The sequence below is a fragment of the Halobacillus seohaensis genome (assembly GCF_042663045.1).
Lineage (GTDB): Bacteria > Bacillota > Bacilli > Bacillales > Halobacillaceae > Halobacillus_A > Halobacillus_A seohaensis.
The window spans coordinates 1-57,671 of record NZ_JBHSZV010000017.1 but is presented as its reverse complement, the minus strand read 5'-3'; the positions used below and the strand labels follow the sequence as shown (position 1 = coordinate 57,671).

At 38.5% G+C, this 57,671-nt stretch carries 46 protein-coding genes, 1 pseudogene and 1 riboswitch (1 of these 48 running past the window's edge); of the genes and pseudogenes, 16 read left to right on the top strand and 31 right to left on the bottom strand.

Features of this window, described 5'->3' with window-relative positions; all coding sequences use genetic code 11:
- The 3 genes from ACFQIC_RS07730 to ACFQIC_RS07720 all read right to left on the bottom strand — a co-directional run.
- Positions 1–222, bottom strand: the start of a protein-coding gene (locus ACFQIC_RS07730; protein WP_204710960.1) for an amino acid ABC transporter permease. The gene continues 483 nt to the left of window position 1, outside the view; 222 of the gene's 705 nt are visible here — the first part of the coding sequence; its start codon is at positions 220–222; its stop codon lies off the left edge, out of view.
- Positions 200–1,018, bottom strand: coding sequence for an amino acid ABC transporter substrate-binding protein (locus tag ACFQIC_RS07725; RefSeq protein WP_204710887.1), 819 nt, complete (start codon positions 1,016–1,018; stop codon positions 200–202). Before ACFQIC_RS07725 ends, ACFQIC_RS07730 begins: the two co-directional genes overlap by 23 nt.
- 178 nt (positions 1,019–1,196) lie before the next feature.
- Positions 1,197–2,573 carry a Glu/Leu/Phe/Val family dehydrogenase gene (locus tag ACFQIC_RS07720; protein ID WP_204710888.1) on the bottom strand — a complete coding sequence of 459 codons (1,377 nt, stop codon included), beginning with the start codon at positions 2,571–2,573 and terminating at the stop codon, positions 1,197–1,199.
- Positions 2,574–2,826: 253 nt separating this feature from the next.
- On the opposite strand from ACFQIC_RS07720, the gene ACFQIC_RS07715 reads away from it, so the two are divergent.
- Positions 2,827–3,888, top strand: coding sequence for an NAD(P)/FAD-dependent oxidoreductase (locus ACFQIC_RS07715; protein WP_204710890.1), 1,062 nt, complete (start codon positions 2,827–2,829; stop codon positions 3,886–3,888).
- A gap of 78 nt (positions 3,889–3,966) precedes the next feature.
- On the opposite strand, the gene ACFQIC_RS07710 is transcribed toward ACFQIC_RS07715, so the two are convergent.
- From ACFQIC_RS07710 to ACFQIC_RS07690, 5 genes are all read right to left on the bottom strand, one after another.
- Positions 3,967–5,967, bottom strand: coding sequence for a heavy metal translocating P-type ATPase (locus ACFQIC_RS07710; RefSeq protein ID WP_390217024.1), 2,001 nt, complete (start codon positions 5,965–5,967; stop codon positions 3,967–3,969).
- Positions 5,968–6,264: 297 nt separating this feature from the next.
- Positions 6,265–7,206, bottom strand: coding sequence for a F510_1955 family glycosylhydrolase (locus ACFQIC_RS07705; protein WP_204710894.1), 942 nt, complete (start codon positions 7,204–7,206; stop codon positions 6,265–6,267).
- A 191-nt stretch (positions 7,207–7,397) separates the two neighbouring features.
- Entirely contained in the window at positions 7,398–8,351 is a 954-nt protein-coding gene (locus ACFQIC_RS07700; protein ID WP_204710896.1) for an ATP-grasp domain-containing protein, read from the bottom strand.
- Between the two features lie 1,136 nt (positions 8,352–9,487).
- Positions 9,488–9,844: a DUF2512 family protein gene (locus ACFQIC_RS07695; RefSeq protein ID WP_204710898.1), complete on the bottom strand. Its 357-nt coding sequence runs from the start codon at positions 9,842–9,844 to the stop codon at positions 9,488–9,490.
- 87 nt (positions 9,845–9,931) lie between these two features.
- Entirely contained in the window at positions 9,932–11,182 is a 1,251-nt protein-coding gene (locus ACFQIC_RS07690) for a cytochrome P450 (protein ID WP_204710899.1), read from the bottom strand.
- 192 nt (positions 11,183–11,374) lie between these two features.
- On the opposite strand from ACFQIC_RS07690, the gene ACFQIC_RS07685 reads away from it, so the two are divergent.
- Positions 11,375–12,760, top strand: a complete 1,386-nt coding sequence (locus ACFQIC_RS07685; RefSeq protein WP_204710901.1) for a DUF2254 domain-containing protein — start codon at positions 11,375–11,377, stop codon at positions 12,758–12,760.
- 42 nt (positions 12,761–12,802) lie between these two features.
- On the opposite strand, the gene ACFQIC_RS07680 is transcribed toward ACFQIC_RS07685, so the two are convergent.
- Positions 12,803–12,910 carry a VOC family protein gene (locus ACFQIC_RS07680; RefSeq protein ID WP_204710903.1) on the bottom strand — a complete coding sequence of 36 codons (108 nt, stop codon included), beginning with the start codon at positions 12,908–12,910 and terminating at the stop codon, positions 12,803–12,805.
- A gap of 1,025 nt (positions 12,911–13,935) precedes the next feature.
- Between ACFQIC_RS07680 and ACFQIC_RS07675 the strand changes: the two genes are divergently transcribed.
- Positions 13,936–15,042 carry an oxidoreductase gene (locus ACFQIC_RS07675; RefSeq protein ID WP_204710905.1) on the top strand — a complete coding sequence of 369 codons (1,107 nt, stop codon included), beginning with the start codon at positions 13,936–13,938 and terminating at the stop codon, positions 15,040–15,042.
- A gap of 437 nt (positions 15,043–15,479) precedes the next feature.
- Here ACFQIC_RS07675 and ACFQIC_RS07670 read toward each other — a convergent pair whose 3' ends face one another.
- The gene (locus tag ACFQIC_RS07670; RefSeq protein ID WP_204710907.1) at positions 15,480–15,623 is read right to left on the bottom strand and encodes a hypothetical protein; all 144 of its coding nucleotides are present in this window, start codon (positions 15,621–15,623) and stop codon (positions 15,480–15,482) included.
- A 1,131-nt stretch (positions 15,624–16,754) separates the two neighbouring features.
- Here ACFQIC_RS07670 and ACFQIC_RS07665 point away from each other — a divergent pair.
- The 4 genes from ACFQIC_RS07665 to ACFQIC_RS07650 all read left to right on the top strand — a co-directional run bounded on the left by ACFQIC_RS07665 (position 16,755) and on the right by ACFQIC_RS07650 (position 17,950).
- The gene (locus tag ACFQIC_RS07665; RefSeq protein WP_204710909.1) at positions 16,755–16,943 is read left to right on the top strand and encodes a hypothetical protein; all 189 of its coding nucleotides are present in this window, start codon (positions 16,755–16,757) and stop codon (positions 16,941–16,943) included.
- A 122-nt stretch (positions 16,944–17,065) separates the two neighbouring features.
- Positions 17,066–17,572 carry a sigma-70 family RNA polymerase sigma factor gene (locus tag ACFQIC_RS07660; RefSeq protein WP_204710911.1) on the top strand — a complete coding sequence of 169 codons (507 nt, stop codon included), beginning with the start codon at positions 17,066–17,068 and terminating at the stop codon, positions 17,570–17,572.
- A gap of 2 nt (positions 17,573–17,574) precedes the next feature.
- Positions 17,575–17,724, top strand: a complete 150-nt coding sequence (locus ACFQIC_RS07655; RefSeq protein ID WP_204710912.1) for a YvrJ family protein — start codon at positions 17,575–17,577, stop codon at positions 17,722–17,724.
- On the top strand, positions 17,717–17,950 hold the full coding sequence (locus ACFQIC_RS07650) for a helix-turn-helix domain-containing protein (RefSeq protein WP_204710913.1): 234 nt from the start codon (positions 17,717–17,719) through the stop codon (positions 17,948–17,950). Before ACFQIC_RS07655 ends, ACFQIC_RS07650 begins: the two co-directional genes overlap by 8 nt.
- Before the next feature lie 108 nt (positions 17,951–18,058).
- Here ACFQIC_RS07650 and ACFQIC_RS07645 read toward each other — a convergent pair whose 3' ends face one another.
- Both ACFQIC_RS07645 and ACFQIC_RS07640 read right to left on the bottom strand, forming a co-directional pair.
- Complete coding sequence (locus ACFQIC_RS07645) at positions 18,059–19,513, bottom strand: carbon starvation CstA family protein (RefSeq protein WP_204710914.1); 1,455 nt, start codon at positions 19,511–19,513, stop codon at positions 18,059–18,061.
- 477 nt (positions 19,514–19,990) lie between these two features.
- Positions 19,991–20,701 (bottom strand): hypothetical protein, encoded by a 711-nt coding sequence (locus tag ACFQIC_RS07640; RefSeq protein ID WP_204710915.1) that lies wholly within the window; start codon positions 20,699–20,701, stop codon positions 19,991–19,993.
- 1,472 nt (positions 20,702–22,173) lie between these two features.
- Here ACFQIC_RS07640 and ACFQIC_RS07635 point away from each other — a divergent pair.
- Positions 22,174–22,977, top strand: a complete 804-nt coding sequence (locus ACFQIC_RS07635) for an alpha/beta fold hydrolase (protein ID WP_204710916.1) — start codon at positions 22,174–22,176, stop codon at positions 22,975–22,977.
- A gap of 27 nt (positions 22,978–23,004) precedes the next feature.
- Positions 23,005–24,060, top strand: a complete 1,056-nt coding sequence (locus ACFQIC_RS07630; RefSeq protein ID WP_204710917.1) for an SDR family oxidoreductase — start codon at positions 23,005–23,007, stop codon at positions 24,058–24,060.
- Between the two features lie 626 nt (positions 24,061–24,686).
- Here the strand turns inward: ACFQIC_RS07630 and ACFQIC_RS07625 are convergent.
- From ACFQIC_RS07625 to ACFQIC_RS07565, 13 genes and pseudogenes are all read right to left on the bottom strand, one after another.
- Entirely contained in the window at positions 24,687–25,043 is a 357-nt protein-coding gene (locus tag ACFQIC_RS07625) for a helix-turn-helix domain-containing protein (RefSeq protein ID WP_204710919.1), read from the bottom strand.
- On the bottom strand, positions 25,040–25,252 hold the full coding sequence (locus tag ACFQIC_RS07620; RefSeq protein ID WP_204710921.1) for a hypothetical protein: 213 nt from the start codon (positions 25,250–25,252) through the stop codon (positions 25,040–25,042). Before ACFQIC_RS07620 ends, ACFQIC_RS07625 begins: the two co-directional genes overlap by 4 nt.
- Before the next feature lie 599 nt (positions 25,253–25,851).
- Positions 25,852–26,001 (bottom strand): hypothetical protein, encoded by a 150-nt coding sequence (locus ACFQIC_RS07615; protein ID WP_204710923.1) that lies wholly within the window; start codon positions 25,999–26,001, stop codon positions 25,852–25,854.
- Positions 26,002–26,042: 41 nt separating this feature from the next.
- The gene (gene galE, locus ACFQIC_RS07610) at positions 26,043–27,131 is read right to left on the bottom strand and encodes a UDP-glucose 4-epimerase GalE (protein ID WP_204710925.1); all 1,089 of its coding nucleotides are present in this window, start codon (positions 27,129–27,131) and stop codon (positions 26,043–26,045) included.
- Positions 27,132–27,192: 61 nt separating this feature from the next.
- A pseudogene (locus ACFQIC_RS07605) lies at positions 27,193–27,352 on the bottom strand (EpsG family protein); the annotation flags it as partial.
- 186 nt (positions 27,353–27,538) lie between these two features.
- Positions 27,539–27,646, bottom strand: coding sequence for a hypothetical protein (locus tag ACFQIC_RS07600; protein WP_390217022.1), 108 nt, complete (start codon positions 27,644–27,646; stop codon positions 27,539–27,541).
- Positions 27,647–28,505: 859 nt separating this feature from the next.
- Positions 28,506–29,711 carry a CynX/NimT family MFS transporter gene (locus ACFQIC_RS07595; protein ID WP_204710927.1) on the bottom strand — a complete coding sequence of 402 codons (1,206 nt, stop codon included), beginning with the start codon at positions 29,709–29,711 and terminating at the stop codon, positions 28,506–28,508.
- A 20-nt stretch (positions 29,712–29,731) separates the two neighbouring features.
- Complete coding sequence (locus tag ACFQIC_RS07590) at positions 29,732–30,667, bottom strand: aminoglycoside phosphotransferase family protein (protein WP_204710929.1); 936 nt, start codon at positions 30,665–30,667, stop codon at positions 29,732–29,734.
- A 59-nt stretch (positions 30,668–30,726) separates the two neighbouring features.
- A complete protein-coding gene (locus tag ACFQIC_RS07585) occupies positions 30,727–31,029 on the bottom strand; it encodes a hypothetical protein (protein WP_204710931.1) in 303 nt (100 codons plus the stop codon).
- Between the two features lie 121 nt (positions 31,030–31,150).
- Positions 31,151–31,660, bottom strand: a complete 510-nt coding sequence (locus ACFQIC_RS07580; protein ID WP_204710932.1) for a GNAT family N-acetyltransferase — start codon at positions 31,658–31,660, stop codon at positions 31,151–31,153.
- A gap of 857 nt (positions 31,661–32,517) precedes the next feature.
- On the bottom strand, positions 32,518–34,005 hold the full coding sequence (locus ACFQIC_RS07575) for a Na+/H+ antiporter NhaC family protein (RefSeq protein WP_204710933.1): 1,488 nt from the start codon (positions 34,003–34,005) through the stop codon (positions 32,518–32,520).
- Positions 34,006–34,239: 234 nt separating this feature from the next.
- The gene (locus ACFQIC_RS07570) at positions 34,240–35,595 is read right to left on the bottom strand and encodes an ABC transporter permease (RefSeq protein ID WP_204710934.1); all 1,356 of its coding nucleotides are present in this window, start codon (positions 35,593–35,595) and stop codon (positions 34,240–34,242) included.
- A complete protein-coding gene (locus ACFQIC_RS07565) occupies positions 35,585–36,283 on the bottom strand; it encodes an ABC transporter ATP-binding protein (RefSeq protein WP_204710935.1) in 699 nt (232 codons plus the stop codon). Before ACFQIC_RS07565 ends, ACFQIC_RS07570 begins: the two co-directional genes overlap by 11 nt.
- 290 nt (positions 36,284–36,573) lie before the next feature.
- On the opposite strand from ACFQIC_RS07565, the gene ACFQIC_RS07560 reads away from it, so the two are divergent.
- Positions 36,574–36,954: a RidA family protein gene (locus tag ACFQIC_RS07560; protein WP_204710936.1), complete on the top strand. Its 381-nt coding sequence runs from the start codon at positions 36,574–36,576 to the stop codon at positions 36,952–36,954.
- 1,119 nt (positions 36,955–38,073) lie between these two features.
- Here ACFQIC_RS07560 and ACFQIC_RS07555 read toward each other — a convergent pair.
- The gene (locus ACFQIC_RS07555; RefSeq protein ID WP_204710937.1) at positions 38,074–38,304 is read right to left on the bottom strand and encodes an excisionase family DNA-binding protein; all 231 of its coding nucleotides are present in this window, start codon (positions 38,302–38,304) and stop codon (positions 38,074–38,076) included.
- 150 nt (positions 38,305–38,454) lie between these two features.
- On the opposite strand from ACFQIC_RS07555, the gene ACFQIC_RS07550 reads away from it, so the two are divergent.
- Entirely contained in the window at positions 38,455–39,930 is a 1,476-nt protein-coding gene (locus ACFQIC_RS07550; RefSeq protein WP_204710938.1) for a methyl-accepting chemotaxis protein, read from the top strand.
- Positions 39,931–40,218: 288 nt separating this feature from the next.
- Positions 40,219–40,674, top strand: coding sequence for a hypothetical protein (locus ACFQIC_RS07545; protein ID WP_204710940.1), 456 nt, complete (start codon positions 40,219–40,221; stop codon positions 40,672–40,674).
- A 211-nt stretch (positions 40,675–40,885) separates the two neighbouring features.
- Here ACFQIC_RS07545 and ACFQIC_RS07540 read toward each other — a convergent pair whose 3' ends face one another.
- Complete coding sequence (locus ACFQIC_RS07540) at positions 40,886–41,959, bottom strand: sensor histidine kinase (RefSeq protein ID WP_204710942.1); 1,074 nt, start codon at positions 41,957–41,959, stop codon at positions 40,886–40,888.
- A 152-nt stretch (positions 41,960–42,111) separates the two neighbouring features.
- On the opposite strand from ACFQIC_RS07540, the gene ACFQIC_RS07535 reads away from it, so the two are divergent.
- Complete coding sequence (locus ACFQIC_RS07535) at positions 42,112–42,885, top strand: VCBS repeat-containing protein (RefSeq protein WP_204710944.1); 774 nt, start codon at positions 42,112–42,114, stop codon at positions 42,883–42,885.
- A 262-nt stretch (positions 42,886–43,147) separates the two neighbouring features.
- Here the strand turns inward: ACFQIC_RS07535 and ACFQIC_RS07530 are convergent, their stop codons facing one another.
- Positions 43,148–44,299, bottom strand: coding sequence for a diguanylate cyclase (locus tag ACFQIC_RS07530; protein ID WP_204710946.1), 1,152 nt, complete (start codon positions 44,297–44,299; stop codon positions 43,148–43,150).
- Positions 44,300–44,924: 625 nt separating this feature from the next.
- Positions 44,925–45,833, bottom strand: a complete 909-nt coding sequence (locus ACFQIC_RS07525; RefSeq protein WP_204710948.1) for a CBASS cGAMP-activated phospholipase — start codon at positions 45,831–45,833, stop codon at positions 44,925–44,927.
- 174 nt (positions 45,834–46,007) lie between these two features.
- Here ACFQIC_RS07525 and ACFQIC_RS07520 point away from each other — a divergent pair, with 174 nt between their 5' ends.
- Positions 46,008–46,442 (top strand): universal stress protein, encoded by a 435-nt coding sequence (locus ACFQIC_RS07520; RefSeq protein WP_204710950.1) that lies wholly within the window; start codon positions 46,008–46,010, stop codon positions 46,440–46,442.
- Between the two features lie 1,083 nt (positions 46,443–47,525).
- Here ACFQIC_RS07520 and ACFQIC_RS07515 read toward each other — a convergent pair.
- The gene (locus tag ACFQIC_RS07515; RefSeq protein WP_204710952.1) at positions 47,526–48,845 is read right to left on the bottom strand and encodes an aspartate aminotransferase family protein; all 1,320 of its coding nucleotides are present in this window, start codon (positions 48,843–48,845) and stop codon (positions 47,526–47,528) included.
- A 45-nt stretch (positions 48,846–48,890) separates the two neighbouring features.
- Positions 48,891–50,267 carry a YjiH family protein gene (locus ACFQIC_RS07510; protein ID WP_204710954.1) on the bottom strand — a complete coding sequence of 459 codons (1,377 nt, stop codon included), beginning with the start codon at positions 50,265–50,267 and terminating at the stop codon, positions 48,891–48,893.
- A gap of 731 nt (positions 50,268–50,998) precedes the next feature.
- Positions 50,999–51,107, top strand: a riboswitch (SAM riboswitch).
- Positions 51,108–51,227: 120 nt separating this feature from the next.
- Between ACFQIC_RS07510 and ACFQIC_RS07505 the strand changes: the two genes are divergently transcribed.
- A complete protein-coding gene (locus tag ACFQIC_RS07505) occupies positions 51,228–53,084 on the top strand; it encodes a bifunctional homocysteine S-methyltransferase/methylenetetrahydrofolate reductase (protein ID WP_204710956.1) in 1,857 nt (618 codons plus the stop codon).
- Positions 53,065–56,517, top strand: a complete 3,453-nt coding sequence (metH, locus tag ACFQIC_RS07500) for a methionine synthase (RefSeq protein WP_204710958.1) — start codon at positions 53,065–53,067, stop codon at positions 56,515–56,517. The genes ACFQIC_RS07505 and metH overlap by 20 nt, the downstream gene beginning before the upstream one ends.
- The last annotated feature ends 1,154 nt before the right edge of the window (positions 56,518–57,671 follow it).

Below are 57,671 nucleotides of genomic sequence, written 5' to 3'. Positions count from 1 at the left end.
TCGAATAATTGACACATACACTCGGGCAATCCCTGAAAGAACTCTAGATCCAGAAATCCTGAATATAGCAGTAAATACAGCTAGTATAAGGCCTATAAAAAAAGAAATCAGTGTAAGTGGAATAGTGTAGGACAGAACTCCTTTCAACAAAGGAAGAAAAGAGTCCTGCAAAATGATAATTGTTTCAGGATCTAGAAAATTACTGAACAGATACATCTTCATTAAACCATTCATTTGAAATATCTTCGAGTGTACCGTCGTCTCTCATTTCTTGTAATGCTTTATCTACAGCTTCTACGAGTTCAGGATTATCTTGGCGAAACATCATAGCAGTTTCAGAAGCATCCTCCTTTTGATCAATAATTTCAACCTGGACGTTGTCCCCTTTTTGATTAAGGTAATCGAGAACAGATAGTCGATCATTGACTGTAGCATCGACACGATCATTATTTAACAATTGCATAGCTGGAGTAAAACCTTCCACACTTTCAATCTCAGCACCATATTCCTCTGCAATTTCAGCGTAATTACTCGTTAATGATTGGGCAGATAATGCTCCATCAAGATCTTCAAAACTCTTAATTTCTTCATTGTCCTTTCTTGCCACAAGAACTGCCGAAGTAAAAGTATAAGGCTCAGAAAAGCTATATTTTTCTTCCCGATCTGGCTTAATACCTACTTGGTTTGCAATCATATCAAAACGTTCACTGTTAAGGCCGGCAAACATAGAATCCCATTTTGTTTCTTCAAATTCAACTTCCACTCCTAAACGATCCCCTATTTCGCGGGCGACTTCCACATCATACCCTGTTAGTTCATCATTTTCGTCATGGAATGTATAAGGAGCATACGTTCCTTCCGTTCCAACTGTCAATACACCATCTTCTTGAATCTGCTCATATAAGTTTTGCTCAGAATCGGCAGAGCTATCATCCTCACCCTCCGATTCACCTGAACCACAGGCAACTAAAGCGAATAAAAATAATACCGAGAACATCCCAAGAGTGAATTTTTTCATAAAAAAACTCCTTTCTTTTAATCCCTATAATTTTTATCGGGATAATAATAGATCATACAATCTGAATGTCGTAATAGTCAACAGGATCACCTCAAGACATTGATTTCTTTCTTAGTATGTACAATTCAGATTAAATTAAAAAAACTGCAGCATCTCATAGGATGCTGCAGTCTCTCTTCTAATATAATTTACCTTGACGAAACAATACGGTAGAAAGCTTCATAACTGAATGAATATAGCAATTTTGTCTAAGCGGAAATGGATCACCGAAAAACTGTGGAAGAATGGTATCCATTGTTTTTTGCATTTTTTCAAACAAAAGATCGTAAATCTCTTCTTCTTTATAAAATTGCGTCTCTCTTCCTTGGATCCATTCAAGATACGAAACAATGACTCCCCCCGCATTAGCAAGAATATCAGGAATAATTAAAACTCCCTGGTCACTTAAATATTTATCAGCATCATCAGTAATTGGGGCATTGGCACCCTCTACAATGATGCTAGCTTTAATCTTTTTCATGTTATCTTCATGAATTTGATTTTCAAGTGCAGCCATAATCATTACATCAACATCCAACTCTAATAAGTCATCACGTTCTTCAATGGTCGCTTTTATGCCCTGACTAGAAAGAGTCCCCTCATCCACTGGAAGGTCGCCATTGTTTTCGTCTGCATATTTAACAAGTGCAGGAATATCTAATCCATCCGAATTATAAAGCATAACGTTATGGTCACTTACGGCAACCACCTGGTTTTGTAAGTAATTACACTGGAAAGCTTCCATTGCAGCTACTGCACCTAAATTTCCAAAACCTTGTACAGCAACTCTTAACTTACTATCTGATTTATTTAAAAGAGTCTTTGCAAAACGATTACTCTGAGCCTCCAGCCACTTTTTCTCATTCTCTAGAAAGTCATTCATCATATAACGAAACGTGAAATAAACACCTTTCCCCGTTGCATGTTTCCGGCCCAAAGAACCTCCATTGATAATACTTTTTCCGGTAAAACTTCCGCGATAGGGTTCGCCTGGATGTGTATTTTTATATTCTGCCATCATCCAATCCATCTCTCGCTCCCCTGTTCCAGCATCTGGAGCAGGGATATCTTTATCAGGACCTAATATGTCATTAAAATATTGAACATATTTTTTACAAATTAAATTTAATTCCTTCTCGCTATATTCTCTTGGATTTATTATGACGCCGCCTTTTCCACCACCAAATGGTAATTCATGAAGAGAATTCTTTAACGTCATCAGTCTCGCAAAGTTACTTACTTCTTCTTCATTGACAGTTTGGTGAAAACGAATACCACCCTTATAAGGACCTAATGTATCGTTATGTTGAACCCGAAAGGATGGGATCCTCTCAATCGTTCCATTTTCTAAAACAATTCTTAAAAACGACTTATGTATATGATTAGGTGTGGATAGTATAGCTACTAAAGACTTGAAAGCCTGTTCTCTAGTTTGTGCTTGTAAGTCTGGCAAAAAACCATCATCTTTAAGTAATGCCGTTAACGATTGTTCAATGACACTTTTATTTTCACTCATTATGGCTAACCTCCATTCGTCTTATCACTAAATTCCTACATGTAACACTTCCCTTTTCATAAGATTTCAAACTTATGACTGAAAACGTTGTTATATATTAAAAAGGAAAAAATTGAATTAACCTATACTTTTTCTAGTCTTATGACCTGTTTTTTGGTAATCTATTAGGTGAGTAACAGAAAGCGTTTTCCACGTATTCATTCATTTTTTTATAAATTAAAGAAGATTAAGACCTTTAAAGGCGGTGTTTTACATGAAACGATTAGTCATATTAGGAGGCGGCTACGGTGGTCTAAAAATATTACTGAATTTGATTGATCAAGGTTTACCGAAAGATGTACACATAACAGTAGTGGATCGAAATCCCTACCACTCATTAAAAACAGAATTCTATACAATTGCAGCTGGAACAGAAGCTGATAAAAATGTTCGCATGGAATTCCCAACACACGATCAAATTCAGTATGTGTTTACTGAAATTAATAAAATCGATGTAGACACAGAGACTGTGTTGATTAAAGATTCTAAAGAGGCTATACCTTACGATTATTTGATCCTTGGTCTTGGCTGTGAAGACAACTATCACGGTATTGATGGAGCGAATGAATATACAGAAAGTGTACAAACCTTCGAAAATGCTAGAAGTACATGGTATTCTATAGGTAATTTGCAAGCCTATGGAAAGGTAACAGTAGTCGGTGCAGGATTAAGCGGAATTGAAGTAGCTTCAGAAGTCAGAGAAAGTCGTCCTGATCTTAATATTCGCTTATTAGATCGCGGGGAAACTGTGCTGAAAGCCTTTGACAAAAAAATTCAAGACTATGTAGAAGAATGGTTTGCTAGCAACGATGTAGAAGTTCTTCACAATGCAAATGTTGGATATGTAGAAAAAGATGGGGTTTGCAATAACGGCATATGTTATCTCAATGACGTGACGATCTGGACAGCTGGGGTCCGTCCGAACTATTTAGTACGTGAATTACCTTTTGAAAAAGATGAACAAGAAAAAATCATTCTTAATGAATTTTATCAAGTTCCTTCACGTCAAAATGTATATGTTGTTGGAGACTGTGCATCTTCCAACCATTCTCCAAGTGCTCAACTCGCCGGAGAGCAAGGAGAACAAATTGCAGATATTCTCTCCGCACTATTAAAAGACAAAGAACCTAGTGCACCAAAAGAAATTAAATTAAAAGGTGCCCTCGGCTCACTCGGCAAATCCGATGGCTTTGGAAACATGTTGCAGCAGCCGGTAACCGGACGATTACCACGCCTTGCGAAGTCTGGGGTTCTCTGGTTAAATAAACGACACTAGTAAATCATGATATATAAACATCCGATAACTAAATAAACACCTCCGCTCTCCTAAAACTAGTGAGCGGAGGTGTTTATTTTATTCTGCTTTTAAAAACTTAGCATTTATCGCTACTACAACCGTACTTACACTCATAAGAATTGCACCTACGGCAGGACTTAGGATAATTCCTATAGGTGCTAAGACACCGGCCGCTAATGGGATTGCCACAATATTATAACCTGCGGCCCACCATAAGTTTTGCACCATTTTTCGGTACGTGTTTTTAGATAAAGTAATAACTGAGGCAATGTCTTTAGGATTACTTTTAACTAAAACAATATCAGCCGTTTCCACCGCAACATCAGTTCCGCTTCCAATTGCTATACCAACGTCTGCCGTTGCTAATGCAGGAGCATCATTTACTCCATCTCCTGTCATCGCAACTTTTCTTCCATTTTGCTGTACTTTTTTTACTTGATCAGACTTGTGATCAGGTAGAACTTCAGCATAAACTTCTTCAATATTTAATTGTTTAGCCACCCAATCGGCAACCTTCTGATTGTCACCTGTTAGCATAATTGAATGAATGCCTTGTTCTTTCAACTCTGCCACCGCTTCTTTTGCAGAATCACGGACCATATCAGCAAGAGCAATCATTCCGACTAACTGTTCGTCAACTAATGCAAACACAACAGTTTTTCCTTGTTCAGAAAGCTGATTAAATATTTCATTGTCATAAGAAATGTCATGTTCCTTCATATATCCAGGGCTGACAACCTTTATGCCTTTGTTAGAGACTTGACCCACAAGCCCTTTTCCTGTCATAGACTCGAACTGTTCAACCTGGTCTAATGAGATTTCTTGGTTACGTGCTTCTTCTAGAATTCCTTGAGCTAATGGGTGTTCAGAATTTTGTTCTAGACTCGCTGCCCAATAAATCACATCATTGTTGCTATAATTATCAGCAGGGACTACGTCTGTTACCCCAAACTCACCTTTAGTCAATGTCCCTGTTTTATCAAAAATAACCGCATCAAGATGCCTGGCATTCTCAAACTGAGTACGATTTCTAATCAGGAGCCCTTGTTTAGCTGAAAGGGCTGTGGATACTGCAACAACTAACGGCGCAGCAAGTCCTAAGGCGTGAGGACAAGTAATGACCATAACCGTAACCATACGCTCAACAGCGACATCCAAAGCGAACCCAAGAGCTAACCAAATAATAAAAGTAATAATACCTGAAGCAAGTGCCAAGTAAAATAACCATTTAGCCGCTCGGTTCGCCAAATCCTGAGCACGTGATTTAGAATTCTGGGCTTCTTTAACCAGTGTAATAACCTGAGAAAGATAAGTATCTTCCCCTGTTTTTTTCACTTGAACAGTCAAACTGCCTTCTTTATTGATTGAACCACCAATAACTTCTTCATTCTTTCTTTTTTCAACAGGGACGGATTCCCCTGTCAACATAGACTCATCAATAGCTGATTCACCTTCGACAATAACACCGTCTACAGGAATCTTTTCTCCCGGTTTCACAAGGATATGATCTTCATTGCTAAGTTGATCAACCTTTACATCTTCTGTTTCTCCATCCTCTTTAAGACGATGAGCCTCATTCGGCATTAGCTTCACAAGTTCCTGCAAAGCATTAGAAGCCCCCATGACTGATTTCATCTCAATCCAATGACCAAGAAGCATAATGTCGACTAGGGTTGCAAGTTCCCAGAAAAAGTTACGTCCCGGCCAACCAAATACAACGATACAACTATAACCATAAGCCACAGTTATCGCTAGGGCAATTAACATCATCATCCCTGGGTTTTTATTTTTTAATTCTGAAATGGCTCCAGTTAGAAAAGGCCAACCACCATAGAAAAACACAAAAGTAGAGAGTGAAAATAACACATACTGATCATACGGAAAATTGAATTCAAATCCTATAAACTCCTGAATCATAGATGACAGCAGTAAAATTGGCACAGTAAAGACTAAAGAGATGTAAAATCGTTTTTTAAAGTCGTCTACCATACTACTATGATCATGACCTTCGTGACCCTGGTGGTCTTCGTGGTTATGTTCATGGTGCTCATGTTCCATATGAATCCCTCCAAAAATCATGTATTATTTCATACCTCATAAGGGAATAAAATAAACGTCACACAACACTAAGAATTTTAGTTACCGACGAAAAAGAACGTCTTTCCCAGCTAATTGACAAGAAGATTGTGTCTATCTCTTGCCGTGAGCATAATACTTCGTGTATGTCTTCTCTACCTAATATGCTTACATCTTTCAAAAAAATTCATATCCTTCATTAGTGTTAATAGTATTTTCTATGTTTACAGTTTGAACTACCACGCCTAACTCATCACATCCAAGTTCCTTCGTTCACCTTTATTTAGCGGCGCCTTCCTCAAGAATTTGCGACCATGATTCACCAGAGTTTTGCGATATAAAACTATTTCCTTGCGCTGTATAAATCACCATTTCTTTTCCTTTCTTAGGTTGTCGGGCAGTATACATAATCGCATCTCCTGCTAGTGAAGGAATATTTATAGATTGTGTTTCTCTATTCTCCAAATCAAATGAATAGAAGGCCTGCTTTCCATCATAAAGACCGTATTGCAATTCCTCTTCTGTAAAAAATAACCCGCTTCCTTGTCCACTATCAGATATAACGGAAAAACTTTCTCCAGCGTCTTCACTCAAATAAACACCGCTGTCTGTAGCAATAGCTACAACTTCATCTTCTGTAGGATGTACTGCTATTTGAAAGGGGCTGCCCTTAATGTTGTCTCCTTGAAATGCTTCCCATGTTTCTCCATCATCTAGACTCTTGTAATATCCTTGATCCATTAAAGAGTTTTCTTGTTCATTTAATAAATAGATCGCATTATTTTGATAACCAACACCCATGACGTGAAAATCGCTTTCCCCTTCTACAGCTAAACTTTCTAACTCTTCGCCATCCTCTCCTAACTTTTGTAGCCCAAGCGGATTAGGATAGTCACTCTGTAAATTTGGATGACCCGATGTATAAAATCCTGAGTCTACTGCGTTAAACCCCATATAATCGTGACGATGGCCTTCAGTTTCTAACCATTCTTCATCTTGGTAGAGTTTTAATCCCGTATGTGAAGCAAAAGCAATTGTGTTACTATCAAAATATCCAAGACCGTGAACATGAGAAATCTCTTCCTCTATCTTTGAACCACTCTCCCAAAACTTTTCTTCCTCTTGAGAATCCTCTTGCGAAGTTTCAGGCTGAGAATCCTCCGAACTACATCCAACTACAAAAACAAGGCTTACCAATAAAGGTATATAAGCTTTTTTCATTTACCTTTTTCACTCCCCATATTTTTTCATCCTAATTTTATACATTACTTTTTCAGAGAAATTATGAAAAACCAAACCACCATCTCCGAAATACGCAATTGAATTCTAATGTTACTGAAGAATACACTCATGATCACCTAAATAAAAGGACTGAATGTGCTACCACTCAGTCCTTCACGTGTGTAATCAACCTAGAATTCACTCGCCTGCTTTTCTTTAAGCTTTCCACCTAAGTATTGCGCAAGACTCAACATTCCATAAACACCAGCCACAATCTCAGCATCGAAATTATAGTTTGTATTGGTATTGACATCATACGTATAAAAGTCACCATTTTTGTCCTGAATTGCCTCAATGGCAGCTACTTGAATGTTGTTTTCCTGTAAGAACTGCTCATACTTTTTAATTATCGGATTATAGTAACCTTCTAGAATTTGAAACTTTGCACCTTTCGCCACTTCAGGCATATCCGTTGAACCGCCCATATCGTTAATTTTACAAGCATCTGCAGGGCATAGTTCAAACCCTTCTGACGTATCGACTTTGACAGCGTATAAAAATTCCCCTCCAACAAACTCATGACGAATAATATAAGGCTCTGGTGCTTCAATATATTGCTGAATAAGTGTGATTCCATCAACAGGTTCATCAAATGACTCACCATAAACGTACTCATTTAGGGCTTCCATTGAATGGAATAGTTGAACTCCTTGGCCTTTGCCTGCACGATTATGCTTTGTAATAAAGGATTCACCCTCCATTTTTTTCGCCGCTTCCATAATATTGCCTTTACCTATTGAAGTAATTGTCTTTGGAGTTGCAACTCCCGCCTGATTTAATGCCATGTATTGATTTACTTTACTTACTTCAAGACGTAATGCCCGAGTCCCGTTAACTATTGTACGTCCATGCTTTTCAAGCCAAGATAGTACAGCTTCAGCATATTCCGGGGCAAATCGATGGTTTCTTGTATGCGAAGAAGCACTCATACGATTGTAAAAAACACCCTTTGGAGGTTCACTATTCAAGTCAATTATTCCTTCATCTAAATGCCAAAGTTCAAATGGCAACCCCAGCTCTTCCAATCTCATAGTTAAGTGATCCGTCCACTCATTATTTTCATGTAATATGTATATTTTACTCATGTGAAAGTCCCCTTTTATGATGATAAAATTCTTAAAGTGAGTATAACACATTAAACCCACTGATCTACTATGTTATAACTCACATACTTTTTTTGGTAAAATAAGTTAAAGAATGTTATTCAACTAACGAGGGATGATTGTTGAAGACTCGATTCTGAGATAATGGTATGGAGAATGGGGCGGTGGGGAAGGAGTCGCTTGCCGAATGCTTTCATCAGAATCGAAGCCGCTCTACCGACCCTGTTTACGTATTAAATATCTGTTATAATCCCAATTGAATCCTGATCCAGCCACAGTGACTATTGCCATCTTTTTGAGTCACTTAGATAAGTTGGTAAAAAACGGGTATGATCACCTATTTAAATAAAGCCCGCCTATTAACGGGCCTTGACATAAAGCCTCTGTGGTAATAATTTCAGCACATAAACAGTGAGGAGCTTACCTGGCGTGTACGCCTACCTCACCACCTCTCCTTGTAAAGATCGTTTCCAAATTTACATTACAGGTCAATCTAATGTCCTAAGCCGATCATTTCAATGGCAATATTCACACAGCACCCACGATTTTCATAAGAGGGTTCCGTTCTCTTCATAGTCATGGGGGATGGGAAACACCACATCTGATGCTTCCGTTTTCCTCACGAAAGCAAGAAGGTCCGGGAAATCGCGAGACTCCACCTTTAAAAGCGGGGGCGCCTTGGTCAGCGGCGTATGGACTGGACTGAGCTGTCGGAGATAAAGGAAACACGAAGAACATCGTGATGTTGACTTATCGTACAGAAGCGAGGGAAGTCTCACTAGCCGCTAGGCGCTGGAGCTGGATAACGCCGATGTGATTGATGAACTAGATTTAGCCTTCGTCCTTATAAAACGTAAGAGATGGGATGAACATGATCGGTGAGATCCCGAAAGGCGTAGCCTGAGGAAGCTCACCACATGCCCACGGAAAGCGAGTGATTTCCCGGACCTTCAAACGCCATCCTTTGCAACGGAAACCACCATAAACACACGTGAATATTGATTTAACATTGAAAAAAGAGCATCAAATTGTGGTACAATTCAACGCTCAATTTATATTACATTTTTAATGTTTGTACTCCAAAACTGAACAACTTTATTCATAACCTGATTCGCTTTTTAAGCTGGTGATTTTTTTGCCTTTTTACTCCCTAACAAATAACGATGCAAAAAGTACTCGCAAACTCCAATAACTGCAGAAGTCATAAGAGCTCCCGCAAAGGTTACCGATGCTCCATTAAACACACTGGATAATCCCCAAATAATAATAAATGCGGAAACAAAGTCCAAAAACACACTCGACCACAGATTTCCTTTTCGCAACCATCTATACTCCATTGGTACACCAACAGCTAATAATACTAAAGCCACTAGAATCGGCTGCCATATCGCTCCGTAATTGACATTGTTCGTAAAATACATCGCCAAAATTAAAACAATCGGCAATGTAACTATTTTAACCAAAACACTGGTCAATGAGGTCCCTTCTTTCTTGAACTGAATAGGAATTTATAGTTTTTAGTATTTCTAATCTATACAATTGTATTCAAATTCAAAAGGATCCTACTTCCTAACAATATTCTTAATGATAAAACCGCTTTCTGGTAAGGACGGCATCCTTGATAGACTATAACTAAAATCCTGTTTTAAAGGCACTTCATAATCAATATCATTTGTTAAAAAGTTAAGACTCGCTTTGATCGCTTCGATAGTAATCCACTCCCCTGGACAACGATGCCCTTTATAATGGTCCCCTCCACCTTGAGGAATCAAGTCAAATAAACCACCCTTCCAATTATAAAAACGTTCGGGTGAAAACTCTTGAGGATTATCCCACAGTCTTGGATCGTGATCGATTCCATGAATATCTATTAACACTAATCGGCCTGTTTTAAAATAATAACCGTTCCAAATGAAGTCCCTACGAACACGAGCCCCAAGAAAGGGGACAAATGGAAACAGGCGACGAATTTCTTGAGCAAACATTTCGATATACTCGTCTTCTGCTACCTTAACCTTAGCTTCTTGTTTCGGATCTTGATGAATAGCTAAAGCCCCAAAAGCGATATATGTAGAAACAGCAACAGTAGGTCGAATCACATTTAATATTTCCTCAGCAGCTATTTGGGTGTCTAGTGGCTGTCCATCTAAGTTGCGGTGATAAGCCATTTCATATATAGCGGTTCCTTGAGACGCTTCAATTTTTCCTTCACGAAGGTCTTCAATCAATTCCTTAATCCATTGTTCTGAAAGTTTTCTCGCCTTTCTTCCTTTCCAATGACGAGGTCCAACTGCTCCAAAAGAATCTACCATTAACCATAGCTGTTCCGCCCTTTTTTTAACTTCTTTCTCTCGTAACGGTATGCCAGACCATTGACAAGCCGCTCTGCATAACACTTCTTTTGCTTCTTCATGCAGTTCAACTGCTTTTTTCCGCCCCCATCCCTGCGCCTTTTTTTGCCATTGCTTGCGAGTAATGTCCCCAAGATCCTCTAGCCGCTCTGGAGTCATTAAGGACATAAACAATAGCTTACGATGTTGATGAGGGTCACCATCCATCCCCTGAATCGCGTTCTCGCCAAACAAAGATTTCTGAATCCGCTTTGGCAAGGCCCCCTTCCTCTTAAACTTCTCATTATCATAAAACAATCTGGCCCCTTCTTCTCCTGTTAAACAAATGATTTTTTTACCAAGTAAACGAGTCTGAAAAATATCAGAACCGAGTCGTTCAAACCGTTTTGGCAAGAACTGATATCCTTCACGTAACACATTCACACTCTGATCCAAACCTTTATCCTTTGGTATTTGCTTCACTTTTCATTGCTCTCCTTTTTACGAGAAATGGATTTTTTATTAATTTGCTTTTCAAAAGAAATATTACAAATTATTAAAAGTTAGGTTTTTTTAAATAAAAGATTACAGTTCCTTTAAATCTTACTTCTGCAAGGATAATACTTAAATACATGTGGTACTATTCTTTAGATACCAAAGTTAAGGAGGGACATCTTGATTAATAATTTGATTAATTTGATGCCATTACCTATGCGAAAATACTTTCAGATGTCAAGCAAACAACGAAAACATGAACTGCAGATGACATTATGGTCGATGCCTCTAATATATATAGCTGGATCTGCCCTGATTGTGATACTCACGATTGTATTGGACCTTCAATTAAACATATCCCGCTTTGTCCATCCTTGGCTTAGCGCTGGAGGCGAAGCTACTCAAACTTTGGTTAGTGCCTTGATTGGGGGAATATTAACACTGAGTGCGTTTACCTTAAACTCTTTATTAGTAGTATTAACAAATTTCAGTGATCAATTCTCACCAAGAATGATGTTTAATTTCATTGCAGATAAAACAACTCAGCACTTATTGGGGATTTTTCACGGGAGTTTCATATATGTATTATTCATTTTTCTATTCCTTACGAACAATGAAAATGAATATTATTCCGCAATCCCGGTTATATCAGTACTTTTGGCAGCTTTAACGATTATTACTTTTATCTTTTTTATCAACCATGCTTCAAGTTGGATGCAAGTGCACAACTTCACTTATTCAATGAAAAAAACCTCTAAAATAACGATCCAAGAATCATTGAAACATGAGGTAGAAGAACATCGCAGTTATGAGCCTGGAGATTTAATGAGATCCCAGCAAACTTCAAAAGAAATACTAACAATTAAAGAGTCTGGTTATATTCAAATGATTAATTTTAAAGAAATGGTTGAGGAAGCAAAGAAAGATAATATCATCATTCAATTCTATATTAAGGTCGGGGATTTCAGCTTAAAAAATAACCGCTTATTCTCCTATTGGGGGCCCGGCCAAAATAATGTGAATTCAGATAAATATCTCCACATGATTGAAATGGGTCATAAGAAGACGGAAATTCAAGATATGAAAATGGGCATTACAAAATTAAGTGAAGTGGCCGTTAAAGCAATTGGTAATTCAGATCCAGAAACGGCTCTGACAACCATCCATCATATAGCAGACTTACTATTATCTATTGAAGAGGAGATTTCTTTCACTCCTTATTTACAAGACGACGAAAAACAAACACGCATGATCCTGCAATCAGAAGATTTTGAGCACTATCTTCATAAAGGCTTTGGATATATCCGAAATTATGCCAAACACGATTACACTATGATTACGGAGTTAATTGTTGTCTTAAGTATGATGTCACAATCAATATCTGCTGATAAACTTAATATTCTATGGAACTTCGGAAGTAATACAACAGACCTAATAGCCAAAAACTTCATCTTTGATTTAGATAGACGATATTTTTTAGAAAAGTTATATGAACTAGCCATGTTTACTGGTCACGAAATAGACTACGTTGCAGCAGAAAAGAAACTTCAACAGACAAAACCTTAAAAAATCGGACGACCTTGAGCAAAGGCGTCCGATTTATAAACTTCAATTCTCTAACGGGACATTTAACTGCCATGAGACTCCAAATTTATCTTGAACCCAACCAAATTGCTTGCTCATTGGATTTGTGTGACCGCTTGAAAGAGTTGACACAGTTTTTGCTTAATAAAATACAACACTTTTTTCCCAGTTAATCGTCTTAACAATCATACAACCATTGTTACTCTTATCAATATCGATGCTCACGAAAAGGGTATACATACGAATAGTTATGCACATTGACGAAGTTGTGATTGTTGAGCTAACTTAGCAGGATTGTTGAAGACTCGATTCCGAGATGATTGTGTGGAGAAATCGTGCCGTTCTACCGTCCCTGTTCAAGCATGAGATATCTGATATAACGCCAATTAAAGCCTGATACAGATCAGGATTGAGCCATTAGATAAGTTAAAAGTCGGGTGTGATAGCGTGTTTATAGGAAGGGTAGGAGATTACCTGTTGTGTATGCCTACCCGTCCCCCATGCTCCGATGAAAAGCAACGGAACCACGATTCTTTTATTGAATAATCCGAAGCTTTAAGCGATAGGCAAGAAGGCACCTTCCAGCACAATTCTCACTTGTAAGGAATGCTTTTCACTTGAAGCACCACATCTGATGTTTCCGTTCTCCTCACGAAAGCAAGAAGGTCCGGGAAATTGCGAGACTCCAGTGGGATGAACATGATTGGTGAGATCCCGCAAGGCGTAGCCTGAGGAAGCTCACCACATGCCCACGGAAAGCGAGTGATTTCCCGGACCTTCTAACGCCATCCTTTGTAACGGAAACCACCGTATAAATCAGGACAATGATTAACTAATGTTTTGTTATTAGAGGCTGCAATTTACTATAAAATGGGGATGATGTTTCATTTTAAATGACGGTCACAATTTGACTTTAATGGCATTAATACGAATCCTCCCTCTTATAAATCCCTAAACACACTTGGTTGATTTCATCAAAAAGCAGCGAAACTCTCCTAATAAAAAGTACATCTGAATGGCTTTATGATTATTAAGAATTTAGTATAACGGGTATTGTAACAAAGTAGGGATTTTAAAGATAAGCACTTATCTTGAATTTGAGATAAGTGACTTTTATGCTATCAAATAGAAAACGTTCTAAGGAGGACTGTACATTTATGAATTATAATCATTTATTTTCTAAACTGACATTAAACAATAAAACATTAGACAATCGTTTTGTTGTTGCACCAATGACCCGGATTAGTGGGGAAGACGACGGAAGAGCTAACGTCACCATGAAAAAATATTATGAGCGTTACGCAAAAGGCGGATTCAGTGCTGTAATTTCTGAAGGAATCTTCCCTGACGATAAATATAGCCAGGGATATTACAATCAACCTGGTCTCGCTAACGGTAGTCATACCGAATCATGGAAGCCAGTTGTTGAAGCTGTTAAAGACCAGGGATCGATTTTCATTGCACAGCTTATGCACGCAGGTGGTCAAAGTCAAGGAAATGCATATACAGATGACACCATTGCCCCTTCCGCTGTGGCACCTAAAGGTAATCAGCTAGAATTTTACGGAGGAAAAGGCCCGTTCCAAACACCAAAAGCAATGAGTGATCAAGATATTGAAGACGCAAAAGACGCATTTGTACAAAGTGCTTTACGCGCACAGGAAGCTGGGTTTGATGGTGCGGAACTTCATGGCGCCAACGGTTATTTGCTTGATCAATTCCTGACAGACTACTTGAACCAACGTGAAGATCAATATGGTGGATCTGTTGACAATCGTCTGCTGTTGTTTGTTGAAGTAATCGAACAAGTTCGTGATGCTGTAGGTGATCACTTCATTCTAGGCATCCGTATTTCTCAAGGTAAAGTTGCGGATGGGGAACACAAGTGGGCCGACGGTGAAAAAGAAGCAGAGCAAATTTTCACGAAATTGGGGGCTGCCTCACTCGATTATATTCACGTCACGGATGCTAACGCTACGGATTCTTCTTTTGGAGAAGGAACACGCACAATGGCCCGTGCAGCTAAAGAATTCAGCATGCTTCCAGTCATCGCAAACGGGAAGCTAGGCGATGCTGAGAAAGCGGAGCAATTCCTAGAAAGTGATCAAGCAGACCTCGTATCTCTTGGTACAAGTGCATTAGCAAACCCCGACTTTCCTAACAAAGCGAAAGTTGGTATGAAAATGGAAGAGTTTGATTTTGAAAAAACGTTGCTGCCTCAAGCTCAAGTGAAGGAGCATGAGATTGAGAAAGAATTAGTTTAATAATCTTGAACTATAACCCTGATCCTTGGGGTAAGAAGTTCAGTTTTGAGGTAAACAATGTATATGTAAATGGAGCATTGAATTGCAGACCAATTCAATGCTCCATTTCTTTTGTACACAAGAAAAGAGCAAATTCCTACTCGACAAATACTCTTGCTTATTCCAAAAAAGCAACCACTGCAGATTAAGTATTCCACTAGACTAATTAGCAGACCAAATCGAGTAAATCGAAACCAATATAACACGTTGAACGAGCGGTTTAGTTGAATAAAGAGTCTTTAAAAAGGATGGCTCCTAAAGACAGAGGAATGGGGTCGGGGAAACGAACTGTTTTCCCGCGATCCCAAACACCACTACAAATATTTTCTTCTCCAAGTTAAAGAGTATCCAGGAATAAGATCACGGACTAACCTACTATACAGCCACGCTTCCTCCTTCTATTTAAACAGCTTTTTCAACATTTTCCCCGTTGCTTTACCAGCCACTCTTCGACCCACACGTTTCCCTACTTTACCTTTTCTGACGGCACTTGCATCGTTCCAAATTCGCAGCATTTTATATATTGAAGATTTAAGGCTCATAGACACTCACCCCTCCTCATTTAATCATTAGAATCGATAACTCTTATATCAATATCGATGCTCACGAAAAGTGTATACATACTACTAGTTATGCACATTGACGAAGTTGTGCTTGTTGCGCTAACTTAGCAGGATTGTTGAAGACTCGATTCCGAGATAATTGTGTGGAGAAAGGGGCGGTGGGGAAGGAGTCGCTTTCCGTGGGCGTGCGCTGAGCCTCCTCAGGCTAACGCCTTCCGGGGTCTCATCTAACCCGCGTATCCCACAGGAGATTCCACCTTCCCCACCGCCCCTTGCCGTATGTTTCTATCGAAATCGTGCCGTTCTACCGTCCCTGTTAAAGCATGAGATATCTGATATAACGCCAATTGAAGCCTGATACAGATCAGGGGATATGGCCATCACAGATTGAGCCATTAGATAAGTTAAAAGTCGGGTGTGATAGCGTGTTTATATGAAGGGTAGGAGATTATTACCTGTTGTGTATGCCAACCCATCCCCCATGCTCCGATGAAAAGCAATGGAATCGCCATTCTTTTATTGAATAACCGGGCGCTTTAAGCGATGGTACAAATCACCCTCCAACACAATTCTCACTCATAAGGAGTGCTTTTCATTTGAAGCACCACATCTGATACTTCCGTTCTCCTTACGAAAGCAAGAAGGTCCGGGAAATCGCAAGACTCCTGTGGGATGAACATGATCGGTGAATCCCGCAAGGCGTAGCCTGAGGAAGCTCACCACATGCCCACGGAAAGCGAGTGATTTCCCGGACCTTCTAACGCCATCCTTTGAACGGAAACCACCGTATAAATCAGGACAATGATTAACAAATGTTTTGTTATTAGAGGCTGCAATTCACTATAAAATGGGGATAATAATTTCCAGTAAAGTGTGTCAGTTATTTTAGCAGAAACTGTTTCATTTTAAAGACGGTCACACTTATTTACACCTTTTAGACATTGATAATTAAAATACCTGCTTTCCGATCAAATAAACTTAGATTGGTTGTTTCTTAGATAACTTGATTTAGTGTTTTGGCAGTGAATCTATACAAACACTAACATTTGAGTTACATTATTGTAAGGTAACGAGTATAGAGAAGAAAGTGCTTTTCAAAGGAGATTTTCGATGAAAAAGTGGCAAGTATACGTCTACCCTGTATTAACAGGCGTATTGAGTGTTTTATTATATTATTTCTTAAGGTCGGCCCGCGATGCTCCTTTTGAATGGCCGATTCCGATTGCTCTATTCATCGGCTTAACAGGAGCACAGTTTATCCTCTATAGAAGAGCATATCGACGTCAACACAATCAATAAGCTATTCCCCCCTTCCTGTTCGATAGGGAGGGATTTTTTCGTTAAAAACACGAACACTAGTTCGATTGTAGGTTGTGATTTTTTATTGTAAACCCTTATTCTTTAGTAAGGAGGGTTGGAAAATGACTAAACAAATACAAAAACCGCTCTACTCTTTTTTACAGAACCCCATGCACCAACATGCAGTTCAAACAGCGATCCAATCGCCTTCGCTAAGAAATCAAAGTTATGTGAATCAGCTTTTCTATCAATATCAAATAGAAGCGCGTTTCGTGAGTTATGTAAATACCACGCTATGGCGAGCTGCTAAGGATTTTCATAAGAAACGTCGTAATTGGACAGGACAACATATGTGGGAAATTGAAACAATAGCAATTACAGATCATAGTGCAGATATCGTTACACGGTTAACCAAAACCAACTTGCTCGCCTCTTTAGAAAATCCAGAATTACATCAAGCTCTCCAACAGTTATCAGAGCGACAGCAGATGATTTTATATGAATATGCTGTTGAATTATCCACATTTAAAGAGATTGCGGAAAAGCTTGATGTGTCCCAGCAGTCGGTGTCTAAAGTGTATCAGCGCGTTGTCATACGCTTAAGACATGCACTAAAAGGAGGTGAATAACCATGGGATTGGATCTATGGGTCTCAGCTGTAGAAAGCTTTGGATTTCCGGTTGTCATAGCCTCATTCATTTTGTATAGATTAGATAAAAGCATCCGACAATTGGAGAATGTCGTTGAGGAGCTGATTAAGGAGGTGAATAATAATGAGTGATAAACTTTATAAAGACTTGCTTCTCGCCAAACAAGGGGATGAAACAGCTATCGAAAATGTGCTCAGTCGCTTTGAGCCTAAAATAAAAAAGCTAAGCTCGACTTTACCTTCTAGCGAGCGAGCAGACTTGGAGCAGGAATTAAGAATTCAACTAGTTCGGTCGGTAGATAAGTTTAATATAGAGAAGTTAGTTTCGTTTTGGAGTTATTACGAAAATAACGGATAGTGAGCTCCCCTTACGACTAAGGGTAGCTTTTTCTTTTATACACCAAAAATCACTATACTCATGCCATAAAAAAGTCTGCCTCACAGAGAGACAGACTTCTAACACAATTCAGCTGGCTTCCGATACGACATTCGGATTTTTATGCTTAACAGATTTATACTTCACTAATTGGGCAATGAACCAGCCAAGAACAGCTAGCCAAATTACAGCACCAAGGATCATTGATAAGCTATATGGCAAACTGAATCCTTCGGGCGCATAGAAGATATAAGTACTGACAACGGCAGTCATAAACAATGCAGGTATACTACAGATCCAGTGAAATTTCTGATTTTGTAGTAGGTAGATTGCTCCTGTCCATAGCATCACCGTTGCAACCACTTGGTTTGACCAACCTACATATCTCCATAAAAAGGTATAATCAATCGTTGATAGATAAAAAGTTGGTGCAGCAACAACGAGCACAAGCAGTAAATTCTTAATTTTACTAGTTGCTTCTTGATTACCTGTATCTTTCTTTTTCAAAAATTCACTAAGCATCATGCGAGATGATCGTAAGGCAGTATCACCTGTTGTGATAGGTAAAATAATCACCCCAAGAATTGCTAAAATGCCACCGAATGTTCCAAGCGTTGTAGAACTAATCTCATTTACGACACCTGCAGGTCCACCTGCATCTAGGGCAGCTTGCAGCCCACCAGTGCTTCCGAAAAAGGTCATACCTGCTGCTGCCCAAATTAAAGCAATAATTCCCTCAGCAATCATCGCTCCATAAAACACTTTTCTTCCTTCACTTTCCTTTTTAAGGGTACGGGCAAGGATAGGACTTTGAGTACTATGGAAACCTGAAATGGCACCACATGAGATGGTTACCATAAGAAGTGGCCACATCGGCAGTTCTCCTGGATGTAAATTGCTTACCGTCAAGTTTGGTACTGGATTGTCAAAGAAAAATAGTCCAATTCCAATTGAGACAGCCATAAAGATAAGTACAGCACCAAGGATCGGGTAAATTCTCCCGATTATCTTATGAACAGGTAGTAACGTAGCAATTAAGAAATAAGCAAATATGATAACGAGAGCTGTAATGAAATTTAATGGAGTAACTTGCGCCATCAGTTCAGCAGGACCTGCTGTGAACGCAGCGGCTACGAGCACCATAAGAGCAATGGATAATAAATTTACTAATGTTTGTACATTTCTTCCAAGATACTTCCCTACAATTGTTGGGTACTGAGCCCCTTTATGTCGAACGGACATCATGCCGCTGAAATAATCATGAACTGCGCCACCAAAAATACAGCCAATGACGATCCAGATAAAAGCAATAGGACCGTACATCGCTCCCAATATTGCACCAAAAATCGGACCAAGCCCAGCGATATTTAATAGTTGAATCAGGCTCGCTCTCCACCAACTCATTGGCATAAAATCAAAGCCATCGTTGTGTGTATAGGCAGGTGTTTTATTTTCGTCATTAATACCGAAAATTCGCTCGACCACCTTTGCATATAGAACGTAACCTAAGATTAGAAATAAGATAGATGCGACAAATGTAAGCATCGCTGAGCCTCCTCTCAAAAATGAATGTAAGAAGTATTCTATAACGCTTATCTCACAATAACAACCTTTATTCTGAAAATTATATATTTTTTCTTTTTTCTCTATATTTTGAAGCGTTTTCACTGTTACATCAGGGTTTATATGGGAAAAATGGACAATGTAACGTGAACACATTGAAAACCAAAAGACATTTTCCGCCAAAAAAAATAGCGAGACTCTTAAAAGAGTCTCGCCTTGTTATGTAACCTGCCACCCCATAAAGAATGGTTAAGTTCCCGCAGTCGTTGTGCGATGAGGTGGCATTAGTTAAAAGATAGCATAATGGACAAGGAAAGAGCAAGTTATTCTAGATTTTTTTCTATTCGCGGAATAATATCATTCTCAACTTTGTGTGGTACCAGGTACCACACAATTAAAAACACCAGTAATAACAAGGATTATAAATGCACTTATTCCTAAGAAAAACCTTTTCTTCATCTACTCATCCTCCTCTAAAAACGACTGATCTGTGCGAAAATAAATTTGTTTGTCATTAGAAGTAATGAGCAAACCCTTCCCATCATTCTCCACATAAATAATCGAGATAAGACTGCTGCCAAATTGAGGTTCCGTCCCTTTCAGTACATAAGGGAATCGCTCAGCACGATCGTTTATATTCGATGATTCATACCAATTCATACTTTCTACAGGCTCTTCTCGTAAATCTTGTAAAGCATCATCAAATTTTTCTGAATTAAGTGAAGCTTTAGGAGCTGAATCATGAGTTCGATCAACAGACGCTACATCTGCATCTGCTATATACGTATTCGGATCACCCTTTTCATAAATTGCATCATATAAAAGTGGTGTTAACAAACTTACAATTAAAAAGATATAGTTAATCCCAAACCCTAACCATGCGTAACGCTTATATAATTCCCAACGCTCTAGACTTCTTTTTTTGAAAATTAACCAGAGGAGGCCTACTCCTAAGGGAAGAATCGCCAAGCTGATCTCGTTACTTTGATAAGGTAACGTTATAGAAAATGAAAAAAGTCCGACTAAGGTAACGAGCAGTGCTTTTCCTCGCGATGGTTTTTGAGACTGTTTTTTATATGTAATTGTAATAAGCAGGATAATGACAGCATAAGAAACTATCTGCATGATAATAATGGGAAGATTCCATGTGAAATCATAATTTATGTCCATTTAGTTTGTAACTCCTCTCAACAAATTCTTTCTATATTTTAGCAAAGATGAAGGAGTTTGTGGGCTGATCGCTAAATCATAAAGAATCATTAATTGTACGGTACCAGGTACCACACAATTACAAGCTTATTCCGTTATACGGCAGGATAGTTGAAGACTCAATTACGAGAGGGTTCGTTACCGTATATGGGATAGGGGTGGCTTTGAAACAACTTACTTTCCTGCGGGGACCTGGCAAGCCTCCTCGGTCGTTGTCACTCCCTGTGGGGTCTTGCCTAACTCCTTCTCCCGCGGGAGTCTCATTGTTTCAAAGCCACCCCATTCGACATGGAAATGAACGAACCCCCGGTATAGGAGAATGCGTCTTACCTATGCTATAGAATAAAACAAAGCCTCACCCAACACGATTCTCACGCATGAGGCTTTCTGTTCACGTGAAGTAGCTTATCTAATGCATCCGTTCTCCTTACGAAAGCAAGAAGGTCCGGGAAATTATGAGACTCCACCTTTAAAAGCGGAGGCGCCTTGGTCAGCGGCGTATGGACTGGACTGAGCTGTCGGAGATAAAGGAAACACGAAGAACATCGTGATTCGATGTTGACTTATCGTACAGAAGCGAGGGAAGTCTCACTAGCCGCTAGGCGCTGGAGCTGGATAACGCCGATGTGATTGATGAACTAGATGTAGCCTTCGTCCTTATAAAACGTAAGAGCTGGGATGAACATGATCGGTGAGATCCCGCAAGGCGTAGCCTGAGGAAGCTCACCACATGCCCACGGAAAGCGAGTGATTTTCCGGACCTTCAAACGCCATCCTTGAAAACGAAAACCGCCGGAATGTCTCGAAGTTAAGTCTTCCACATAAGGGCAGAAATGGATCATTTCAATGGCAATATTCACACAGCGCCCCGATTTTCACGTATGAGGTTTCTGCTCACGTGAAGATGTTTCCGTTCTCCTCACGAAGGCAAGAAGGTCCGGGAAATTGCGAGACTCCTGTGGGATGAACATGATCGGTGGGATCCCGCAAGGCGTAGCCTGAGGAAGCTCACCACATGCCCACGGAAAGCGAGTGATTTTCCGGACCTTCAAACGCCATCCTTGGTAACGGAAACCACCGGAATGTCTTCGAAGTTGAGTCTTCCACAATCTGAGGCTTAATCTTGTGTGGTACCAGGTACTACACAAAGGTACTACACAATTATGTTTCGCGGACAAAATAATCAACCCACACCCCCACCTCTCACCAGACAAATTTATACAGAAACACCCCATAAAATACCAATTTACCGCCCTTCTATTCACAAAGTTCACAAATTTGTTCAAAAAAAGTAGAAGTCTTCTGATTATGACTAGCCCCCACCTCTTCTATGCTTTACTATGGGAAGAGCAAGGTAAAACCTTGTCGACAATTGTAAAAACTTTCAATTTTAAAAAATAGATTTAAATATAACAAATTCAGGGAGGGGTCCCGTGTTAGAGTACAATGTTTACAGCAAAGTTGACGGCAACGAAGATTTAGTCCTTCTTCACGGAATTGGTGGAAATTCTAACGTTTTTTATAAACAGCTGAAGTATTATCGTGAGTATTTTAACGTCATTACCATCCATTTACCTGGTCACGGCAATTCACCTGCTTTAGAAGCTTACGGGGAAAATTTTTCTCAAAATGTTGTAGCACAAGAAGTATTAAAAACGCTCGACTTTTTAGAAGTGGATCGAGCCCATTTCGTTGGAGTTTCTCTAGGTTCAGTAATCCTTCATCATTTAATGAAAATCAGTCCTCACCGCGTGACAAGTGCTGTATTAGCCGGAGCCATAACGCGTTTTAACCTTTTTTCAAAGTTTCTCCTATTTGTAGGTCGAACGATCAAATCAATTACTCCTCATTTTTGGATCTATTACCTTTTTGCTCATATAATCATGCCTAAAGCTAATCATAAGAAATCAAGGGATACATTTATTGTAGAAGCGAAAAAAATGAGACGAGAAGATTTTATCGGTTGGTTTAATACATTTAGTAAAGTTGCCCATAGTTATGACCTGGTACCAAAACTTACGAAGCGCATTCCGAAACTTTATGTATCAGGCAGCGAGGATCACCTTTTTATTAACACCCTTCAAAAAGACATCAAACATGACGTTAGTGCCACGTTCAAGATGATAGAAAAATGTGGACACGTTTGTAATATTGAACGATACAAGGAATTTAACGAAATCACAATTGATTTTCTTAAAGGAAATTGCAAAGTGAAATCGGCAAAACAAATTTCTTAATGAAAAATCTCAACAGGAGTGAATAGCTTGAACATCTTTTTAACAGGATCCACCGGTTTTCTCGGTGGCAAACTGATTAATAATTTAATGAACGATAAGGATCATCATATCTACGTACTTGTACGTAATGTAGAGAAAGCCGAACGCCTTGTAAAAACCTTTCCAAAAGAAAATCAGCATAGAATCCAACTCATTGTTGGTGATATTACGAAGCCTTATTGCGGGCTTTCTAATGAAAAGTTTGCCGAACTTCAAGGGCAAGTACACTGTTTTTACCATGCTGCTGCACTCGTTAAATTTGATATGGATCTTAGTGATGAATTATTTGAAATTAATCATCAAGGTACGAAACATGCACTTGATCTTGCGAACGACCTCGGTGTAGACCATTTTTTCTATATTAGTACAGCGTACACCGTTGGAAAAAAAAGACAAGGGGTAGAAGAACTCTATTCACTAGATGCCGAATATCACAATCCCTATGAAGCAAGTAAAGTACAATCTGAGCACCTTGTTTTTTCTTATCAAGATCAAATGAATGTATCAATATTTCGACCGTCGATCATCGTTGGCGATTCTGAAACTGGAGAGGCAGATTCCGAATTTACTCTATATGGCTTCATGAGAGCATTGCACATTTTCAAGCGACGAGTAATTCGTCAAAAGCAATCGGAAACACCTACCCATTACCGAGTAATCGCCAATCAAGAAGGGACCTCTAACTTTGTTCCCGTGGATTATGTAGCCGACATTCTTAACCTTGCCGTAACAAAGGCTGAGCCTAATACGATTTACAACATCACCAATCCAAATCCACCGGACAATGTTGAGATTCTTAAAATGTTTAAGAAAGCTCTCCAATTTGACCAACTTGATCTGGTAGACAGCAACGGTCATTATGAACTCACCGACGAAGAAAAGCAGCTCAACGCCATGGTTGATACTTTCCGCGTCTATCTAGCTGGAAATGTGACGTTCGAAGATCAAAATACTCAAAAGTTAATTGCAAACACTGAAGTGAAGCATTTAAACCTTTCCCACGAAACTCTGCAAATGATTATCAATGCTTATTTCACGAACTAAAAATAGGGAACTATAATGAATGTGTGTGTTACATTACACACCAAGGTTTTTGGAAAATATTAAAATGCACTCTACTCTCTTTTTAAATAACCTAAAGTTGTGACAAAAATAGGCAAAAGAGAGTGTGTGTACATTCTTCCAGGGACCATTGCTTATTGAGGAGTAGAAGTCGTGGTTATGGATTTATCTTGATCACTTAAACGTTGCAGTTATGAAAAACAGATCAAAGCATTAGAGGTGACTCATAAAATCCAAAGCTATGAACATTAAAAAATAAGTTTAATGGCAACAGAATAAAGAATTTAGGCTTTTGCGATCGAGTTTATCCGTCACCACCACATTTTACATGGAACCTGAAACTTCCTCATGCGGCATCTATACCAACTTTAAATTGTCTGTATAAATCTAAGCAATCTTGTATTTGCTCTCACTTTGTCTTCAAAAAAGTATGAAGACAAAGATAGCTAATCGTCCCTTTTATATTTCCATTAAAAAAGCAGACCTCATTTTCACATGTATTGCAGTTGTTTGTAACTGTCTGAAGACTTGCTTAGTATTTCGCTAGCAGTTGACCAAGCCCAAAGAGTGTTGAAAGCAGATTCTAAATCTCCCCGCCTATTGACGCTTTAATCCTTTGAATTTTTTCTGTTTTGCTCGTTCTGCCAGTTAATAAACTCAATTAAACGCTTATACTCTTGTAATTGACCTTTCTCCACCCCGGACTCTTTTAAATCATTGACAAATTGAATCCACTCATCTTCAGGAATCTGTTTCTCTCCAATTTTAGGTTCCGATTTTAATAGTAAAAAAAGATCTACATCTAATACATCAGCTATTTTTCTTATTAATGTGATGGATGGATTTGTATTTAAATTACGTTCGATATTACTCAAGTTCGACTTTGAAACTTTAGCCTGTTTGGCCAGCTCCGATAATGAAAGTCTTTTTTCTTTACGAATATTATATATGTTATCTCCAATCATTCTTCTTTACCTCGTATTTTTTTGTCATACGATACCTTCTTGATTCTCTTTTCTAACCGGTCTTCAATGATTTGTGCCATCATAACGACCAATTGCTTTGTTAATACACTTTTTTCTTTTTGATTAACCATTAGTACTGTTAAGCCAACGATTGGATTTTGTATTTGATAATTCAGGCATAAAATAAACAATTGGCGGCGTGCTATCACTCTGCATTGCTTCTAATTGAGCCCTTCGAAATTGGGCCGCTAAGAAACCGTACTTTCTCTAGTGCTTCTAAATCATTAGATACGAGTGCTCCCCGCCTGAAATAGTAATGATTTTATTTCCATCAAACGAGAAATTCCAAATAGAATTGCCGAAACGCCCCTGGCTAATGATTCAGGTGAAATATTCCATTTTCAGGGTCTGAATCAATAAATACGGGCTCCTCTCCCTAGTATAAAATTAGGTTAGCTGTTAAACGTTTAGATTGAACAAAATACCCGTTCACCTGGTTAAAATTTAATAAGAATAGCGCTACATGAATAGCCCTGAATAACGGCCACTGCTCATTACTATTTCTTTTTCAAGTTCGTTAAATTCCAACTGCTAGCGAGTGCCTCTGTAATTTCGTGATTCTCAATTTATCTGGAAGTCTTCACCTTCAAGAATCGCTCTAAATTTATAAGATAAACAGGCAGGTCGTTCTGGTTTGAACAATACGGGTGACCCCATTGTCATTATTAATTATCAGCGCAACGTGGAAAATAACAGAAGAAAACAATAGTAAGATAAAGAGTGAAATAGTCACTCCTATAACCCTCTTTTATTTGATTGACTGAATCGAAATAATTCGTGTCTTTATCTCACGTATTACCTCTAATGCTGTATAATCCATTGGTTCGTTACTTTTTCTATAAATGTTAAGCATAATTTCGTGTAATTGTTTCTGATTTAATTGACTCACTTTTGACATGAATAAAACCTCTCTTATATAAGGTGAAATGTACTTCATAATCAGTTGCTACTAGGCACAAATAAATCCGCTGCACTTTTCAACGCCGGAGTTTTTGGTCTCGTTATAAAGATTGGATCTTCTTCATATCCAAACGGATTATTCTTTTGCCATTTCCAAGTATCTTGACACATTTGATGAATCCCTCGTTCCGCCGTCCATCCTAATTGTTCAAATGCCTTTGTTGGATTAGCATAGCAAACCGCGACATCACCTGATCTCCTTTTTAAAATTGAGTAAGGAACTTTCTTATCTGAGGCGATTTCAAAAGCTTCGATCATCTCGAAAACACTATAACCACTACCCGTACCTAAATTATAGGCTTCAATTCCAGTGGTTGAACGAATTTTTTCTATAGCTCGCAAGTGTCCGATAGCTAGATCAACGACGTGGATATAATCTCTAACACCCGTTCCGTCCTTAGTTGGATAATCATTACCAAATACATTTAACCTTTCCAATTTCCCGACGGCCACTTGCGAAATATAAGGTAACAGATTGTTTGGTATTCCATTAGGTGACTCTCCAATTCGTCCACTTTTATGTGCTCCAATGGGGTTGAAATATCGTAGAAGTGCGATGCTCCAATCAGGATCGGATTGGTACACATCCTTTAAAATTTCCTCAATCATAAGTTTTGTTCGTCCATATGGATTAGTTGCTGTTAATAAAGCTTCTTCAGAAATAGGCACTTGATCTGGTGTCCCATAAACAGTTGCAGAAGAGCTGAACACAAGGTTTTTGACGTTATACTTTTTCATCACATCACATAAGATAACTGTTCCTATCACATTATTAGCATAATACCAAAGCGGTTCTTCAACAGACTCACCAACCGCTTTTAATCCTGCAAAATGAATAACCGACTCAATTATATTCTCCTCAAAAACAACTTCTAGTTCTTCTTTACTAATAAGATTGAGTTGATATGTTTTGACCGTCTGTCCAGTAATTTCTTCTACACGTCTTAATGATTCACGATGACTATTGGAGAAATTATCGACTACGATCACTTCATGTCCCTCATTTAGAAGTTCAACACACGCATGACTCCCAATGTAACCGGCGCCTCCCGTAACTAAGATAGACATGTACTAAATTCCTCCTTTTAACCCCATCAGATAAAGACATAAACAAATCTCTGATCGCTTATAGTTTTACAACCCAAGAGACTAGAATTAATTGATAAAGTCCAAAGTATATAGAATCTAACAATTATTCAAATTTGTGTAGTGATGATCATAAATACAAAACCGATTAAGCACATATTAATTACTAATTGGATCATTTCTCTTAGCATATCTCTTCCTAACTTAAATTAATGACAAAATTACAGAGAGTCCAAGCAGGGCACTTTGTCGCTTTTGACTAGGTCCTTACTTACAAAAACTGTAGAAAAGTGAAACTAACATGGTGAAGGTAAATTGTAGTTTTTTAATTTAAATTTTAATACAATATATTTTGATGATTGTTTTTCTAGCGAATTTTATGCGAGTCTTTATCCCCGATTTTCAACAGCTACCACTAGTAGGTTGCAAGCCATCACATCCATAATATTAAATGGAGGCCCTTCACGAAGACTTGCCACTACAAATACATCACACATCGTTAAATATTCTTAATATCATTTCTAAACCCTAAAAAATCAACCAAATGTCATATCACACCTATACCACATGATTAATGGTAATTATTCACCCTGTAAAATTAACAAGTTGAGTAGTGGAGAACCATTGCAAAAGAAACCGTGGGCTCTGTTCAGATGACTCCCCCCCTGTTTCCTTGCGGCTAATGATTTTACTAATATTCTAATTTAAAATCCTCAAGAAAATCACTTATACTAGTAAACTATCTTCCTAAAGATTTAATAAGGGCATTTAACCCAACCTCACACCATGCCAATGCGACTCGCGCTAAGGTACTATTTCAACCCACGACATGGTCGAGTATCTCTATTGATAACGGGTAGGAGACATCACCGCATCTTTAAAAGAACTTAAATTCTTTTTAAAGAACGATATAATTAAAAAAATATGCTTCGTTTAAATTCATCCTTGTTTCTAAATAGAAATAATAATGACTTTATTGTAGTTCTTTATAAAGAACTACAATAGCTTACAGCAAAAATCTACGAATATAGTGAATTTATTAATAATTTGATGAAAATCGTTTCAGTTGTCTCTTTATGTGTGAAGCTTATCCTCATCACTACTTAGCCTAAGATTTACTTTCCTACTCTACTGGTTAGGTAATAAAAGATTGCATCCTGTCTCATTTGCCATTCTGATTCCCCCCTCTCACTATTTTTCTTAATAAAGAACAATATGGCAAAAGAATTAACATATCATGAAACGAACACAATATGTTAAGGGATTGGTATCGCAATCAGTTTATTCTTTATCAAGAACGATAGTTAGATAATATCACCATACAAATTATTTGTCTACTATTATTAGACAAATTCCCTAGGCAGACTCCGTACGTCGAGCTTCAGGTACATATTCATTCTTTCCTGCCCCAACCCCTGCAAAGATCATTGCAACAACAACACTAGCAAAAATAGCAATAGGCAACACCCATGATCCAGTCAGATCAAAAAGGAAGCCAATTGTAATAGGACCGATTGCTGCAAGAAAATAGCCAATTGACTGTGCCATTCCTGATAAGTTGGCGGCTTGTGCAGAGGAAGCTGCCCGTAAACTAAGCAAGGTTAATGCTAAACTAATAGATGAACCTTGAGCCAAACCAATAATTGCAGTAGAAACGGTTAACAGAGGGAGTCCTGCACCAAATTGTAATCCTGCTAATCCAATTAAATAAAAGAATCCAATTGTTAATACTATTCTTCGCTGACTACGCATCCGTCCAGCTAAGATTGGCGTTAGAAATGTACTAGGGAGTCCAACAATTTGCATCCAGGATAACATCCATCCTGCAGTTGAAGGTTCCATCCCCCGGCTTTGCAGAATTTCTGGCAACCAGGCGACCAAACAGTAAAACATAAAGGATTGCATGCCCATAAAAATGGTTACTTGCCAAGCTAACCTTGAGCGAAAAAGGGGGCTATTTTTTATGTCAATTTTTGGAATGTTAATGCCACTTTTTTCAATCTTAGAATGAGGAAGCCAGGCGATAAATGCTAAAGTTGAAAGCAATGCCCATATCATCAAGGAACCCTGCCAGCCAGAATCAAAAGTTTGTGCTAATGGAAAGCTTACTCCAGAGCCGATGGCAGCAAAGCCGCTCATAGATATTGAGTATAAACCGGTAAGCAGTCCAATTTTTGCAGGGAACTTCTGTTTTACGATTCCTGGAAGCAAAACGTTACAAATCGCAACACCAATTCCAATTAATGCTGTACCCGCAAAAAGAGTCATTAGCATTTCAACCGAGCGTATAAGGATACCAAGTGCTAGTACGGCAATTCCTATTAAAATGGCTAATCCATTTCCAATCTTTAATCCTATTCTAGGTGCGATAGCTGATAACACGGCAAAGGCTAAGAGTGGTAAGGTCGTAAGCATACCGGCCATCCCATTGGAAATGGCGAGTTCATCCCTGATTGAGCCGATTAATGGCCCTACCGCTGTTATCGAAGGCCGCAAGTTAAAAGCGACAAGAATAATACCAATAATTAACCATATTTGTTTATCGAATGTTTTTATCTTCATTCTTGAAGCTCCCTCCTCCCTCAACTAATTCCAGCAATGATCGTGCGATGATAATGGGATTTATATAAATCTTTGAAAATGTCGATCGCCAAATAGAAGTTTTCCTCAAACTTTCCTGTATTTTCATCAACGGTCCAGGCGGTGGCAAGAACGGTGTGGCAATATCCCCATAACAAAAAACGCTCATGATCCAAATTCAATAGTTCTGTAAAGATCTTCACCCTTTTGCGAATGGTCTCCTTTTTTCCGTGAACTGGGAGACAGTTTAATAAAAATTGAATAAGATCATATGCAATTTCTCCAACTATCCCTTTAGGGTCAATCGCGACCCAAGAACCATCACCTTTTTGCAAAACATTATAATGATGAAAGTCTCCATGAAGTAATGTAGGGTACTGGATCGAATTATTCATGTATGTAAAAATCTGCAGAGCTTGATTCAGGGTTTGACTTGAGATCGGGCCTAAACCGTTACAGTGATCCATGCATATTTGCTTTAAGTTATTCTCTCTTTCTTTAGTAGTAGGTATAGACGAGTGTGAGGGAACAGGAACCACCAAATTTCTTGCTAATTCTGCAGCTACTCTAGTAGCTTTCTCGTCGTCTTCTAATTCAGCTAGCATCTGACCTGGTTGAATTTTTTCTAAAATAAGAACCCTCTTGATTGGATCATCGTCTATTAATTTCACTATTCCTTTACGATTTAAAGAGCGTAGAGCTTTAATCTCATCCTTGTGTTCTCCTCCTGGCAAACCTATTTTCACAACAGCCTCGGAGCCATCATCAAATATAGCCGGAGCCACATAATTAAACGAAAGCTCATAAGGTTGATACATCGTAAGCCTCCAGCGCTTTTCACAATATGTAATCAATTCTGGAAGTTCAGCCAGCCACTTCTCCCCTTCCTTAGGGCATGCGGATTGAACGTTTTCAACGAATATTTCTTGTAACTTCATCGTTTGCCGGCTCCTTCAGTAATACTTTTGTAAACTTATTATGTAGGGAGGAAAAAGACTTAACCTCCACCGATACCAAGCGCTAACAATAAAATATAAGCCATCATTAAGAAGGCCAATAGGTTAAAAAGTATTAAGAGCCATTTGCTCAAATTTTTCCCTTTGAATGCCAAAACCACACCAATCAAAGGGAAAAGTAACATAAAAATAGTTGCAACTCTCCCGAATCCCCAATAACCAAAACCACTAACCATTAGAGTAAATAGTGCTACAAAGATCACTAAAGAGACAAGCGAATATATGTTAAACTTTTTCTTTTTTTCTTCATCTGCACCTAAGTTGAAATTATAGTAACTCGACATTTTCTTACTCCTTTCGAAAATAATCTACTCTTCTCCATTATAATGCTCATAGTAACGATTGAAAAATTCCAAATTACTTATATTTCATGTTTCAATTAAAACTTAAAGAAATAAGGTACAATCATATTTTGTCCTCTAAAATCTTAGCCATATAATATTCATCAACATATTTTCCGTTAATCTTGAGAGAGTCTCGTTTTCTTCCTTCTATCTCGAACCCTGCTTTTTTATAAAGGTTGTATCCCCGATCATTTTCAATCGCTGTAGTAAGCTCCAAACGATGTATCCCTTGTTCCTTAGCCCATACATTTAATTCATGAAACAATTCTGTTCCGATGCCTTTTCCCTGAAAATCAGCTAAGATACCTATGGCAACATATACCGTATGTTTGATTCTTCTAACTGTTGTGCCCATTGCTACTAAATATCCTACAATTTCATTATTTATTTCGGCAATCAAGATCGTGGACTGAGTTTCTTGTAAAATAGACTCGATTTTGGATCTTTGTTGTTCTTCACTCACACTGCGTTCTCCGGGTTCCATTAGCATGTAATCCGCTTCTTTCTCCACTTGAGCTGTCAGCTTACTGAAGGCTTTTGCATCTTTTGGTTTAATGTGTCTGATTTTCATTCTTTAACTCACACCTTCAAAATATTTAAACTTCATATAAATTGTTTGTCTATTATTCTCTTACTTCTCTAACAATTTCAACATCTTTCCCTAAAATCCCTTTGAATCAGCAATTTTTTCACAAGAAGAAGGATAAGTTTGACCTAAGTAGTTCGGTTCTGGAGTACAAAATTGCACAACTAATTGTTGAAGGCTCGATTCCGAGATCATGGAATGGAGAAAGGGGCGGTGGGGAATGTTTCCATTGGAATCGTGCCATTCTATCTCCCCTGTTAAAGCATGAGATATCTGATATAACGCCAATTGAAGCCTGATAGAATATGACCATCACACAGATCTATTGAGCCATTAGATAAGTTGTTAAAAATCGGATGTGATAGCTTGTCATATGAAGTGTACCTAATTAAGGGGCCTTTTTAAAAACCTCTGTAGCAATAATTTCAGGCCATAAACGGCCGCTAGGAGCTTACCTGTATCACCACTTCCGTTTCTGAATTTACAGATCAATAGTACAAGATCTATTAATGGCACAAGTAGATCATTTCAATGGCGATATTCACACAGCACCCCCGATTATCATAAAAAGCGTTCCGTTCCTCTCTTCATAGTCATCGGGGATGGGAAACCTTGAGACTCCTGCGGGAAAGGATAGACTGGTGAGAACCCGCGGTAGCTTTAGATCGAGGAGGCTTGCCGTCTTCCCCGCGGAAAGCGAGTGGTTTCCCATCCCCCATTCTCCGATGAAAGCAACGGAACCGACACTCCTTTTATTAAACAATCTGGGGCGTTAGTTGAAGAAGAATGAGCATAACAAAAAAGTCACCTTTCTCTATGGATAGGAAAGATGACTTCTTGATTTAAGCTTCAGGTTTATAATCTTTCGGTTTCACTTCTTCTCCATTTTTACCATTGTAACGTAATCCCCATCCTGTTAATGCCGCGATAAACATAACAATTAGTAAACCCCAGCCTTGGAATACAAACGGAAATACTTCAGTAGGACTTACGACAGGTAAATCATATTCGTCAGCTGCTCCCTGGATAGTAGCCCAGGCAAGCAATACACCTCCACTCCATGGGAAAATATATCCTAACGAAGATGTAACTGTATCGAGAAAATTGGCTCGACGATAAGGGTGAATATTCATTTCCTTACCTAATTTACGGACAAAGGGTGCCGCAGCAATTTCTGCAGCTGTATTGATTGTAATAAAAACGTTTAAGAAGGCCACGATTCCAAACATGGTAAGCTCTGCACGTTTGACTACATTATTAATAATACCTAAGAAGAAATTTTTAATCGTTTCCATCGTTCCTGCAACTTCCATTAAGTGGGCAGCCGCTAATATGAATAAGATTAAAATGGCCATATTAAAATATCCGCCAATTCCATCCATTAAAGCTCCTTCAATGACAGCATCTCCTGCATCGTTCTGGTAAATATGAATCACCTCAGTTAAAGGTGTTCCCCCAATTCCCATTACGACAACAGCTGCTACAATTCCCCATGTTAAGGATGTTAGCAAATGATGCCCTGATAAAGCTAAAAACAAGACTAAGGCAAACGGAACCAATAATAGCAATCCATCGGCGGAAACTTCCTGTTGTAAGTCTGCAATCACCTGAGTTTCCCCCATGCTTCCGCCTCCACCAAATATGACAAATAAAATCAAAGCTGGAATAGCTGCAGTTATTGAATATTTAAATCTTGATTTTACAACGCCCGGAACATCCGCCTCTTGCGTTGTGGCCGAAACAATGGTTGTATCCGATACAGGAGCTAAGTTGTCACCAAATACGGCACCACTTAATATAGCTGCCAGTAATATAACAGGATCTGCACCTAGAATTACACCGGCTGGATACATAAGAATACCAAATGTCGCCACTGTCCCATACCCTGTTCCAACAGCTGTTGCAAACAAGGCAGAAAGTAAGAACGTTACCCCAACAAAAGCGCCACCTTCTAGACCTGTTTGAAAACCAAACCAAATAAGTCCATCTACTAGACCACCAGCGGATAATAACGTGGCAAACATCCCTGCCCAAAACCAAGCAATGACAGCAACAACCCCGACAGGCTGAGCCATTCCAGAGATTAAACTTTGTGCGTAGTCCGCCCATTTGGATTTACAAAAGAATAGCCCTATAGCTACCCCAATAACCATACCTAATACCAGGGCTTCTTCCGTTACAAGTTGAGCCACACTAAGTGTGATTGCCCAAATTATGAAAAAGACTAATGGTATCGTAGCCGCAAATACACCGCCACGAAATTCTAATTTTTGGATCTTTTTTTCTCCTACTGCTTCGTCGATGACTTCGTTGTCTTTAGTGTCTCCCACTAGACTTCCCCCTTACTCTCTTAATCTTTTCATAGTGTATCACGTATAAACCATTCAAAGGAATCATCTATATTGATATAAAAATCCTCCCTGTAATTTAATACTATGATTTATTATCATGGATGCCTTTCTCGATTAAATAGAAATAGTTTCATAATCATAATGTTTCTAACAAGAAAAGCACCTTGCCAAGTGGCAGGTGCTTTTCTTGTTACGATCTAGTATATTAGAAATTTAAATATCCCTTCTTAAAGCTCTCAGCACATCAATCTTTGTTGCCTTTCTAGCAGGTTTTAACCCTGAAAGTATAGCAATGCCAATACTCAGCAGGATGCAAAGCAAAGCTACATATGGAGGTATATAAGAAAGTTGGATTGCTTCCTCAGGATTTTCCTCAAATACTTGTTGTAAAATTACTGGAAGTGAGAAATTAATCCCAAAACTTATAATATAGGCAACTACTACTCCTATAAAAGCTCCAATTAATCCAATATAGGCACTTTCCATTAAAAAGATATTGCGAATCAATTTCGGATGACCTCCTACTGCTTTCATTATTCCAATATCCTGAGTACGTTCAGTCACCGCCATAGACATCGTATTATAAATACCAATGGATGCAATCAATAATGCAATCGCTCCTACAAAAATAAGTCCTGCTTTAACAACCGCAAAAACAACATTTACTTGATCCAATTCCTCAGTCACTGAGTAAACATAATAACCTTCATCTTTAAGTTCTGTTGAAATACTCTCTACTTGTTCAACATTATCCGCATAAACCTTAACATCCTGATAGTTTTTTTCTTCAGCAGATTGTTCCTCTTCCCATTGTTCTTCATCGATTGAAGGATCTTTTATTTTTCCTAAGTGTGTTCCAGTAAAGTCTTCTATCTTACCTAACGTTGCTTCTGAAATAAACACATTAGTATCGTTCATCCAATCTCGGGTAGGTTCTTCACCAATCCCCACTATTTCTACAGAAATTTCCCCGTTTGTTAACTCTCCTTCCACCCACTGACTTACTTCAATACTTACTTCTTCACCTATTAATTCACCATCATAAGAAAATTCTTGCTTCACTTCCCCTTCGTCATTATATATCTGCTCTTCGTTACCTGTATGTAATTGTTCAGCTATGTTATAGCCTACAATTATTTCATTATCCTCTTCTGGCATTCGTCCTTCATCTAATTCGAACCCTGACTCAATCTCAGAAGGGTAATCCACAACACTCACTTGGACACTTGTCCCATATTCATTTACAAGTAAACGTGATTGATTTTCAACCATTTGTTTTCGTGTGACAGCCTGTACATTTTCTATTGATTCCAGCTTCTCAATGTCATCCTCACTAATTCTCGGATTCCCTCCGTCATCTACTTGTTCCTTTCCTTGTACAGATATTTCAGTTACTGAGCGATCCTTTAATAAATCTTGAACGATATAACGCTGAGCCCCGAATCCGATCGAAGCTAAAATGATGAGAAAGGCACAACCAATTGCTGTAGCAAGCACCGTCATAAAAACTCTAGACTTATTTTTCTTCATATTTTGTTTTATAAAATTTTGCCGGTCTTTAAACCTCATAGTTTTCCTCCTCGACAGTCACTTTCCCATCATCTAAATGAATTTTCCGATCAGCTATAGCTGCAACCTCTTCATCATGAGTAATAATCACAAAAGTAATATTTTCTTCTTGGTTCAATTGCCTTATAAAGGACAACAATTCTTCTTCTGTTTCCTTATCCAAACTTCCTGTTGGCTCATCCGCTAATATAATCGGTGGGTTTACAATTAACGCCCGCGCTACCGATACACGCTGTTGTTGACCACCTGAAAGTTCGGATGGATAATGCGCTTCAAAACCATCTAAATTCACACGTTTAAAAATTTCCTGTACTTGTTCTCGTCTCTTATTTTCAGGTACACCTTTCATTACGAGCGGCAACTCTACATTTTGGTAAGCATCCATGCTAGGAATCAGCTGAAAACTTTGAAAAATAAATCCGAGATTTTCTAAACGGAAATCCGCCCATTGTTCTTCGGTATAATCAGATACTTGCTCACCTTGAATATTCACCGTTCCCTCGGTTGGTTTGATATACCCGCTTAATAAATTAAGCAGTGTTGACTTTCCAGAACCGCTCTTCCCAACAACAGAAACTATTTCTCCTTCTAAAATTTTCACATTAATATTCCTAAGTACAGGTACCTCCTGTCTTTTGTTCTTTTTTCCAACGTAAAATGAATGATGCAGCTGGTGGACTTCAATCAAATATAACTCCTCCTCTTTCTCTTCTACATTTATAGACGCTTCGCATTTTAAAAACCCTTCATTTTTTTCAAAAAATATCTCGTTAACATTAAAATGTTGTATTAATATATCCATTATTGATTGTATTGCAGGCTTTTTCGACACCTTTATCCAGCATTTCCTGGGAAATGAACATAAGATTCGCTATTAAATTCTATAGTTTATAGAAATGTTTCTTATAGCTTTCAATTTCGTAATTCCTTTTGGTCATGGTAGGATGGATATAAACTTACATAGAAGGAGTGGATCCAATGTTCAAACCAATAGCCACAGACAAAGCACCAGCTGCCATTGGCCCTTATTCGCAAGCTGCTGATGTTGGAAATCTTATTTTCATATCAGGACAGATTCCTCTCGATCCAAATACGATGGAGTTTGTCTCTGATGATGTAAAAGAACAAACGCATCAAGTTATGAAAAATCTTGGCGCTATATTACAAGAAACTGGACTAACGTATAAGAACATAGCTAAAGCAAGTATTTTTCTCGATTCAATGGAAGATTTTGCTGTTGTAAATGAGATCTATTCTAGCTATTTAAGCGAGCCTTATCCTGCACGTGCTGCAGTTGAGGTTGGTAAACTTCCAAAAGGTGCGAAAGTTGAAATCGAAGCTATCGCTGTCAAAGGTTAACCCTTAATGCCGAGCCTTTTGAAAAGGCTGTGTTAGTTCCTGTTGTTGTTTGTTATCAAAAGCAGGCACCTCCTTATTGTGGAAGTTACTCATCTCAAACAACTAAATCCCCAAATTGTGTAATGAGGGTAATGGTTGATGGGGAGGAAATTAGCTCGCTTTCCGCGGACGAACTCTCGAGCCTCCTCACTACGCTGCGGGGTCTCGACACGTACGTTTTTCCGCAGGAGTCTCACCAATTTCCTCCCCATCAACGCCAAACGAGATGATGTCCACAATTACTTAGGCGGTGAAGAGTACAAAGTCCCTACCGTAGTTCCGTATTTTCAAGAATGCGAATGGGGGATGGGAAACGACGACCACTAAAAAAGACTTTACAAAGCATAAAAGGGAACAACCTATATATAGGTTTGTTCCCTTTTATTGCTATATTTTGATTAAATTATGGTTCTTAATCTCTTGAATTATCAGACCTCAAACGACTCGCTTTTCCGGAGCGAGTCTTCCTGTTTTCCCTTCTTTTTTTCCTAATGACACGAATAGGTGGAATTCCTCCATAATGAAAACAGGAGATATACATGCTGTTATATCAAAGGTTACGTACATTAGCTGATGTTCCGCACCTCTCTTCATGGCTAGGTGGTCGGGGAAATGACGTGACTCCTGTTGGATGAGAGGAGAGGCCACTGAAAAAGTCCTTTTCTATTAATAATGATTTTTTTGAAAAACACTATCCCAAAATCACGTTGTTTTTCCTGTGAAAGTGGAGTATTAAGTCCAATTTACCCCTAATTTATAAGCCGAAAGTGGGGATGGAATTTTCAGGGATTTGATTTTCTTAAAATTTACCGACTTTTTCAGTGGCCTCGATGAGAGGACATAGTGAGACCCCACAGCGAAGCGAGGAGGCTCACCGTACTCCCACGGAAAGCGAGTTATTTCCCCGACCACCTTCTCCTCATACCGATGACGGAACTGCCACACAAGCTCTTAATCGAGTCTTCAACAATACTGCCCGATTCTTGAATAAACCTCACCCTCCACTCTAATAAATATCAACCTAAACGTTTAACATAGCCTAATGAAAAAAAAGCAGAGCTGATAGTCAGCTCTGCTTCTTTAATCTTCATCGTTAATATCTAAATCTTTAGGAATTGGATCATTTAAATAATCCTGGATCATCGCACGATAATTCTCGATCTGCTTAAAATAGGTATCAAATTGACTTTGGTTAATTAAGTATTGTTCCCCATCATGGATTGTCCGAATTTTACTTTCCCGAATTAAATTCTCAACATAAGCTTCTGGAACGTCCAGGTAATCAGCTGTTTCTTTAATTGTAATATACAATGGACACACCTTCCTTATCTTAAAAAGTTGATGTTACTATAACATATTTACATCTCTAGTATTTTATTACTAGAAATAACTGAATAACGCTTCACTTTTTACAATATTTCCCGATACTATAAATAAATGACTAATGGGAGGTCTTGTTCAGTGACAAATACGACACAATTGAAACGCTCAGATACTCGTAACAAGAATACACTTATGCTAATTTCATTTTCTATTGCTCTAATTGCAACCTCGGTTTATACAATATTAAATCAAGACCCCTTTCTTAAGACAGGAATTTATCTCAGTCAGCTCATTCTATTCATTGGGGCCTATCTTATTTTTCAAGTCATTAACAAAAAAGAAACCTTCTTTCCATATGTATCGATTATTATGATTTTCATACATACTTTTATCAATTTTATGATATTTGGTGGATCAGGGACTCTATTACTTGTTATTTTTTTCTTATCAGTATTTTCAGCTATTCACTTCGACATAAAACTATATGTACTCGGTTACACTCTTGGTTTTATTGCATTATTTTTCAATGCCTATACAGCTACAGAAATGAGAGAGTTTGTTCTAGGCGTATTGCCTGCTTCTATTCTAAGTTATGTATTAGTGGGGATAGTGCTTTTTGTGTTAATTCGTCTGAATCATCGTCAATTTACCTCTCTTGAAGATATACTTTCCCAATCAGAACAAGAGCAAAACGAGAAAGAAGCACGAAGTCAATTTTTGCAACAGGAAATCTCTATAATGACCGATCGCTTGAGTAAAATTAATGAACAAGTGCAAACCCATCTAAGCTCCCATAATGAGATGAAAACAGCAATTTCAGAGATTTCATCAGGAAGTCAAATTCAAAGTGGACAGATTACAACTATTGCTGATCGCACAGAGACTACAAAAACTAAAATGGATAGTATGAACGAAATGTCTGAGGATTTAGCTAAACAAACCTATGCAGCAAATGATGCTTCCACAGAAGGGCATACTAAAATGAATGGGCTTAATACTGATATGAAAGAGCTAGCGACATCCATTAAAGAATTAGAGGGTACTTTTAAAAACTTATCAACTAAACTTGAGGAAACAAATGGATTTATGAAAAACATCCAAAATATTGCTGAACAAACGAACCTACTCGCTTTAAATGCCTCTATTGAAGCAGCACGGGCTGGAGAAGCTGGTAAAGGATTTTCTGTAGTAGCTGATGAAATCCGCAAACTAGCTGAGCTAACCAAAGATACAGCTGTGCAAATCACTGATAACTTAGATGAGGTAAAGGTCGCAAACTCTTCAGCTCATACCAAAATGAACGAAAGTCACATGAGTTTTCAGGATAGTTTAGGAACGGTCGAGGAAGTTACTGTTTTTTTTGCAAAAGTAAATGACTCTCTAAATGGGCTGCATGATCATTTTGAAACACTCCGCGGAACTGTTTATGAAGTGACTAGTCAAACAACGGATGTAGAAACATCGACGAAAGAGTTAGCAGCTGTTATCGAACAAGCAACCGCAGGAATTGAAGAAATAGATGCTACGATCGAATCTATGAATCATGAAACCCATACAATCGCAGACTATATTGATGAGACAGCTGCTTCAGCTGAAAAGATCCGACACGGATAATTAGAAATGCACTCGTAATAAAATCCTTGTACTCATCGTCATTTTTTAGCCATTAAAAAAGCTTTCCCGTATTTCAGGGAAAGCTTTCGATATTTTGTCGCGAATGTACCGACGACCACATTCGTCGTTTAGCTCTAAAGCATATACTTCGTCTTATACAAATAGCTCATCGCCCCAATACTATACCACGTTCACTAGCAGGATACAATATATTTTTCACTGAACATATCTTAAGTAAGTCAGGCTATGCTATAATGAACCAATTATAAGATCTATTGGAGGTCGCTGATGTTAACATTTGAAGAAAAAATCGACATAATAAAAGAGTTTAATCAACTAGAAATGAAAGAGATCTCTCTAGGACGTGTCAACTTCCACTACGAAGAAAGTCTGTACGATAAAACAAACGTTGTGTACCACCTTCATCCCAATGGTAATGGGTTTGTGTATGCTGCTGAACTCGATGACTACCCAACGGACGAACGGGGTATGGTGAATATACGGGATTTTGAAGCAGATGAACTGCGCAACATTGTTAATGAAGCTATTGAATCATTATCCTCAACACCTGCAGAAAAGAACCCTATCTTAGAAGAATGGATGAACGATGATGATCACTCCCTTGTGCTTCTGCGTGAGGATGATGGTTACAATGTATATGCGGATGAAGACTTGGAAGGCACGTTCAATTCTTATCGAGAAGCCGCTAATTTTCTAGAAGAAGAAGGATTTAGGCGCATATAAAAGAAGCCCACAATGATAATAAGTAGTTCCCTTTCGGTGGAGAAACATACGAAATAGCAGACCAAATCGTAACCCAAATGACATAAAAGAGGAATGGGGCTAGGGGAAGCCACGCTTTCCCTAGCCCTATTCCATATGCAGACACGTAATTGAATAGGAAACAAATCACTATACTGATACCGAAACTCGTTACACATTAAAATCCTTTTTATTAATCTTCATAAGCAGGAAGAGTAAAAGTCATCGTGGTTCCGTGACCAATACGGCTCGTGGCCTTTATTTCTCCTTCATGCTCCTCAATAATTCGTTTAGATATTGGTAATCCAAGTCCACTTCCGCCCTCAGAAAATTTCTTTGATTCCTCTGCTCGATAAAATAGTTCAAAGATGTGAGGAAGGTCTCGGTCAAGGATCCCTGGACCATTATCGGTAATCTGTACGATGATCTCTCCATGTTTTTCTTTCAAATTGATATTGACCTTCTTTTTCTCTTTATCCATATGTTTCAAGCTATTGTTAAGGAGGTGAATAATCACACGTCTTAATTGTGCAGGATCAATCTTAGCCAAGTAAGGTTTAACGTCTTCCGCCTGAAAGTAAAAGGAAACCTCATCCCATTCTGTTTCAAAGTCTTCCATTACTTCTACTAAAAACGACCGTAACTCAATTTTTTTAAAATAGAAGGCCAATCGTCCCATATCTAATTCCGAATGCTGAAAAAGCTCTTCAATTAAACGATCCAATACAATAGATTTAGTGTGAATTGCCTGAATCGCCGCATCCGTTTCCTCTTTTGTGTAATTATCCCCCTCTTTAATGGTTTGAACTTGCTCTTTAATAATCGCCATCGGAGTTCTTAAATCACTCGATATATTTAATAAAAGTTTCTTTCGGTTTTCTGCGTATTTTTCTTGCACTTCCTGTGATTCTATTAATTGCAATCTCATTTTCTCGAAAGAATCGGATAACTTTCCAATTTCGTCCTTTTTCATTCGAACAACAGGTGTATCGACTTTTCCCGCACTTATCTCCTCCGCAGCACTAGTTAAACGGGACATCGGACGTATTATGTTTTTAAAAACGAACGAAATAAATAACCCGTTTGTGATGAGTACAAAAAGTAGCCAGCCGGCTAAATGAATCGAAGCAAATGTCAGTTGTCCATTTTCTCCTGTTCCAAAGTCAAACATATATAGAAGAAGGTAACCTTCAATGACGAGAAATAATACCATCGGTGCCAATACGATGGCGATGTTCGATCTAATGAATCGTTTGCGAATTGACATGTTAATTTGCTCCCTTTTTGTGTATTACCTTCCATTTAGCATATACCATTGCGGAATCACTCGTCCACAAATGTATTCGCAAAAAATTCATTTAACCTCTCCTTTTCAACAGGCATAGAATGGGGATATACCTGCTTTTCATGGTGTGATTTATGGCCATTGATGAAAGGATTGAAATGATGAAAGGTTATGATACAAGAACGATAGAAAACCACCCATCCATTCTCGCTTTCGCACAAGGGGATGTAAATGGAGATGGTGTTTTAGATAATGTCTATTTAACAGGACAAAAGCCAAATGGAACAGACAGTCCTTTTACAACCAACATCACTCTCATAGTGCAAGATGGAAGAACGCAAGCTTTTTATAGCGTACCATTAGAATCAAACATGGGCTATGACCCGTCTCTCTTTCTTGGTGACTTTACCGGAGACCATGTGGACGATATTATGATCAGTATTAATTCTGGAGGCAGTGGTGGATATTCATACTATTACATCTATTCTTTTTTCAATAATCGATCCCTTGAAATATTTAACTATGAAACCTTCAATGATTACTATTTATATAACGTGATGTATCAAAATGATTATAAAGTAGAAATAACTAACCAAACATTAAAAATATCTTTCATCATTGATATTAGCAATAGAGGAGAAGATTATCTCTCAGAAATTTATAATCCAGATGGTGTGCTTAAAGCTCCAGTACAGGGATGGGTGTCAGGGTTGAACACAGCCTATCCTGTCGACTTTAATGGAGATGGTGTTTATGAGTTATTTGCTTTTCAAAGAATTGCTGGACGTTATAATGCAGATGGACTTGGACTTGTCCAGACTCCTCTTCAATGGAACGGGAAGAAATTTGTTGCTATGAATAATATGCAATATGTTGCTGTGCTGGGGATGGGTGCAGAGGGAACATAAAATAACTTTTTTTGCGGCGAAAACCATATTTAAAACAATAAAACCATACACGCACACAATAAATAGTTAGTTTGAAAGAACAAAAGTTAAAATCGAAACCTAAAAAGGTATGCAAATTCGTATTGAATTCGCATACCTCTTTTTTGTTGTAACAGCATTTATCTATCATGAAGCAGTTGCTAAAAACGAAGTTATATTAAGGTGGTTTTCAACTCAAAAACTGAACTACTTATTCACCAAGAACAGGCTCTTTTTTCTAATATCACTTATTAGTTTGTAAGTCACCATGGTGCACTTTTTTATCCAAACCATAATGTTTCTCGGATTGGGCAATTGGGTAACATTCCACTCGATTTCTACCCTTATGTTTCGCTTCATATAATGCTTCATCGGCAGCTAAAATGAGATCGTCTAACTCTACATCCGTCGTCGTGGCTACACCTATAGATATTGTGGTTTCAATATCCAATCCATTGACTTGAAACGTTTCCTTTTCAATGGCTTCGCGAACTCTTTCCATAGCTTTCTCTCCATCTTGCTTACTACAATTAGGAAGCAAGACTATAAATTCCTCTCCACCATAACGGGCAATGACATCTATCGTACGCAAATTCTCCGTGAATAATTGGCTCATTTTTTGCAAAACTAAGTCGCCTGTCACATGACCATGTGTATCATTTACCTCTTTAAAATAATCAATATCAATCAAGGAAAGACCTAGCGGTGAGGATACAACGTCGCATGTCGTATAATCTTCTAAATAGCGCATAAATGCTCTGCGATTATAAAGCTTTGTTAATGGGTCTCTGCTTGCTTTTTCGGTTAAATCCCTTTTTAATGAAAATTCCTCTGCTAAGTCTTTAACCATCCAGACTAATAGCAAGCTCAGTACAATACTTAAAGGTAAAGCTGTTGGCATGATGAGTATTAGGTATTCCACAATGGGGATCACGCCAAGTGTAGCAATGACGAAAGCATTCACCAGATTTAATGTCACGACAACTGTTATGATTTTCCCTAAAGAATTCACTTCTTGTAGTTGCTTATGCAGCAGCAACCCAGTTATTGATACAATCACCATATTTAAAAATCCCACAAAGGCAGCTTCACTAATTCCAAATGTCAACCGTAATAAGCCAATCCCTATACCCACAGCAAGGATGTGAAAGGGATTCTTGGCATACAAGGATACGATAATAATCGGAATAAAGCGCAGATCAAAAATAACTGAATCCGCTAAATGTATACCAAAGGACATTGATGTCCACCCAGCCCCAATCGCTATTAAAATATAGATTGGTTCTTTAATTTTACTTTTAACATTTACGAGCAACTTTTTGTGTAAAAAAGCTGCTAAATAAATAATTGTAATCAGTAAACTGGCATTTAAAATAAACTCTTCCATATTAACCATAGTCGACCATCCCTCAATTCTATTGTAAATGAAAGTAAAGCAAATAAACATTAGTCACCGAATCATTTATTTAAGGTGTTCGACGTATTTCTTTTTTAAGAGTTTTTGCCTATCTATTAGACTGTTATTCATTTAATTTGAACTAATCATCATTACTATAGAACTATTTTACTGTTAATTCAAATAAATTACAAAAGTTAAATACATTTTCACTCTATCTTTTTTGGATGGAGTCTAAAGAACAATCACCTTTCTGAATATGAATTCAGTTTGCGTTTTTTAAGCTACAAATAAGAAAGCCATATTTTGAATAGATTTTCATAAAAAAACAACATGCTCTTTACAATGATAAAGCTTTTCGGTTTGTATAATTACACTATAAATTGCAGGTATATCTACATAACTAATTACACTGTATTTGTATTAAACTTTAAAAATCTCAGTTCAATGAACTGAGATTTTTCTTATATTTATTTTGAACACTTCTCAACTAAAGCACCCGAGTGTTAAGAAGGCAGGGAAAACAGTTCGTCTTCCGTGGGAGTAAGAATACTCCGTCCTAAAATTTCAGTATCGATGCCCTTTCTCTATTCCTAACGACACCACTTACTATACTTTTGCTATTTCATTCTAAAAACTTCAATATATCCGACTTGTGATTTCTAAATACATCCTCACCCAGTTGAATCAGATCATCCATAAAACTTATTTCATCAAAGGGAATTTCACCCTCAAGTTCTTCATTAATTCTAAGATATTTTTCTCCCAGTAAAAGTTGACTATGATAAGATACAGACTCTGAGGATAAATGTAGAGCTAGATCTAGCAGTTTTGGCTTCGTCTTAATAGATGGAAATTGAAAGGGCATCCACTGTCGCAGTCCCCAATTTTTATCGTTCATATTGGGAAACTTTATATTTTGTTTACCCGTACCGAACGATAGTATTTGAAAATCGCCTAATTTTTTATCAAAAAAATGCATAGCTTCTGTAACACAAACGAGCGATGGATTGTTCGCCCATAAACCACCATCGATGGATAAGTAATGATTTTCAACATTATTAGGAGGAAAATATACAGGAGCTGAGCATGAAGAAAGAACTGCATCCCATAACTTAATGGAGCGATCATCATTTTGCGACTCTATTAGATGAGAGCGATGAATGAAAGGTCGCCCATGAGTAATATCAACTGCTGGGATAATGAGCGGTTTTTCCACATCAGCGAGCGTTAGTTCACCGAATACTTTTTTCAATAGCTCCCGAAGTTCAAGGTCATTGTAAATGCTCTTCATAATTCCGACCTTTGACTGACGTTTGAAAATTTTCTTTCCAGAAGTTTTGTAATAATGAAGGATATCTTCCATTTTATAATTTGATGCGATTGATGTAGCAATAATCGATCCAGTGCTTGTTCCAGCTACTAAATCAAAAGATTCTCCCACCGGTCGACCTAATTCCTTCTCTAGGGCATGCAGAATAACAATTGGTATCATTCCGCGAATGCCCCCTCCATCAATACATAACATTTTCATGTGTTTCACCTAAAATCGTTGTTTTCCTTACAGTCTTTCCATCTTTGCTTCTCATAATTCAAAAGGAATGCATCTATCATGAATTTTCTGAATTAAAAGAAATACATTCCATAGTATGGTAAAATTGAAGTAGGAAACCTTAGTATTATAACTGTATTGAGGAAGGTGGTTATAATGAAGGAAAAAATTCTCGTAGCTTATGATGGCTCACAGCTAAGTAAAAAAGCAATCCAGGAAGCACTCACCAAAGAATCAGCGAACAGCGAAGCAGAAGTTCACATTGTCTCTGTTATTGAACAGACAGGTCCTGTAACCAATGCAAAAATGTCAGAAAATATTGGTACAGAACTAGCAGAAACATTAAAGGAAGACTTGGAACTGATTAAAGAAGAATTTAAAACCGTCCACCACCCGATCGTTACAGAAGCGATAGTTGGCAGCGGTGACGGCAATTCAGGATCTATGATCTGTAAGTATGCGGACAACAATGATATTGACCTTATTATTATCGGTAACCGAGGACTAGGCAATGTGAAAAAGTTCTTACTTGGTAGTGTGAGTAAAACTGTGGTTCAGCATGCAAAATGTCCTGTATTAGTCATTAAATAACAAAAAGCCTATTCATTTTGTAACGTTTTCAGATATCGAGGAGAAAGTAATTAATCGTATACGAATCAGAGGCACAAATTGAACGTCGATTTGTGCCTCTGATTTTTTAATGGTTTATCTTTGTTTATAGTGTTTTAACATCACCACGCTTCGAGATAATGGGGGTTCGTTACCGTATAAGAGATAGGGGTGGCTTTTCCGTCATCGGTATGAGGAGATACGGAACATCAACGAATCTTAGAAGGTGGCACGCAACCAGTGATTATTACAGCATGTTTATCTTCTATTTTCATTATGTAGGAAAGCCCACTATGCGGGTCCGTTCGTGAAAAATAAAGCAGGGAGACACCTGTGGGAAAAGCGGACTAGACGAAACCCCGGAGGCTCGGCATCTGCTCGTGGAAAGCGATTCGTTTAAGGCCTGATAATTTAAGAAAATAAGAACCAAATCAATCAAATATAGCAAAAAACAAGGGATCAAACCTAGATATAGTAGATGGTACCCTTGTTTATTTCTTTGTAAAGCCTTTTTCATTGGACTCAGTCGTTTCCCATCCCCCATTCGCATTCTTAAAGATAAGGTATGATGGGAGATTCTATACTCTACACTGCCTAAGTGATTATGGACATCATCTCGCTTGGCGTTAATGGGGAGGGAATTGATGACACTCCCTTCGGAAAAACGATGAGGCTGCTGAAAAAGTATTTAAACTTAACACGGGTAGAGAATCACAGTAAACATGTTGATGTTAATGAAGAAATCACTCACGTATATAATTGTTGGTTGAGCTAATTCTCTTATTAAATTCACTTTTTCAGTGGCCTCCAGTCGTTTCCTCCCCTCCCCATCAACCATTACCCCTAATTAAACAATCGAGGGCTTTAGTTGAATAGAAAATAAATTATTATGTAAAAAAACGTTCAGAACTCATCTGAACGTTTTTGTTTGCTACTTATGCTATTAAAATCTCGTTAAAATCAATGCTAATTAGAATATTAATTACTTTGATATTAGCATTCTTCTCTCCCTAAACTCCACCGTTACCTATTTTGGAATATCTCCAAACCAAGGTAGACTTTTTTCTATTCGTTGACTGCTCCAATTTCTTCCTCATAAGAAGTTAACGCTTCATCAAACATACGTAGCCCTTCATCTATCTGTTCCTTAGTCACGGTTAATGGTGGAATCATCCGTATGATTTCTGTCTGATTCCCACCGAAGTAAAAGAGTACACCATTTTCCAGTGCCGTATCCAATACTTTAAAAAGCCCTTCACTATTTGGTAAACCTGTCTTAGGATCAATAATTTCAATTCCTATCATTAATCCAACAGAACGGACACGACCAATAACCGGGTGTTTGTCCTTTAAGTCTTTAAGTTTTTCAGTAGCATAAGCCCCTACTTCTCTTGTGTTCGCCAATAAGTTTTCTTCTTCCATAACATCAAGTACAGCGTTAGCTGCAGAACACGCAATTGGATTTCCTCCAAACGTAGTAGCGTGACTCCCAAGTGGCCATTGTTTCATTAGCTCATTTGAAGCGACAGTTGCACTTAACGGCATTCCGTTGGCAATTCCCTTGGCAATTGCCATTATATCTGGAGTAACACCAAACGTTTGAGAAGCAAACCATTCACCTGTACGTCCAAATCCTGTCTGAACCTCGTCAAAAATCAGCAGGATATTGTATTGATCACATAACTCTCTTACTTTTTGCAACCAGGCTTTTGGAGGAACAATGTACCCTCCCTCTCCTAGAACAGGTTCCACAAGTACAGCTGCCACTTCATCAGGTGTAACTTGATGAGCAAATAATCGCTCGAAGTCTTTTTCTAACTGCTCAACAACATATTGCTCTGGCTCAACACCTTGCGGACTTTCATCAACTTGAGCGTAAGGAACTTGATAAGACCCTGTCGGATGTAAAAACTTGCGATATTTACTTTTCGAACTAGTGACACTAAGAGCTCCCATAGAACGTCCATGAAATCCTCCAATGAATGAAACAATATAAGGACGTTCTGTTACGTGTTTCGCTAGTTTAATGGCACCTTCAATTGCTTCCGATCCACTATTTCCAAAAAAGAAACAGTCGAGTTCTCCCGGCATAATGTCAGCTAAGCGATCAGCCAATTTTAAAATCGATTCATATATGATTACACCAGAGGGGCCATGTCCTAATTCATCCGCTCCCTCCTTTATTGCCTCGACAACTTTTGGATGACGGTGACCGACATTTGTTGTTGCAATTCCTGAAGTGAAATCTAAATACTTTTTACCGTCCACACCATAGTAATAACAGCCTTCCTCTTTAACAACAGGCAAATTCGGGTGATCTTTCGCCATACTCGGTGCCAGTCGGTTCGACATATTATCTACTAGGTGACTCCAATCTTTTCCCACAAAAACAACCTCCTACAACATTCTCCTTCTATATTATCATGCACTTTAAAAGAATAATACATGAGCCATTAATGCAGCGATCGGTAACGTAATAATTGTTCTTTGCAAAAAGATAATAAACAATTCTAGTATATTTAAAGGAATTTTTGATTTGATCAATAGAATTCCGATTTCAGACATATAAACAAGTTGAGTTAAAGACATAACACCAATAACGAAACGGGTAAGTTCCGATTCAATCCCTGCACCAACAACAGCTGGTAGGAACATATCCGCAAACCCAACGATCATGGCAGGAGCTGCCTCCGCTGCTTCAGGAATTTGCAACAAATTCAATAACGGAATAATAGGATACGAAATAAATGTGAAAATTGGTGTGAATTCAGCGATGATCAAGGCAATAGTTCCTAATGCCATTACAAGCGGAATGAGTCCAAGCCAAATATCTGCAACGTTAAAAATTCCACGGGTAATGACATCCTTTGCACTTTTCACTTGATCTGCTTTTCTAACCGCTTGATCAACGCCCCAACGGAAAGTGGATATACCAACAGGAACTTCTTCATCAATTTGCTTTCCAATTGGCTCATAATACGTATTCTTTTTTAAAGAAAGTGGTGGAATTCTCGGACATACTACAGCAGCAACGACACCACATACGACTACTGTAAAATAAAACTGCACAAACATGTGGTCAATACCTATGAATCTGGCAATTACCAGGCTGAAGGCAATGGAAGCAATGGAAAAGTTCGTTGCCACTACAGCCGCTTCTCGTTTTGAGTAATAGCCGCCTTCATATTGTTGTGTTGTTAACAAAACACCAACTGTTCCACTACCCATCCAAGAAGCCATTGCATCTACAGAAGAACGACCAGGCAACTTGAATAATGGATGCATAATCTTACGAACGACCGTACCGATGAAATCCATTAAACCAAACTCAAGCAATAACGGCATAAATAAGCTAGCAAATAGAAACCAAACCATTAAGACAGGAATTAGATCAAATAGTACCACCTGGCCTGTCAATTCAGACGAAATAATTTCTGGTCCTGCTCCTATAAGGGTGAGTGTAGCAAAGACCGCACCTATCAATCTAAGAATAAACCAGATTAACCCGATATCAAACAAGCTTGATAAAAATTTATGATTGCGAATTGCAGGGTTATTAACTGACTTTATAGCAACAGTTCCGATAGTCGAAATCCATAGTACAATTGTCATAAATAACGGAATATAATTGGAAATCGCCGCCTGTAGACCATCAGCTAGCACGCCTAATCCAATCGTTACTGTTCCATCCACGGAAATTGGTACAAGGAAAAGCAGTACCCCTATTAACGATGGCAGTAGAAACTTCATTAACTGTTTTGATGTATACTCTCCTGCTACTTGTTGTTCTTGTTTCTCTAGTTCCATAATGTCTCCCCCTGATGAATTTTAATTATATATATATTAGTCCATGCTGCTTAAATCAAGTTTCTGACTTTTAATAATACATTTCAATGAATAAAAATTCAATAGAGTTTTATATATTTCATGAAATAGTTAATAGATTTTCTAACAACCTTTCTATATCATAGCAAAAATCCGCTTACATATCTTAAAATTGGGAAAATTCTATATATAATAGCTGGAAAAGGATCAAAAATAGGCTTTATTTCTTAACAGATATCCCATACTTTAATAAGGATGTTAGTACGGAACGATTACGATAGCGATAGATACACGTTATTACATAATACTAGTCGATTGTTGATAAACTTTCGCCTTAAACTAAGGTAAATATTAATATTAGCTTATAACATACGCCTATTGAAAAGCCTGATACATACACAGTGAATATCGCCATTACAAATCCACCCTTACCATCTCTTTGAGCAACCTTAGATAAGTTAATTGAAAAACGGGTATGATGACCTATTCAGATGAAGCGTCTATTAAGGATGGGTGTCAACGAGCCTATGTGATAATATTTTCAGGCCATAAACGGCAGCTAGAACAGGAGATTTAACACAGCCATGATTAAAGTTACATAATTTAGAATATTCCATTGATTACTTGTGTAATTTAGTGTAGTGTAAGTCGCAACATCAATTAGAGTTTTTTTCTATACGTTAATACACACCTCAAAAAACTGCATATTATTTTTCTTATCAAGAGAGGTCTAGGGACTGGCCCGTTGAAACCTCAGCAACCATTGGTTTAACCAAAATGGTGCTAACTCCAGCAAGTTTTTATTAACTTGAATGATAAGAAGAAGAATTTAGTAAAAATAAAGTCTTCTTCTTAGAAGGCTTTTTTTTGTTTTTATTGAGATTGTTGAGAGTGAATTGGTTAGAAAATTCAGAGCTATAAAATGAAGACAGGAGGAAAATCATGAACTTAAAAGAAGCCCTACAAGAAAAGACATTAGTAGGAGACGGAGCTATGGGAACATTGCTCTATTCTTATGGAATCGATCAATGTTTTGAAGAGTTGAACTTATCCCATGCCAAAGAAATTCTAAATGTTCATAAAGCTTACGTAAACTCTGGGGCTGATGTCATTCAAACAAATACGTACGGAGCCAATTATATAAAATTAGAGCGTTATGGATTAGAAGAAAAAGTAAAAGAAATGAATTCAGCTGCAGTCAAACTTGCTAAACAAGCTGCTGAGGGCAAAAGCTTTGTAGTGGGAACAGTTGGTGGCATACGAGGAATCAAGAAAAACGCAATATCTCTTGATGAAATCAAACGAAGCTTCCGCGAACAACTTTACTGTTTACTATTTGAAGAAGTGGACGGCATTTTATTGGAAACTTTTTACGACTTAGAAGAACTCACAACCGTCCTGCAAATTGCTAAACAAGAAACAAATCTTCCCTTGATCGCCCAAGTGTCAATACACGAACCAGGTGTACTTCAGGATGGCACAACGCTCACTGAAGCTTTAACTCTTTTAGAAGATAAGGGGGCCGATGTAGTAGGTGTCAATTGTCGACTAGGTCCCCATCACATGATCGAGTCGCTGGAAGATATACCACTCCCTGAGAAAGCTGTGTTATCCGCTTATCCGAATGCTAGTTTACCAACTTACCAGGATGGCAGACTTGTCTATAAAACTGACCCGGATTATTTTAAAACCAGCGCCCGTGCCCTCCATGAACAAGGAGCTCGATTAATCGGTGGCTGTTGCGGCACAACTCCCGAACATATTGAAGCAATTGCTGAAGGAGTTAAGGGGAAGAAACCCATTGAACACAAAAATCTCCCCTTTCCGAAAACATCTCCACAAACAAAACTAGAAGATAAAAATAACAGGCCACACCTTCATGACATCGCAGCAAGCAGACCATCAATCATCGTTGAACTTGACCCACCGAAACGTCTTAATACACAACGATACTTAGAAGGAGCTCAAGCACTTAATAATGCAGGAGTTGACTCAATTACACTCGCAGATAACTCGCTTGCTACTCCAAGAATCAGTAATACAGCGATGGCCTCCATTATTAAACAAAAATTTGATGTGAACCCCTTAGTCCATATTGCCTGTCGTGATCGAAACTTAATTGGGCTACAATCACATCTAATGGGCTTGCATACACTCGGGATTACGGAATTATTGGCAATCACAGGTGACCCGACTAAAATCGGTGATTTCCCTGGGGCCACATCTGTCTATGATTTAACTTCATTAGACTTGATCCACTATATAAAACAAATGAATAAGGGCGTTTCATATTCCGGTAAATCACTCGGCATGAATACCAACTTCTCCGTTGCAGGAGCCTTTAATCCAAATGTCCGTAACCTAAATCGTGCCGTAGGTCGACTTGAAAAAAAGATCACATATGGAGCGGACTATTTTATTAGTCAACCTGTATATAGCGAGGAAAAGCTGAAGGAAATATACGAAGCAACTAAGCATATTTCTGCCCCGATTTATATCGGTATCATGCCGCTAATCAGCGCACGTAACGCAGAGTTTTTACACAATGAAGTACCTGGAATGACGCTATCTACAGAAATTAGACAGCGAATGGAGCTTTTTAATAATGACCCTGACCGTGCTCAAGCTGAAGGCATTTCTATTGCTAAATCTTTAATTGATGTTGCAGTCGATTTATTTAACGGCATCTACTTAATCACACCATTCTTACGCTATGAAATAACCGAAGAACTAACTTACTATGTTAAACAGAAGCAAAACAGGGAAAGGACGGTTGCAAATGGTAGCCACATTATTTGAACAACACCTCTCAAAAAGAATTCTCGTATTGGATGGCGCGATGGGGACAATGCTGCAAAATGCAAACCTTGAACCAGAAGACTTTGGCGGGGAAGCTTATGACGGGTGTAATGAATACCTCAACTTTACTTCGCCCGGCGTTGTAGAAACCATTCACACTGAATACCTTGAAGCAGGTGCTGATATTATCACAACCAATACATTTGGAGCTACAGATTTGGTCCTCGATGACTACGATCTTGGCCACTTAGCTGAAGATATTAATACGAAGGCTTCCCAAATTGCAAAAAAAGCAGCTGAACGCTTTTCAAAAAATGAGCACCCTCGTTTCGTGGCAGGAGCTATGGGGCCTACAACGAAAACTTTATCGGTTACAGGTGGAACAACGTTCGAGCACTTAACCAATTCTTATGAAGAACAAGCAAGAGGATTGATCAAAGGTGGAGCGGATCTTCTTTTACTAGAAACTTCCCAAGATATGCTTAATGTGAAAGCAGCTTACCTAGGCATTACTCGTGCCTTCAACTCTCTTGACGAAACGCTCCCTTTAATGATTTCAGGAACGATCGAGCCGATGGGAACCACTCTTGCAGGACAAAACATTGAAGCTTTTTACTTATCACTCGAACACATGAAACCAGCTGTTGTCGGATTAAACTGTGCAACTGGACCGGAATTCATGCGTGATCACCTGCGTTCATTGTCTGACCTTGCAACAACCTCTGTTAGTTGTTATCCAAATGCTGGACTTCCGGATGAAGATGGAAACTATCACGAGACACCTCAATCATTAGCTGAAAAAACTGTCGGTTTCGCTGAGAAAGGATGGCTGAATGTTGTAGGTGGGTGCTGTGGAACAACACCTGATCATATAAGAGTGCTCGTAGAAGCTGTCCAAGATCTTTCACCAAGAAAAGTCCCTACTTCTCATCCTCATGCGGTCTCAGGAATCGAGCCGTTTATCTACGAGGATAAAAATGATCGTCCTATTTTAGTTGGTGAACGAACGAATGTCATAGGGTCTCGTAAATTCAAACGACTGATCGCCGAAGAAAAAATGGAAGAAGCATCGGAAATTGCCCGCGCCCAAGTAAAAAAAGGTGCCCAAGTGATTGATATATGTCTTGCTGATCCAGATCGTGATGAAGTAGAAGATATGGAAGCTTTTATGAAGCAAGTTATTAATAAAGTAAAAGTACCGCTTATCATTGATTCCACAGATGTTGACGTAATCCAAAAGGCACTAACCTACTCTCAAGGAAAAGTGATTATCAATTCAATTAATCTTGAGGACGGAGAGGATCGCTTTAAGGAAATTCTCCCTCTAGTTAAGCAATTCGGTGCAGCTGTTGTTGTAGGAACCATTGACGAAGAAGGGATGGCTGTTACAGCGGAGAGAAAATTAGAAATCGCTATACGGTCCCGCAATATTTTAGTCGATGAATATGGACTAAGTGAATCAGATATCATTTTTGACCCCCTCGTCTTCCCTGTCGGAACAGGTGACGAACAATATATTGGAGCTGCTAATGCAACAGTTGATGGAATTCGCTTAATTAAGGAAAAGCTGCCAGAGTGCCAAACGATATTAGGTGTCAGTAACGTTTCCTTTGGTCTTCCACCCGTTGGAAGAGAAGTGTTAAATGCCGTCTATCTTTATCACTGTACAAAAGCAGGACTCGACTATGCGATTGTTAATACAGAAAAACTAGAACGCTTTGCTTCTATTGCAGAAGATGAAATTAACCAGGCGAATGAACTGCTATTTCAAACAACAGATGCCACACTCGCTAATTTCACTGCTTTTTACCGAGGCAAGAAAAAGGAAGTCAAAGTCCCCACTTCGACGATGAGTTTATCAGAAAGATTAGCTCATTATGTGGTAGAAGGCACAAAGGAAGGATTAATTCCCGACCTTGAAAAGGAACTAGAAACTTATCCCGCACCTTTAAAAATTATCAATGGGCCACTTATGGATGGAATGGCTGAAGTTGGACGCTTATTTAACGACAACCAGCTCATTGTAGCTGAAGTTTTACAAAGTGCTGAGGTAATGAAAGCTTCTGTAGCCTACCTTGAGCCACATATGGAAAAAGGTGACACATCAAATAAAAAGGGAAAAGTTCTTCTTGCAACTGTTAAAGGTGACGTCCATGATATCGGCAAAAACCTAGTAGATATTATTCTAAGTAATAATGGTTTTGATGTTATCGATCTCGGAATAAAAGTAACCCCGACCGATTTAATCGCACAAATTAAAGAAGAAAACCCAGACTTTATTGGGCTCTCTGGACTACTCGTTAAATCAGCCCAGCAAATGGTGTTGACGGCTCAAGATTTAAAACAGCAACAAATTGAATTGCCGATATTAGTTGGAGGTGCAGCCCTTTCAAGAAAATTTACTAATACAAAAATAGCTCCACAATATGACGGCTCGGTTTTTTATGCAAAAGATGCCATGGACGGACTCGCTCTATCGAATCGGCTCAGCCAACAGGAAGAGCGCGAGCTGCTAATACGTGAACAGCAAGAAAAACAAGAGCAAGCGATTGCCCGTAGTGCCGAGCAAACTCGCATCCAATCAGCGACTGCTGTAATCGAAAAACCAGCTTCAAAAGTTTCTAAAAACGTACCTATTTATCAACCATATGATTTCGATCAACATATTTTACGAAATTATTCGGTTGCTCATATCGAGCCGTTTATTAACATGCAGATGTTAATTGGCCATCATTTAGGATTAAAGGGCAAATTCTCCAAGTTAATGAAAGAAAAGAATAGTAAAGCCCTTCAATTAAAAGAGGTCGTAGATGACTTAATTTTAAAAGCACGAACAGAGAAGTTGATTCAGCCTTCCGCTCTTTATCAATTCTTCCCTGCCCAATCTGAGGGGGATGATGTGATTATATATGATCCAGCTGATAAACAAACGATTATTGAACGTTTCACTTTCCCACGTCAAAATCGTGAACCATTTCTTTGTTTAGCTGATTACCTACGACCTGTCTCTAGTGGTGAAATGGATTACGTAGGACTCTTCTCTGTAACCGCTGGAAAAGGAATCAGAGAAAGTTCGGTAGAGTTAAAAGAACAAGGAGAATACTTGAAAAGCCACGCCTTACAAGCACTAGCTCTTGAAACAGCTGAAGGTTTGGCTGAACACATCCATCAGCTTATGCGAGATAAATGGGGATTCCCTGATCCCACTGACTTTACAATGCAGCAAAGGTTTTCTGCAAAATACCAAGGCCAACGGTTTTCATTTGGTTATCCTGCCTGTCCTGATTTAGAGGATCAGAAAAAACTATTTAATCTGATTAGACCAGAAAGGATAGGTGTGGAATTAACTGAGGAGTGCATGATGGAGCCAGAGGCTTCGGTCACGGCTATTGTGTTTGCTCATCCAGAAGCACGTTATTTTAATGTGCATTAACTCCTTTTTAAAGTCAGCTCAAAAGTTGTAAGTTGTTCCGTTTCGGTGGAGAAACTTACGAAATAGCATACGAATTAGCAGACCAAATCGCATATGATTTGGTCTGCTATTTTTCCCTGATATATCAATGGTTATTGGATAATGAGGCGTGAATTATCATAAAAATCGAACCCAAATAGTACGTTAAAATAGTTCTAGAATCTGTGAAGGATTGTTGAAGATTCGACTCCGAGATTGTGCGGCTGTTCCGTCATCGGTAGGAGGAGAAGGTGGTCGGGGAAATAACTCGCTTTCCGTGGGAGTACGGTGAGCCTCCGTGGACTTCGTCCTACGGGGTCTCACCATGTCCTCTAATCCCACAGGAGGCTCATCATTTCCCCGACCCCCTTGCTATAAAAAAAGAGGTACGGAACATCAACGGATCTTAGAAGTCGGCACGTAGCCATTGATATACTTACGCCTTATAAGTACGAAGGCTAAATCAGCTCATCAATCATATCGGCGTTATCCAGCGCCTAGTGGCTAGTGAGACTTCCCTCACTTCTTGTGAATAAGAACGCCTCATGCGTGAGAATCGTAGAGGCTACTGAAAAACTGATATTATAAGAGAACAAAAACTATATCAATCAATATAAAGAAGGCAAAGTCGATGGGATTACCTATATATATAGTAGGTGGTCTCATTGTATCTTTCTTTGTAAAGACTTTTTCAGTGGCCTCGAGAATCGTAATGGGTGAGTCTCTATTCTATAGCATAGGTAAGATGCATTCTCCTATGCCGGAATTCGTTCATTTCCATGTCGAATGGGGTGGTTTTGAAACGACGAGACTCCCGCTGGAGAAGGAGGAGGCCACTGAAAAAGTCCTTTTCTATTAATAATGAACTTTTGAAAAACACTATCCCAAAATCTAACGGGTTCAGTTTTCGAGTACAAAACATGAAATAACAAGGAATATCGGTATTTAACAATATAAATTAGCATACAAAATCAGAGATTGTGCTTGAATTCGAGATGTTTGTGTGAATATAGGGGCTGCGGGAAACGGTTCGCTTTCCATGGGGCGGGCGCTGAGCCTCCTCGGACTTCGTCGAGGCCACTGAAAAAGTCCAATCTCATCAAGAAACCCCCGTCTTTTTTATTTTTTTAAAAAGA

What these genes read in the sequence shown, in the direction of transcription:
- ACFQIC_RS07650 (WP_204710913.1), top strand. Translation starts at nt 17,717, where the DNA reads ATGAGTGATAAACTTTATAAAGACTTGCTTCTCGCCAAACAAGGGGAT.
- ACFQIC_RS07505 (WP_204710956.1), top strand. Translation starts at nt 51,228, where the DNA reads ATGAACTTAAAAGAAGCCCTACAAGAAAAGACATTAGTAGGAGACGGA.
- ACFQIC_RS07560 (WP_204710936.1), top strand. Translation starts at nt 36,574, where the DNA reads ATGTTCAAACCAATAGCCACAGACAAAGCACCAGCTGCCATTGGCCCT.
- ACFQIC_RS07720 (WP_204710888.1), bottom strand. Translation starts at nt 2,573, where the DNA reads ATGAGTGAAAATAAAAGTGTCATTGAACAATCGTTAACGGCATTACTT.
- ACFQIC_RS07510 (WP_204710954.1), bottom strand. Translation starts at nt 50,267, where the DNA reads ATGGAACTAGAGAAACAAGAACAACAAGTAGCAGGAGAGTATACATCA.
- ACFQIC_RS07645 (WP_204710914.1), bottom strand. Translation starts at nt 19,513, where the DNA reads ATGCTTACATTTGTCGCATCTATCTTATTTCTAATCTTAGGTTACGTT.
- ACFQIC_RS07715 (WP_204710890.1), top strand. Translation starts at nt 2,827, where the DNA reads ATGAAACGATTAGTCATATTAGGAGGCGGCTACGGTGGTCTAAAAATA.
- ACFQIC_RS07640 (WP_204710915.1), bottom strand. Translation starts at nt 20,701, where the DNA reads ATGGACATAAATTATGATTTCACATGGAATCTTCCCATTATTATCATG.
- ACFQIC_RS07580 (WP_204710932.1), bottom strand. Translation starts at nt 31,660, where the DNA reads ATGAAAATCAGACACATTAAACCAAAAGATGCAAAAGCCTTCAGTAAG.
- ACFQIC_RS07595 (WP_204710927.1), bottom strand. Translation starts at nt 29,711, where the DNA reads ATGAAGATAAAAACATTCGATAAACAAATATGGTTAATTATTGGTATT.
- ACFQIC_RS07530 (WP_204710946.1), bottom strand. Translation starts at nt 44,299, where the DNA reads ATGGTTAATATGGAAGAGTTTATTTTAAATGCCAGTTTACTGATTACA.
- ACFQIC_RS07545 (WP_204710940.1), top strand. Translation starts at nt 40,219, where the DNA reads ATGTTAACATTTGAAGAAAAAATCGACATAATAAAAGAGTTTAATCAA.
- ACFQIC_RS07655 (WP_204710912.1), top strand. Translation starts at nt 17,575, where the DNA reads ATGGGATTGGATCTATGGGTCTCAGCTGTAGAAAGCTTTGGATTTCCG.
- ACFQIC_RS07520 (WP_204710950.1), top strand. Translation starts at nt 46,008, where the DNA reads ATGAAGGAAAAAATTCTCGTAGCTTATGATGGCTCACAGCTAAGTAAA.
- ACFQIC_RS07540 (WP_204710942.1), bottom strand. Translation starts at nt 41,959, where the DNA reads ATGTCAATTCGCAAACGATTCATTAGATCGAACATCGCCATCGTATTG.
- ACFQIC_RS07660 (WP_204710911.1), top strand. Translation starts at nt 17,066, where the DNA reads ATGACTAAACAAATACAAAAACCGCTCTACTCTTTTTTACAGAACCCC.
- ACFQIC_RS07665 (WP_204710909.1), top strand. Translation starts at nt 16,755, where the DNA reads ATGAAAAAGTGGCAAGTATACGTCTACCCTGTATTAACAGGCGTATTG.
- ACFQIC_RS07700 (WP_204710896.1), bottom strand. Translation starts at nt 8,351, where the DNA reads ATGAGTAAAATATACATATTACATGAAAATAATGAGTGGACGGATCAC.
- ACFQIC_RS07585 (WP_204710931.1), bottom strand. Translation starts at nt 31,029, where the DNA reads ATGTCGAGTTACTATAATTTCAACTTAGGTGCAGATGAAGAAAAAAAG.
- metH (WP_204710958.1), top strand. Translation starts at nt 53,065, where the DNA reads ATGGTAGCCACATTATTTGAACAACACCTCTCAAAAAGAATTCTCGTA.
- ACFQIC_RS07725 (WP_204710887.1), bottom strand. Translation starts at nt 1,018, where the DNA reads ATGAAAAAATTCACTCTTGGGATGTTCTCGGTATTATTTTTATTCGCT.
- ACFQIC_RS07535 (WP_204710944.1), top strand. Translation starts at nt 42,112, where the DNA reads ATGGCCATTGATGAAAGGATTGAAATGATGAAAGGTTATGATACAAGA.
- ACFQIC_RS07590 (WP_204710929.1), bottom strand. Translation starts at nt 30,667, where the DNA reads ATGAAGTTACAAGAAATATTCGTTGAAAACGTTCAATCCGCATGCCCT.
- ACFQIC_RS07600 (WP_390217022.1), bottom strand. Translation starts at nt 27,646, where the DNA reads ATGTGTGATGTATTTGTAGTGGCAAGTCTTCGTGAAGGGCCTCCATTT.
- ACFQIC_RS07570 (WP_204710934.1), bottom strand. Translation starts at nt 35,595, where the DNA reads ATGAGGTTTAAAGACCGGCAAAATTTTATAAAACAAAATATGAAGAAA.
- ACFQIC_RS07625 (WP_204710919.1), bottom strand. Translation starts at nt 25,043, where the DNA reads ATGATTGGAGATAACATATATAATATTCGTAAAGAAAAAAGACTTTCA.
- ACFQIC_RS07670 (WP_204710907.1), bottom strand. Translation starts at nt 15,623, where the DNA reads ATGAGCCTTAAATCTTCAATATATAAAATGCTGCGAATTTGGAACGAT.
- ACFQIC_RS07675 (WP_204710905.1), top strand. Translation starts at nt 13,936, where the DNA reads ATGAATTATAATCATTTATTTTCTAAACTGACATTAAACAATAAAACA.
- ACFQIC_RS07705 (WP_204710894.1), bottom strand. Translation starts at nt 7,206, where the DNA reads ATGAAAAAAGCTTATATACCTTTATTGGTAAGCCTTGTTTTTGTAGTT.
- ACFQIC_RS07615 (WP_204710923.1), bottom strand. Translation starts at nt 26,001, where the DNA reads ATGTCAAAAGTGAGTCAATTAAATCAGAAACAATTACACGAAATTATG.
- ACFQIC_RS07710 (WP_390217024.1), bottom strand. Translation starts at nt 5,967, where the DNA reads ATGGAACATGAGCACCATGAACATAACCACGAAGACCACCAGGGTCAC.
- ACFQIC_RS07525 (WP_204710948.1), bottom strand. Translation starts at nt 45,833, where the DNA reads ATGAAAATGTTATGTATTGATGGAGGGGGCATTCGCGGAATGATACCA.
- galE (WP_204710925.1), bottom strand. Translation starts at nt 27,131, where the DNA reads ATGTCTATCTTAGTTACGGGAGGCGCCGGTTACATTGGGAGTCATGCG.